This is a genomic window from Bacterioplanoides pacificum (genome assembly GCF_042648445.1).
Classification (GTDB): Bacteria; Pseudomonadota; Gammaproteobacteria; order Pseudomonadales; family Oceanobacteraceae; genus Bacterioplanoides; species Bacterioplanoides pacificum.
In genome coordinates, this window is sequence record NZ_JBHRYB010000001.1 from 284,768 (window position 1) to 342,438 (window position 57,671).

Annotated in this window: 50 protein-coding genes and 1 tRNA gene (2 of these 51 running past the window's edge); 15 read left to right on the forward strand and 36 right to left on the reverse strand. The window is 52.8% G+C overall.

Features of this window, described 5'->3' with window-relative positions:
* Both ACFOMG_RS01360 and ACFOMG_RS01365 read right to left on the reverse strand, forming a co-directional pair.
* On the reverse strand, positions 1 to 511 hold the 5' portion of the coding sequence (locus ACFOMG_RS01360; RefSeq protein WP_376864307.1) for a sulfurtransferase. The gene continues 314 nt to the left of window position 1, outside the view; only the first 511 of its 825 coding nucleotides appear in the window; the start codon lies at positions 509 to 511; its stop codon lies off the left edge, out of view.
* A gap of 115 nt (positions 512 to 626) precedes the next feature.
* Positions 627 to 2,315 (reverse strand): HDOD domain-containing protein, encoded by a 1,689-nt coding sequence (locus ACFOMG_RS01365; RefSeq protein WP_376864308.1) that lies wholly within the window; start codon positions 2,313 to 2,315, stop codon positions 627 to 629.
* Between the two features lie 94 nt (positions 2,316 to 2,409).
* Between ACFOMG_RS01365 and motA the strand changes: the two genes are divergently transcribed.
* Positions 2,410 to 3,261, forward strand: a complete 852-nt coding sequence (motA, locus tag ACFOMG_RS01370; protein ID WP_376864309.1) for a flagellar motor stator protein MotA — start codon at positions 2,410 to 2,412, stop codon at positions 3,259 to 3,261.
* Positions 3,261 to 4,292, forward strand: coding sequence for a flagellar motor protein MotB (locus tag ACFOMG_RS01375; protein WP_376864310.1), 1,032 nt, complete (start codon positions 3,261 to 3,263; stop codon positions 4,290 to 4,292). The genes motA and ACFOMG_RS01375 overlap by 1 nt, the downstream gene beginning before the upstream one ends.
* Positions 4,293 to 4,302: 10 nt before the next feature.
* Here the strand turns inward: ACFOMG_RS01375 and rsgA are convergent, their stop codons facing one another.
* Positions 4,303 to 5,343 carry a small ribosomal subunit biogenesis GTPase RsgA gene (rsgA, locus tag ACFOMG_RS01380; protein ID WP_376864311.1) on the reverse strand — a complete coding sequence of 347 codons (1,041 nt, stop codon included), beginning with the start codon at positions 5,341 to 5,343 and terminating at the stop codon, positions 4,303 to 4,305.
* 146 nt (positions 5,344 to 5,489) lie between these two features.
* On the opposite strand from rsgA, the gene orn reads away from it, so the two are divergent.
* Positions 5,490 to 6,035 carry an oligoribonuclease gene (gene orn / locus ACFOMG_RS01385; protein ID WP_376864312.1) on the forward strand — a complete coding sequence of 182 codons (546 nt, stop codon included), beginning with the start codon at positions 5,490 to 5,492 and terminating at the stop codon, positions 6,033 to 6,035.
* Positions 6,036 to 6,060: 25 nt separating this feature from the next.
* On the opposite strand, the gene ACFOMG_RS01390 is transcribed toward orn, so the two are convergent.
* From ACFOMG_RS01390 to ACFOMG_RS01400, 3 genes are all read right to left on the reverse strand, one after another.
* Positions 6,061 to 6,981, reverse strand: coding sequence for a DMT family transporter (locus ACFOMG_RS01390; protein ID WP_376864313.1), 921 nt, complete (start codon positions 6,979 to 6,981; stop codon positions 6,061 to 6,063).
* 121 nt (positions 6,982 to 7,102) lie between these two features.
* The gene (locus tag ACFOMG_RS01395; protein ID WP_376864314.1) at positions 7,103 to 7,804 is read right to left on the reverse strand and encodes an AraC family transcriptional regulator; all 702 of its coding nucleotides are present in this window, start codon (positions 7,802 to 7,804) and stop codon (positions 7,103 to 7,105) included.
* A 2-nt stretch (positions 7,805 to 7,806) separates the two neighbouring features.
* Positions 7,807 to 8,535 (reverse strand): NrtR DNA-binding winged helix domain-containing protein, encoded by a 729-nt coding sequence (locus ACFOMG_RS01400; protein ID WP_376864315.1) that lies wholly within the window; start codon positions 8,533 to 8,535, stop codon positions 7,807 to 7,809.
* A gap of 121 nt (positions 8,536 to 8,656) precedes the next feature.
* On the opposite strand from ACFOMG_RS01400, the gene ACFOMG_RS01405 reads away from it, so the two are divergent.
* Positions 8,657 to 9,709 (forward strand): bifunctional nicotinamide-nucleotide adenylyltransferase/Nudix hydroxylase, encoded by a 1,053-nt coding sequence (locus ACFOMG_RS01405; RefSeq protein WP_376864316.1) that lies wholly within the window; start codon positions 8,657 to 8,659, stop codon positions 9,707 to 9,709.
* 173 nt (positions 9,710 to 9,882) lie between these two features.
* A complete protein-coding gene (locus ACFOMG_RS01410) occupies positions 9,883 to 11,289 on the forward strand; it encodes a nicotinate phosphoribosyltransferase (RefSeq protein ID WP_376864317.1) in 1,407 nt (468 codons plus the stop codon).
* A 33-nt stretch (positions 11,290 to 11,322) separates the two neighbouring features.
* Here the strand turns inward: ACFOMG_RS01410 and ACFOMG_RS01415 are convergent, their stop codons facing one another.
* From ACFOMG_RS01415 to rpsU, 15 genes are all read right to left on the reverse strand, one after another.
* Positions 11,323 to 12,276 (reverse strand): TIGR00341 family protein, encoded by a 954-nt coding sequence (locus ACFOMG_RS01415; RefSeq protein WP_376864318.1) that lies wholly within the window; start codon positions 12,274 to 12,276, stop codon positions 11,323 to 11,325.
* 225 nt (positions 12,277 to 12,501) lie between these two features.
* Positions 12,502 to 13,962: a restriction endonuclease subunit S gene (locus ACFOMG_RS01420; protein ID WP_376864319.1), complete on the reverse strand. Its 1,461-nt coding sequence runs from the start codon at positions 13,960 to 13,962 to the stop codon at positions 12,502 to 12,504.
* Positions 13,962 to 15,635, reverse strand: coding sequence for a class I SAM-dependent DNA methyltransferase (locus ACFOMG_RS01425; RefSeq protein ID WP_376864320.1), 1,674 nt, complete (start codon positions 15,633 to 15,635; stop codon positions 13,962 to 13,964). The genes ACFOMG_RS01420 and ACFOMG_RS01425 overlap by 1 nt, the downstream gene beginning before the upstream one ends.
* A 2-nt stretch (positions 15,636 to 15,637) precedes the next feature.
* On the reverse strand, positions 15,638 to 16,768 hold the full coding sequence (locus ACFOMG_RS01430) for a Fic family protein (RefSeq protein WP_376864321.1): 1,131 nt from the start codon (positions 16,766 to 16,768) through the stop codon (positions 15,638 to 15,640).
* Positions 16,769 to 16,883: 115 nt separating this feature from the next.
* A complete protein-coding gene (locus tag ACFOMG_RS01435; RefSeq protein ID WP_376864322.1) occupies positions 16,884 to 17,453 on the reverse strand; it encodes a dTMP kinase in 570 nt (189 codons plus the stop codon).
* On the reverse strand, positions 17,431 to 18,750 hold the full coding sequence (locus tag ACFOMG_RS01440) for a B12-binding domain-containing radical SAM protein (RefSeq protein ID WP_376864323.1): 1,320 nt from the start codon (positions 18,748 to 18,750) through the stop codon (positions 17,431 to 17,433). Before ACFOMG_RS01440 ends, ACFOMG_RS01435 begins: the two co-directional genes overlap by 23 nt.
* A 444-nt stretch (positions 18,751 to 19,194) precedes the next feature.
* Positions 19,195 to 19,779, reverse strand: coding sequence for a hypothetical protein (locus ACFOMG_RS01445; protein WP_376864324.1), 585 nt, complete (start codon positions 19,777 to 19,779; stop codon positions 19,195 to 19,197).
* A complete protein-coding gene (locus tag ACFOMG_RS01450) occupies positions 19,776 to 20,678 on the reverse strand; it encodes a hypothetical protein (protein ID WP_376864325.1) in 903 nt (300 codons plus the stop codon). The genes ACFOMG_RS01445 and ACFOMG_RS01450 overlap by 4 nt, the downstream gene beginning before the upstream one ends.
* A complete protein-coding gene (locus ACFOMG_RS01455; RefSeq protein WP_376864326.1) occupies positions 20,675 to 23,329 on the reverse strand; it encodes a CHAT domain-containing protein in 2,655 nt (884 codons plus the stop codon). The genes ACFOMG_RS01450 and ACFOMG_RS01455 overlap by 4 nt, the downstream gene beginning before the upstream one ends.
* Positions 23,326 to 26,853, reverse strand: a complete 3,528-nt coding sequence (hsdR, locus tag ACFOMG_RS01460; RefSeq protein WP_376864327.1) for a type I restriction-modification system endonuclease — start codon at positions 26,851 to 26,853, stop codon at positions 23,326 to 23,328. The genes ACFOMG_RS01455 and hsdR overlap by 4 nt, the downstream gene beginning before the upstream one ends.
* Positions 26,854 to 27,203: 350 nt before the next feature.
* Positions 27,204 to 27,280, reverse strand: a tRNA-Ile gene (locus ACFOMG_RS01465).
* Between the two features lie 290 nt (positions 27,281 to 27,570).
* The gene (gene rpoD / locus ACFOMG_RS01470; RefSeq protein WP_376864328.1) at positions 27,571 to 29,406 is read right to left on the reverse strand and encodes an RNA polymerase sigma factor RpoD; all 1,836 of its coding nucleotides are present in this window, start codon (positions 29,404 to 29,406) and stop codon (positions 27,571 to 27,573) included.
* 363 nt (positions 29,407 to 29,769) lie between these two features.
* Positions 29,770 to 31,656 carry a DNA primase gene (gene dnaG / locus ACFOMG_RS01475; RefSeq protein WP_376864329.1) on the reverse strand — a complete coding sequence of 629 codons (1,887 nt, stop codon included), beginning with the start codon at positions 31,654 to 31,656 and terminating at the stop codon, positions 29,770 to 29,772.
* A gap of 107 nt (positions 31,657 to 31,763) precedes the next feature.
* Positions 31,764 to 32,210, reverse strand: coding sequence for a GatB/YqeY domain-containing protein (locus tag ACFOMG_RS01480; protein WP_376864330.1), 447 nt, complete (start codon positions 32,208 to 32,210; stop codon positions 31,764 to 31,766).
* A gap of 23 nt (positions 32,211 to 32,233) precedes the next feature.
* On the reverse strand, positions 32,234 to 32,449 hold the full coding sequence (gene rpsU, locus ACFOMG_RS01485; protein ID WP_068441605.1) for a 30S ribosomal protein S21: 216 nt from the start codon (positions 32,447 to 32,449) through the stop codon (positions 32,234 to 32,236).
* Positions 32,450 to 32,657: 208 nt separating this feature from the next.
* Between rpsU and tsaD the strand changes: the two genes are divergently transcribed.
* The 3 genes from tsaD to folK are packed head-to-tail and all read left to right on the forward strand — an operon-like array spanning position 32,658 to position 34,587.
* The gene (gene tsaD / locus ACFOMG_RS01490; protein ID WP_376864331.1) at positions 32,658 to 33,704 is read left to right on the forward strand and encodes a tRNA (adenosine(37)-N6)-threonylcarbamoyltransferase complex transferase subunit TsaD; all 1,047 of its coding nucleotides are present in this window, start codon (positions 32,658 to 32,660) and stop codon (positions 33,702 to 33,704) included.
* A gap of 14 nt (positions 33,705 to 33,718) precedes the next feature.
* On the forward strand, positions 33,719 to 34,093 hold the full coding sequence (gene folB, locus ACFOMG_RS01495; RefSeq protein ID WP_376864332.1) for a dihydroneopterin aldolase: 375 nt from the start codon (positions 33,719 to 33,721) through the stop codon (positions 34,091 to 34,093).
* A complete protein-coding gene (gene folK, locus ACFOMG_RS01500; protein WP_376864333.1) occupies positions 34,093 to 34,587 on the forward strand; it encodes a 2-amino-4-hydroxy-6-hydroxymethyldihydropteridine diphosphokinase in 495 nt (164 codons plus the stop codon). Before folB ends, folK begins: the two co-directional genes overlap by 1 nt.
* 6 nt (positions 34,588 to 34,593) lie before the next feature.
* Here the strand turns inward: folK and ACFOMG_RS01505 are convergent, their stop codons facing one another.
* A complete protein-coding gene (locus ACFOMG_RS01505) occupies positions 34,594 to 35,820 on the reverse strand; it encodes a multifunctional CCA addition/repair protein (protein WP_376864334.1) in 1,227 nt (408 codons plus the stop codon).
* Positions 35,821 to 35,945: 125 nt separating this feature from the next.
* Positions 35,946 to 37,457 carry a conjugal transfer protein TraF gene (gene traF, locus ACFOMG_RS01510; protein ID WP_376864335.1) on the reverse strand — a complete coding sequence of 504 codons (1,512 nt, stop codon included), beginning with the start codon at positions 37,455 to 37,457 and terminating at the stop codon, positions 35,946 to 35,948.
* A 526-nt stretch (positions 37,458 to 37,983) separates the two neighbouring features.
* Here traF and ACFOMG_RS01515 point away from each other — a divergent pair.
* From ACFOMG_RS01515 to ACFOMG_RS01525, 3 genes are all read left to right on the forward strand, one after another.
* Positions 37,984 to 38,892 carry a DMT family transporter gene (locus ACFOMG_RS01515; RefSeq protein WP_376864336.1) on the forward strand — a complete coding sequence of 303 codons (909 nt, stop codon included), beginning with the start codon at positions 37,984 to 37,986 and terminating at the stop codon, positions 38,890 to 38,892.
* A gap of 86 nt (positions 38,893 to 38,978) precedes the next feature.
* Positions 38,979 to 39,581: an LPP20 family lipoprotein gene (locus ACFOMG_RS01520; RefSeq protein WP_376864337.1), complete on the forward strand. Its 603-nt coding sequence runs from the start codon at positions 38,979 to 38,981 to the stop codon at positions 39,579 to 39,581.
* 12 nt (positions 39,582 to 39,593) lie between these two features.
* On the forward strand, positions 39,594 to 40,790 hold the full coding sequence (locus tag ACFOMG_RS01525; RefSeq protein WP_376864338.1) for a flagellar assembly protein FlgT: 1,197 nt from the start codon (positions 39,594 to 39,596) through the stop codon (positions 40,788 to 40,790).
* Positions 40,791 to 40,792: 2 nt separating this feature from the next.
* On the opposite strand, the gene ACFOMG_RS01530 is transcribed toward ACFOMG_RS01525, so the two are convergent.
* The 10 genes from ACFOMG_RS01530 to ACFOMG_RS01575 all read right to left on the reverse strand — a co-directional run bounded on the left by ACFOMG_RS01530 (position 40,793) and on the right by ACFOMG_RS01575 (position 53,060).
* Positions 40,793 to 42,310, reverse strand: coding sequence for a SpoVR family protein (locus ACFOMG_RS01530; RefSeq protein WP_376864339.1), 1,518 nt, complete (start codon positions 42,308 to 42,310; stop codon positions 40,793 to 40,795).
* Between the two features lie 15 nt (positions 42,311 to 42,325).
* The gene (locus ACFOMG_RS01535) at positions 42,326 to 43,612 is read right to left on the reverse strand and encodes a YeaH/YhbH family protein (RefSeq protein WP_376864340.1); all 1,287 of its coding nucleotides are present in this window, start codon (positions 43,610 to 43,612) and stop codon (positions 42,326 to 42,328) included.
* A gap of 29 nt (positions 43,613 to 43,641) precedes the next feature.
* On the reverse strand, positions 43,642 to 45,564 hold the full coding sequence (locus ACFOMG_RS01540) for a PrkA family serine protein kinase (protein WP_376864341.1): 1,923 nt from the start codon (positions 45,562 to 45,564) through the stop codon (positions 43,642 to 43,644).
* 300 nt (positions 45,565 to 45,864) lie between these two features.
* Entirely contained in the window at positions 45,865 to 46,185 is a 321-nt protein-coding gene (gene glpE, locus ACFOMG_RS01545) for a thiosulfate sulfurtransferase GlpE (RefSeq protein WP_376864342.1), read from the reverse strand.
* An 18-nt stretch (positions 46,186 to 46,203) separates the two neighbouring features.
* On the reverse strand, positions 46,204 to 47,028 hold the full coding sequence (locus ACFOMG_RS01550) for a symmetrical bis(5'-nucleosyl)-tetraphosphatase (protein WP_376864343.1): 825 nt from the start codon (positions 47,026 to 47,028) through the stop codon (positions 46,204 to 46,206).
* A gap of 37 nt (positions 47,029 to 47,065) precedes the next feature.
* Positions 47,066 to 47,446: a Co2+/Mg2+ efflux protein ApaG gene (gene apaG / locus ACFOMG_RS01555; protein ID WP_376864344.1), complete on the reverse strand. Its 381-nt coding sequence runs from the start codon at positions 47,444 to 47,446 to the stop codon at positions 47,066 to 47,068.
* A complete protein-coding gene (gene rsmA, locus ACFOMG_RS01560; RefSeq protein ID WP_376864345.1) occupies positions 47,443 to 48,300 on the reverse strand; it encodes a 16S rRNA (adenine(1518)-N(6)/adenine(1519)-N(6))-dimethyltransferase RsmA in 858 nt (285 codons plus the stop codon). The genes apaG and rsmA overlap by 4 nt, the downstream gene beginning before the upstream one ends.
* Entirely contained in the window at positions 48,297 to 49,295 is a 999-nt protein-coding gene (gene pdxA / locus ACFOMG_RS01565) for a 4-hydroxythreonine-4-phosphate dehydrogenase PdxA (RefSeq protein WP_376864346.1), read from the reverse strand. Before pdxA ends, rsmA begins: the two co-directional genes overlap by 4 nt.
* The gene (locus ACFOMG_RS01570) at positions 49,292 to 50,572 is read right to left on the reverse strand and encodes a peptidylprolyl isomerase (protein WP_376864347.1); all 1,281 of its coding nucleotides are present in this window, start codon (positions 50,570 to 50,572) and stop codon (positions 49,292 to 49,294) included. The genes pdxA and ACFOMG_RS01570 overlap by 4 nt, the downstream gene beginning before the upstream one ends.
* Positions 50,562 to 53,060: an LPS-assembly protein LptD gene (locus ACFOMG_RS01575; protein WP_376864348.1), complete on the reverse strand. Its 2,499-nt coding sequence runs from the start codon at positions 53,058 to 53,060 to the stop codon at positions 50,562 to 50,564. The genes ACFOMG_RS01570 and ACFOMG_RS01575 overlap by 11 nt, the downstream gene beginning before the upstream one ends.
* A 124-nt stretch (positions 53,061 to 53,184) precedes the next feature.
* Between ACFOMG_RS01575 and ACFOMG_RS01580 the strand changes: the two genes are divergently transcribed.
* The 3 genes from ACFOMG_RS01580 to djlA are packed head-to-tail and all read left to right on the forward strand — an operon-like array spanning position 53,185 to position 55,777.
* Positions 53,185 to 54,252: an aminoglycoside phosphotransferase family protein gene (locus ACFOMG_RS01580; protein ID WP_376864349.1), complete on the forward strand. Its 1,068-nt coding sequence runs from the start codon at positions 53,185 to 53,187 to the stop codon at positions 54,250 to 54,252.
* A 5-nt stretch (positions 54,253 to 54,257) separates the two neighbouring features.
* A complete protein-coding gene (murU, locus tag ACFOMG_RS01585; RefSeq protein WP_376864794.1) occupies positions 54,258 to 54,977 on the forward strand; it encodes an N-acetylmuramate alpha-1-phosphate uridylyltransferase MurU in 720 nt (239 codons plus the stop codon).
* Entirely contained in the window at positions 54,974 to 55,777 is an 804-nt protein-coding gene (gene djlA / locus ACFOMG_RS01590) for a co-chaperone DjlA (protein ID WP_376864350.1), read from the forward strand. Before murU ends, djlA begins: the two co-directional genes overlap by 4 nt.
* A gap of 5 nt (positions 55,778 to 55,782) precedes the next feature.
* On the opposite strand, the gene arfB is transcribed toward djlA, so the two are convergent.
* Positions 55,783 to 56,223: an alternative ribosome rescue aminoacyl-tRNA hydrolase ArfB gene (arfB, locus tag ACFOMG_RS01595; protein WP_376864351.1), complete on the reverse strand. Its 441-nt coding sequence runs from the start codon at positions 56,221 to 56,223 to the stop codon at positions 55,783 to 55,785.
* Positions 56,224 to 56,231: 8 nt separating this feature from the next.
* Positions 56,232 to 56,894 carry a PAQR family membrane homeostasis protein TrhA gene (trhA, locus tag ACFOMG_RS01600; RefSeq protein WP_376864352.1) on the reverse strand — a complete coding sequence of 221 codons (663 nt, stop codon included), beginning with the start codon at positions 56,892 to 56,894 and terminating at the stop codon, positions 56,232 to 56,234.
* An 84-nt stretch (positions 56,895 to 56,978) separates the two neighbouring features.
* On the opposite strand from trhA, the gene ACFOMG_RS01605 reads away from it, so the two are divergent.
* Complete coding sequence (locus ACFOMG_RS01605; RefSeq protein ID WP_376864353.1) at positions 56,979 to 57,302, forward strand: GIY-YIG nuclease family protein; 324 nt, start codon at positions 56,979 to 56,981, stop codon at positions 57,300 to 57,302.
* Here the strand turns inward: ACFOMG_RS01605 and ACFOMG_RS01610 are convergent.
* Positions 57,299 to 57,671: the 3' portion of a substrate-binding periplasmic protein gene (locus ACFOMG_RS01610; protein ID WP_376864354.1), read on the reverse strand. Its footprint extends 362 nt past the window's final position; only the last 373 of its 735 coding nucleotides appear in the window; its start codon lies beyond the right edge, outside the window; the stop codon is at positions 57,299 to 57,301. The two genes, ACFOMG_RS01605 and ACFOMG_RS01610, sit on opposite strands and share 4 nt — an antisense overlap.

Sequence of the window (57,671 nt, forward strand, 5' to 3'; positions counted from 1 at the left end):
CTTTATCCGAGCGGGCATCCCAGACAGCGAAGTCCGGCTGCCCCAGGCGAGCGAGAATCTCGTCTTTGGTTAACGCAAAACCACTGTGCAGTTGTTCAACACGGAAAGCGGACGGGGTTGGCAGGTTGTTACCAGTTTCACAGGGCAGCTCATCTTTCAGCCAGGCGTGAATACCACCATTGAGATAGCTGTATTGTGTGTGGCCAATCATATCCAGTGCCCAGATCAGACGTCCGGCCCAGCCGCCACCTTCGTCGTCATAAGCAATCACATGGGTGTCCGGGGTTAACCCCAGTTCACTGAACAGCTGACTCAGCTCGGCCAGTCCGGGCAGGGCACCGGGAGTTGGTTTTTCCCCCAGCTGCAGCCGTTTAAAATCCAGATGCAGCGCGCCGGGGACGTGGTGTTGCTGGTAGGTCTCCGGTTTGCTCTGGTCAATAATCAGGGTATTGGTCAACGGCAACAGAGGTGCCAGTTGCCTGGGTTCAATAAGCAGGGGCAATGCAGACATGAAAAATTCCGGCTAAAGAGATTCGCGAAAGCGTTAGTTTATCCGAGCCTCCGGCTAATGTCAGGGAAGCTGACGATGATTTGCGTTTCTCTTGTTTGCCGGGACCGGCCAGCGGTCACTGACGTTTATCGGCGGTGTTGGAGCGCAACATAGCCAGGCTGCGGCTGGCGGTCTGGCATAAATTTTTAAACGCACGATATTCGTCGGCCGACAAACTTTGTTCGCCGTGTTCGTTATAGGCGATCACCAGGCCTACCGGAGCGTGGCCGGCGTCGATAGACATAATCACCAGCTGGGAGGGCATGATATCCAGTGTACTGGCAGGCAGGCCGCGTAAAAACTTATCGCGGTTGGCCGGTGCAATCTGCAGGCTGGCGGTTTTTTCCAGCAGTTTGTTAAACACCGAAGGTTTGCGCAGGTCAACCGCCAGCTTACGGATCGGATCGAGCTTGGCGTTACCTTCGGTATAAAACACTTTCATCAGGGTTTTGTCTTTATTCAGCAGGGTGATACAGGCACCGGATAAACCAATACCGCGGCAGACCCCTTTTAAAACCCCCCGCATCAGGTAATGCCAGTCGCCGAAACTGTCGGGCTCCTGTTGCAGCTGTTGCACCAGCTTGTTGAGGTACAGATGATCGGGCTGCCGGGGTTTATCCTGGTTCTGGTTCTGGTCCGGGTCGTTGCTCTGAGCGCTGTTCTGAGCGCCGGACGGGCTATTCGGTGTGACGCTTCCGGGTGTTGCTGTGCCTGTGCCTGGTCCTGGTCCAGGTTTGGTGGGCTCTGACTCCGGCTGGGGGAGCTTGCCCGGCGCGGGCTGAATCAGCGGGTAACTGCGCTGATTTTCTGCCAGGCGGGTATCCGGGCTCAGTAATAACGCTAAGCCGGTTGCCGTGCCATCGTTGTGATAATGACTGGCGTTCACCTGCAGGATACGCAACCCCGGCAGCAGCATTGCCGCCGGTTTGCCCGACCAGTGGCCAGCGATGGCCAGCCAGCGCTGGCTGAGTTTACTGTTTGGGTTGATATGCCAGTGCCAGGCGAGTGCGGTGGCGATCCAGGCCGTCAGGCAGGGTTGTTGTAACAGATGTAATAAGGGGCGCTGGTTGTCGAGGTCGCGCGGATCATGGTGACGTAACAGCCGCCACTGGGGAGCGCTGAGCTGGGTTTCGCTACGATAACAGTCCACCGCCATCGCCGGTAAATGAAGTTGTTTCGCCTGTTGCTGCCACTGACTCAGTTGTTCGTCACCAAAGGTATGGCGCGCGCTGGCCGCCAGATCCTGCCCTTGGCTGAGGCAATAAAACCAGTTTTGTGCCAGCTCTTCATTGATTAACCATTGCCATAACGGGGCGCTTAATAACAGTGTGCCCCAGCGCGCCGAAGAGACGGAGCTGGTGCCTTTCTGGCTGGCCCAGTGGGCGGCAAATTCTCCCGCCATATCGGCGACTAACAAGGCCCGGCGATACAATTGCAGCGCACGCTCATCACAATCGGCTTCGACCACGGGCAGCTGTTTGATCAGGCTGACCAGCTCTTTCATACCCAGTAACGACACGCAGCTGGCGGCACCGGTGATCTGGGACAAACAGTCGGGGTTCTGCTCCACGGTGTTGATCATCAGGTGCAGACACAAAGCCGGATCACGCTCGACAATTTTGCTCAGCGCGTCAAAGTTCACCTGGCTGCTTTGCATTTGTTTGCGCATCCGGGTGCGGGTTTCAGCCAGTATCGGAAAATCACGGAACTGGCGAATATCGGAGCAACGCTCTGGGCTGGGAAAAACTGGCGGTAAATGTGTCATTTCTCAATTTGTGTAACAGCGGATTGTGACCTTTACTTACTATAGTCATTTTCCTGTTCTTCGCCTGAATAAGTTGTCCCAAAGGATTGATTTAATGCTGTTTTTGTTTGGCATGTTTATTGTTTTCGGTAGCGTGTTGTATGGCTATGTGATGTCACATGGTCAGTTGCTGGCGTTATGGCAGCCGTTTGAAATTCTGATCATTGTTGGCTCCGCGTTCGGGGCTTTTTTATTGTCGAATCCGTGGCATGTGATTCTGCAGTGTTTTCGTCTGACGCCACAGATTATTTTTGGCAGCAAGGTGAATAAAGCCATGTATATGGATGTACTGGGGCTGATCTACGACATTCTCAACAAAGCGCGGCGGGAAGGCATTATGGCGATTGAGGGGGATGTTGAAAGTCCACATTCCAGTGCCTTGTTCGCACGTTATCCGGCCATTCAGGCCAATACCGAACTGGCTCACTTTATCGCCGATTATTTCCGCATTATCGCTGCCGGTAACCTGACCTCGTTTGAACTGGAATCCTTAATGGACCAGGAAATTGATGCCCGCCTGCATGAACTGGAACAACCCGGGGTGGCGGTTGGTAAGGTGGCTGATTCATTGCCGGGGTTTGGTATTGTGGCAGCGGTACTGGGGATTGTGATCACCATGGGGGCAATTGGTGGTGATGTGGCTGAAATCGGCAAACACGTTGCCGCTGCGCTGGTGGGAACTTTTTCCGGGGTGTTTTTAGCCTATGGTGTGGCCGGGCCGGTCAGCGCAACCATGCGCCATATTGCCGAAGATGAAATCAAATTATACGAAGCCACTAAGGCGTGTATTGTGGCGTCGTTAAACGGTGTGCCGCCGCAGCTGGCGGTCGAGTTTGGCCGTAAAGCGCTGTTTACTCACGGCCGGCCGAGCTTTACCGAAGTTGAAAGCAAGGTGCGTGGTCGCTGATGGAAAATCTCGGACAACATCAGAACATCGTCGTTCGGCGGGTGAAAAAAGGCAAACACGAAGATCACGGTGGTGCCTGGAAAGTGGCGATGGCCGACTTTGCTCTGGCGATGATGGCTCTGTTTCTGGTGCTGTGGGTGATCAACTCCTCCAACGAACAGGAAAAAGCCGCTATCTCGGGTTATTTCCAGGACCCTAAAGCGTTTGAGGATGGCCAGCGGGTGCCGTCTAAATATGTGATTGATCTCGGCGGTTCGCCATCGGAAGCGGATAATATCGCGATATCGGAAGTGATCGATCCGGAAAAAATTCTGCAGGCGGAAGAAATCGAAAATCTGGCCGACGTGATCGAATATCGTCGTATGATGGAAATGATGTCGAAAATCAACGCCCGTATTAACGCCAGTCCAACCCTGAGTCCGTTTAAAAATCAGCTGTTGCTGGATATCACTACCGAAGGGTTGCAGTTGCAGATTGTTGATCAGACCAAGCGACCTATGTTCGACCCGGGCAGCGCCCAGCTGAAATATTATTCCGAGGATATTCTGTGGGAGCTGGCCCCGGTGCTGGCAACCCTGGAGCATCGGTTGTCGATTACCGGCCACACCGACTCATCCAAAGCCTTTGGTGTGCGTGAAGAAGACGACGTGAACTGGGGATTATCGTCGATGCGGGCGGATGCTGCGCGGCGGGCGCTGATGGAAGCCGGGGTGCCGAAAGAACAGATTGCTCAGGTTATCGGCATGGGGGATACCGCACCGCTGAAAAAAGACGACCCGGGTAATCCGGTGAATCGTCGTATTTCGATCACACTGTTAAATAAGCATTCCGACGACAGCATTCGTGGCCGCACCGGAAAAGGTCCGGAAGTGGAGTTTATTAATGGCGAAACCACGGATGACGCTGCGCAGGATGCCCGCGATCCGGTGATAAATAAGGCCGGTTCATTGCTGGAGGAGTTACGTCAGCAACGCGAAAGCCAGGATAACAGTTACGATAACCCGCCGAACCGTGACGAAGTGTTCTGGTAGACCGGGCCGGTTATAGCTCGGTCAGGGTTTCCAGAATGCGTTTATAGCTGTTAAAGCGGGCTTCGCTGATCTCACCTTGTTCCACCGCCTGGAGAATGGCACACCCCGGCTCCTGTTCGTGGTGGCAATCGCGGAAGCGGCAATAACCCGACAGATGGCGGATTTCTTTAAAGCCCTGTAACACTTCGTCTTCCGACATATGCCACAAACCAAACTCACGGATCCCCGGCGAGTCGATCAAATCACCACCCTCAGGGAAGTGATACAGTCGTGCGGTGGTGGTGGTGTGGCGGCCTTTTTTGCTGGCATGAGATAAGGCGCCGACTTTTAATTCTTCATCCGGCAGCAGGGTATCGATCAGTGACGACTTACCGACCCCGGACTGGCCAACAAACACGCTGATGCGACCATTCAGGAAGTCTTTAAATTCACTCAGGCTGCTTTCCTGTTTGCTGCACACCCGTAAGGTGCGATAGCCCAGTTGCTGATAGGTGGCCAGTAATTCATCAAACCGCTGCTGGTTGCTTGCGTTGATCAGGTCGGTTTTATTGAGCAGCAGGATTGGCTCGATATCGCAGTTTTCGGCAGCCACCAGGTAACGATCAATCAGGTTGGCATGGGCTTCCGGCTCCGGCGCAATCACCAGCACGATAAAATCGATATTCGCGGCCACCGGTTTAATTTCGTTATACGGGTTCGGGCGGGATAACTCGGACTCGCGGGGTTGTACCATTTCCACCACACCGGTGCGGATGGTATCACCACTGGCGGCCTGTTGTTCCGGCCCGGGGCGGAACACCACCCGGTCGCCGGTCACCAGCGAACCCAGATTAGCGCGCAGATAACAGCGATAACTGCTGCGCTGGGCATCTTCCACTTCCACCTGGGTACCAAAGTGCGCAATGACCTGGCCGTGAATTTCTTCGCCCAGTTCACCGGCGTTCAGCTTCTCGGAAATATCCTGCTCTTTGCGTTCTGCGCGTTTGGCTTTTTCCTGCTGAATTTTTTCGACCCGCCATGTCTGGCGTTTGGTGAGTTTGCGTTTGGCCATGGAACCTGTGATCGTGGCTGAATAAAGGCGCTATTCTCGCGGTTGCCCGGCCCGGGTGCAAGCGTTGTGCCTGATAGCGCTTGCGCTGGGCTTGGTGGGGCTGATGCATGTTGCTAGACTAAGGCCCTGTAAAAAAGGCGGATGGTATGAATCAGAAAGAAAATCTGGTCTGGATGGACCTGGAAATGACCGGGCTGGACCCGGAACAAGACGTGATTATTGAAATTGCCACAATCGTCACCGATAAAGACCTGAATATTATTGCCGAAGGGCCGGTACTGGCGGTGCATCAACCCGATGTGCTGCTGGATGCGATGGATGACTGGAACACCAAAACCCATGGTAATTCCGGCCTGACTAAGCGTGTGCGGGAAAGCCAGACCAATGCCCGGGCGGCGGAGTTACAGACACTGGAATTCCTGCAACAATACGTGAAGGCCGGGGCATCGCCGTTATGTGGCAACAGCATTCATCAGGACCGGCGCTTTCTGGTGAAATATATGCCCGAGCTGGAAGCCTATATGCATTACCGCAATATCGATGTCAGCACCCTCAAAGAGCTGGCGAAACGCTGGAAGCCGGAAGTGGTGTCTTCGTTTAACAAAAAAGGCGCGCATCAGGCACTGGACGATATTAAAGAGTCGATTGATGAAATGTTGCATTACCGTCAGCACTTTTTAGCACTGGACTGATTCGCTGGGTTAACGGCAGTCACGATTATTCAGCCACGCCACCGGTGTGGCTTTTTTTTGCCTGACGTTTTTCCGCTTGCAATACCAGACAAATTAAAATCAACAACATGCCGAACCAGCCGGCTGGCGTGAGTTGTTCTCCTACCACCAATACCGCCATCAGAGTCGCCAGAGCCGGTTCCAGTAAGGTTAACAACGTCGCCTGGCTGGCACTGACAACACGCAGGCCATAACCAAATAACAGGTAACCGATAAACATCGGGCCGAGCACCATATACACCACAATGGCGCTGTTGCTGAGCGACGCCAGCAGGTTATCTCCCACCACCGCCAGTAGCGGTAATAACACCAGCGCCGACAAGCCGAACTGACTGGCCATCGCACTGGCGGAGGCCACGCCCTGTTCAATCAGCGCTTTGGCGACCCAGGAATACAACGCATAACTGGCGGCGGCGACCAGTCCGAGGGCGATGCCGAGTTGATAATCGTCGCTCAGTTCGCTGTTGGCGGGTTGTTGCAGCGCCAGTAATAACACGCCACTGCTGCCGATGAGAAAACTGCACAGCCAGCGTACTGAGGGCCAGCGGCGATAAATCAGGCCTTCGTACAGGGCGGCAAAAAACGGCGCGCAGGCCAGAGAAATCACCGAGCCAACGGCAATACCGGCAAATGCCATAGCGCTGTAAAACGCCAGTGGATAACTGCAGACGGCCAGTCCGCCCAGCAACAGGAGATAGCGTTGCTGATATAAACGTCCGCGGTCGTGCCATAAGCTTTTGCGCGCATACAGCAGCAGTAACAGGCCACTGCCGCCCATGGCGGCGGCGCCGATCGCCAGCGGGCTGATGCCCTGGGTAAAACTGGCCGCTGTGCCTGTGGTGCCCCATAAAAAACAGGCCAGCACAATGCTGCTGATCGCACGATAGTGAGGGGATAAAAAACGCATGTTACTGACCTGACGGATAATGGCTGAATGAAACAGGCCGGCAGTGTAAGGCTACATGGAATATGAAATTGTGCAGATCGGACACTGTTATGCAGCGCAAAGACGCTTTGTGGGTTCCTCTTTATTGTCGCATTTGTGACGGAGAAAGCCCGAAGTACTGGCGAAAACGGCGACTGAAAGCAGAACCATCCAGATAGCCACAATGTTCAGCAATGTGCTGAACCGGCAGGTCGGTATGCAACAATAAGGCTTTGGCTTTGTTCATGCGTTGCTGGCAGATATAGCCCATCAGTGTTTGCCCGGTGTGGCGGCGAAACAACGATTTCAGTTGTGTCGGGCTCAGATGTGCCTGTGCGGCCAGCTGGCTGATGGTCAGCGATTGTTGTAATTGCTGGTCGATGGCGGCAACGACCCGGCGAATCCGGCTGTCGACCAGACGGAAATCCTGTTGCTCGGATAACAATAACCAGAAGGTGCTGTGCAGCTGTTGCTCGATCGCCGGATTGACCTGAGCCGACAGCTGAGCCTCAATAAATTCACAAAAACGCTGCAGTGCCGGGGTGATGGCAAACACCAGTTGTTCAGCCTGCTGCAGATTGGCCGGTAACTGATCGAGATCCGCCACCACAAAACGGGCGGCTTCGGCCGCGGCAAACTGATGGCTATTCCCCTGATGAATCACCACACATTCCCCCGGGCTGACCAGCCCCTGAAACCCGGGTTGTTGCAGGCGAATACTGCCTTGCAGAGGTAACACCAGCTGATGAAAATCATGCTGGTGGGCATTGGGCTGGCGGCTGTAACGACGGATGGATAACTGCATCGTCAGTCGCCAAACACCCGGGTAAATAAGTGACGCTCGCTGCCGGGTGCCGGGATATACAGTGCCGCTGGCCGGCCTTTGCCGCCAGCCGGGACCCCTTCGCCAACTTCTTTTAATAATTCGGCATTGGCAATGCGGCGGCGGAAGGATTTTTTCTCCAGCTTTTTATCCATCAGTAATTCAAACGCCTGCTGCAGTTGAGTGAGTGAGAAGGGCGTCTTCAGCACATGCAGCGGTAATACCGTATACGCGGTTTTATGCTGCAGCCGCTGGCGTGCCTGCTGGATCAATTGCTGATGATCAAAGGCCAGCTCCAGTGTCAGAGCCTCGCTCAGTGGCCACCACTGGGCATCGGCAACGGAATCGACAAAGCCGGCGCTGGGGGCATAGGGAATTAACGCCATATACAGAGTGGTAACCGACCAGCCACGCGGGTCACGGTGTTTATTGCCAACACTGACGACCTGCTCCAGCAGTGGTGCATCAACGCCGGTTTTGGTCAATAATTTGCGCCGTGCGGTGATATCGATATTGGTGTCTTCCTGCAGGTCGACAAAGCCACCGGGTAACGACCACAGGCCCTTGTGGGGAAAGTCGCCGCGTTGTACCAGCAACACTTTAAGCTGGTCGTCGTGCAGGGTAAAAATAGCGATATCCACCGAATACAGCGGCGCATCAAACTGCTGGCGGTTATAGCTGGCCAGATAGGCCTGTTCATCGGATTGTTTCATTTTGCGAATATCTTGACATTGGTGGCATAACGCCAATAATAAGCCTTTGCCCGATTCCGGGCAACTGTCATGCGGCGGGAAAGACCGGCCGTTTAATGTCTCACGGCAAGGAGCTTGCTGTATGTCTTATGAATTCGATTTTGCGGTCTTTATTGGCCGTTTTCAGCCTGTTCATCAGGGTCACCTGCAGGTGGTGCGTAGCGGCCTGGCACGCGCACAAAAACTGATTGTATTACTGGGTTCAGCTTGGCAGGCACGTAATCCGCGTAACCCCTGGAGTCATCAGGAACGTGAGCAGATGTTGCGCGGTTGTTTATCGGCCAGCGAAAACGAGCGGTTAATCTGTTTACCGCTGATGGATGTGCCTTATAACGATGAACTCTGGGTACGCAACGTGCAGAGTACGGTTTCCGGGTTGGTAACCGCTCACCACACAACGCCGTTACAGCCACCCCGGATTGCTTTAATCGGACACCGGAAAGATCAGAGCGGTTTTTATCTGAATTTATTTCCACAGTGGCAAAGTATTGCAGTCGATAATTATCACGGCATCAGTGCCACACCGTTACGCCAGCAGTTTTTTGATCGCAGCCGTTGTGCGGCGTTATTACAGCAGGACGAACGTTTGCCAGCGGCGGTACAGCAGTGGCTGGCAGAGTTTGCCGCACAACGGCCAGAATATCAGCGCATCTGTGACGAAATTGATTTTATTGGCCAGTATAAACAGGCCTGGCAGGCGGCGCCGTATGCGCCCACCTTTGTCACGGTGGATGCACTGGTGGTGCAGTCGGGTCATGTGTTGCTGGTCGAACGGCGTGCCAACCCGGGCAAAGGGTTGTGGGCGTTGCCCGGTGGTTTTGTCGATCAGCAGGAGCGGTTACTCGATGCCTGCCTGCGTGAGTTGCGCGAAGAAACCCGCTTAAAAGTACCGGCACCGGTATTGAAAGGTTCGATAAAACGCCAGGCGGTGTTTGATGATCCTCACCGCTCTGCCCGTGGCCGTACCATTACTCATGCGTTTTATATCGAGCTTGATGCCAGTGCCAGCCTGCCGAAAGTCAGAGGTGGTGACGATGCCCGTTGCGCCCGCTGGCTGCCGCTGGGTGAGCTGCAACCACAGCAGTTGTTTGAAGATCACTACTTTATTATTCAGGATTTACTGGGCCACGCCTGAAGCCCCTGATCAGCGCCACTGTTCAGGGGTTATACGGGCTGAAATTTTTTCTTGCTTTTTAAGTGGCGTTAAGCCACTATGTATTTCATCGAACGACGGGAACCGTGGTTCAGCGACAAACCAGCACAGGACAGACCAGTGCTGTTTCATCATCAGACAGGAGGAGCTCCGTCATGAACAATATGATTCTGAATACCGATTCGTACAAAACCTCACACTATCTGCAATACCCGCAAGGGGCAGAATATGTTTCCAGCTATATCGAATCTCGCGGTGGCGATTATGCCGAGACGCTGGTGTTTGGTTTGCAGGCATTTATCAAAGAATATTTAACCCGGCCGATCAGCCGTGCCGATATTGACGAAGCGGAAGCGGTGTTAACCGCACACGGTGTGCCTTTTAACCGCGCCGGCTGGGAATATATTGTTGAGCAATACGACGGTTTTTTACCGGTAGAAATTCAGGCGGTAGAAGAGGGCACGGTGTTACCGGTGGGTAATGTGATGGTGCAGGTTCAGAACACCGACCCGGCCTGTGCCTGGTTAACCAGCTATCTGGAAACGGCGTTATTACGTGCCATCTGGTATCCGACGACGGTGGCGACGGTATCCAAAGCGTGTAAAAACATCATTGCTGATTATCTCGATAAAAGCGCCGATAACCGTGATGGCCTGGCGTTTAAATTACACGATTTTGGCGCCCGCGGAGCCAGTTCAGAACAGAGCGCCGCTCTCGGAGGTGCGGCGCACTTAATCAATTTTATGGGTACCGATACGGTATCGGCACTGATGGCCGCCCGACGTTATTACGCTGCGCAGATGCCGGCCTTTTCGATTCCGGCGGCGGAGCACAGCACCATCACCAGCTGGGGCAAAGACGGCGAAACCGACGCTTACGCCAACATGCTCAGACAGTTCGGCGGCGACGGACAAGTCGTGGCCGTCGTTAGCGACTCCTACGACTTATGGAATGCCATCGACAATCTGTGGGGCAAAACGTTAAAGCAACAGGTGGAAACCATGGGCGGCACACTGGTTATTCGTCCGGATTCCGGTGACCCGGTTGCGGTGGTGTGCGAAGCCTTGCAGCGCTTAATGCGGGCGTTTGGCTACCGTACCAACAGCAAAGGCTTTCGCGTATTACCCGATTGCGTACGCCTGATTCAGGGCGACGGTATCAGTGCCGCCACCATTGACGCCATTCTGGCGGCGTTAACCGCGCTTAACATCAGTGCTGAGAATATCAGTTTTGGTATGGGCGGCGAGTTATTACAGAAGGTGAACCGCGACACCCAGAAATTCGCTATGAAAGCGTCGGCCATTTGTATTAATGGCCAGTGGCGCGACGTTTATAAAGATCCGCTGACGGATCCGGGTAAACGTTCCAAACGTGGCCGTCTGGCGCTGATCAAAGATGTGGCTGGCTACCAGACCATTCGTCTGGAGCAGCTGGCCGGGCAACAGAATTTGTTGCAGCCGGTATTCCGCAACGGCCGTTTGTTACGGCAACAAACCTTCGATCAGGTACGCGCCTGTGCCGCCGGGCAAAGCGACATACCGGTGTCTGATAGCGCGGCATAAGCTCAGTAATTCTGCTGTATCGCAGCGCTTAAGCTAGCGATACAGCTGATACAGCAAATAGCCGATTAATGCACACCAGAATATAGCGCCGGTAACAAACACCAATAATACCGTACGTTGTTTGTTTGAATCGCGTGGTTTAATGCCTTTAATACGCATGGTCAGCTGGGCCGTCAGATTTACCGAAGCTATATTGGCAATCAGCAGCTGAGTAGCGCCCATGGCTTCCGGGTATGCCCCAAGTCCCAGACAAATACCAATGGTGACGGTGGGCGGTAGCAGTGCTACGGCGACCATTACCCCGACCAGCACGGACGATACCCCTGTCATGATAGAAAGTGCTGCGGCGGTACCTGAAGCAAGCGCGAGGGCCAGCCCATCCAGACCGACGCTGGTGCGGGCAAGTAACTCTTCGGTGAAGTGAATATTGGGATAAAATAGCGCGATGAGCAGTGAAATCAGTAACGCAGTTGTAATGCCGACAATCAGTGTGCGGGCAGCACTGAGCACGCCATTTATCTGCCCCAGTGTGGTGGATAACGACAGTGCCAGGTTAGGCCCGAGTAATGGTGCTATCACCATCGCGCCAATAATCACCGCGACGTTATTCTCAAGCAACCCAATAGCGGCGACGATCGTGCTGAGAAAAACCAGCATTAAATAGTGACCGTCGAGCTTGCTCTGAGTTTTTAATTCACTCAGCAGGGCTTCACGCGAAACGGTACTGGTACCATTTCCTTTGCTGCGGTCGTAGGGCAGCGCAATTTCCAGAGGATAAGCCAGTACCCGAAAATTACTTTTTCCTTCCATCACTTTTTGTAGCTGATCGAGAATTTTCTGAGACTTGGATTTTTCGATCAGAATTTTAATGGCTATTTGTTTCTCACTATGGCTACTGATCCAATAATCTGTTGCATCATTTTGTTTGGCGATACGAATAATTGCATCTTCATTGGACAGCGGAGCAATAGCTTCAATAGTAATCATAAGATTATCTGACTCCCGAATTAACGAAGGATTATGGTATGTCGTTATGATCAAAATGGCGAATAGTAGCTGATTTATGAACCCAAAAGGGGAAAAACAGGCTCGGTCAATATGAATCTCTTACCGCGGATACTTTCCTTATCGTTGCTGAATAGTGAGGTAGCCGCTTGCCAGGCGGCATTGGTTCGCAGAGTTTATAAGTCTCAGGGTTGATCCCTCAATCCTTTATCGTGTCTGCTTGGTGGCAGTAACCGCATCGGTCTTTTTCTTGCGGGGCTTCTTAGCGGCCTTTTTCTCAAGCGCGAGTTTTTCACGCTCGGCCTGTATCTTCGCCAGCAGGGCTTCGGCGGAGTTGTCACCGCTGATCAGCTCCGGGTTGGCGGCGCGCCAGCCGGCCGTCAGTTCACCCCGGAAGGCTTTGGCCAGTATCGACTGGGTAAGGTTGTTCACCTGCTCCAGTGCCGCTGCGGCTTTCTGTTCGATTCTGTCGGCGAAGGCAAAGAGTTCTTCGACGCGGCGGACGATTTCGGTTTGTTCATCGATGTCCGTATACGGTACAGGAAGTTCCTTGATTCGCTTTAGCGCCAGTTTACCTTGCGCTCCAGATTTTATTTCTAACTGTATTAGATCTTGTAACTCCTGAGAACGAAGCCAATAGGATAAGAATTGACTTTTAATCGGTTTCTTAAACTCAGTAATTTTTGCAGCATTCTCAGTTAAATTCGCACCTGAGTAGTGTTGAGGAATAACCCCAGCGTCACCAATTGATGCACCTACTATTGTTATGTATAAATCCCCAGGATTAACTGTATAGCGACTTATCTTCGCTTGAGTCTCTGCTGTAATAAATAGCTGTTTAGATCGTGCATCACTCGTGTTGATAACTGTGCCTTGCTTCAACTGGCCAGCTCGTATATACGGAAATCCAGTATTTTCTTCTACTAGCTCATCACCTTTTGGTAGTCTTTTACCGCCTTTTACCTCACCGATGTCATCTATCACCAATGATTGCCAAACAGTCCCTTCATTTTTCCGCCACTCCTCCGTCAGCTTCCCACTCACCGCTGCGGCCAGTACCGACTGGCGGAAGCGTTTGATGATGTCCGGGATGCGTTCGAGGCGGGCTTTGGTGGTGTCGACCTGTGCCAGCAGGGTGTCGAGTTTTTCGGCGATGACTTTTTGTTCGGCGAGGGGAGGGAGAGGAAAGCAGTATGCCTGAACGTCAGATGATTTCGCAGCCGGATAGAGAGCACCTTGTACAGCACCACTTATTGAATCAACAAACTCTTTGGATTTGGTTAAAGCAAAAATATAGCGGCTGTCTACCAACAAAGGATGAATTACCTCAAATCCTGTTGAAGCTATTTGCTCGTCAAACTCACCACTTACCAAAGCAACTGCATTTAAGTTAGGTCTTGTCAGTGAGACAAGTACGTCTCCTTGCTTAATAACCTTTCTAGCCCGACTCGGAGCTTCTTTACCGAGGAGCTTTTGAGGCGATTCGATTACTTTTAAATCTCTGTTGATGCTACCAATATCAACATAGGCAAATGATTCCTCGTCGTCTGGCTTTCTTTGAGAAGCTTTCAGAGAAACGTCGCTTATCTGCGAAAAACACCACCCCTCCGGCAATGGATTCCCGCCTTCGCGGCGGTCCGGCGTTCCGGAATGACTGTTGGCAGCCATCACTCCACCCCTTCCAGCGCTTTTAATAAACCATCAAGCTCACTCAGTGCGCCTTCCAGTTCGTCTTTTGCTTCGCGGGCGAGTACGTCCGGCTCGGGCAGGCTGGCGGCGTCGACGCTGTCTTTATCTTTTAGCCAGCTGATGTCGAGGGAGTCGCCTTTGGTGTTGGCGATCCAGTCGCGGCTGAAGCAGCGCCAGCGGCTGTGACTTAACTCATCGCTGACGTCTTTGTTTTCTTCTATTGCGTCGGCGTCAACGTCGATGTCGCGGGCGTCGAAGGAGTATTCCCCTTCTTTGCGGTTGGCGAGGTCGGGCTGGCACTCATTTTGAGTGTCTGTGTCGGGGATAAGATCCCCACCCGCCGGTTGGGCAAAATAGACCGCTTCAAACGGTTTTAAATGATTTTCGGTAAAGGGCGTGCGTTTACCAAAACTTGGCATGTTAGTACGCAGGTCGTAGACCCAGACGTTGTCGGTGCAGTTTTCTTCCTGATGTTTGTCGGTCGCTGAGCCCTTGGTAAAAAACAGTACGTTGGTTTTTACGCCCTGGGCGTAAAAAATACCGGTCGGCAGGCGCAGAATAGTATGCAGGTTGCATTTATTCATCAGGTCGCGGCGCACGTCGGTGCCGACACCGGCTTCAAACAGGACGTTATCCGGCAGCACGACGGCGGCGCGGCCACCGGGTTTTAAGTTGCGATAAATATGCTGTAAAAACGCCAGTTGTTTGTTGCTGGTTTTAAACGTTAGGTCGTCGCGGGTATTGCTGGCTTCGCCGCCTTTGCTGGTACCAAACGGCGGGTTGGCGAGAATAATATCGGCCGGTTTTAAAGATTTACCGGCGTCGCCCAGAGCGTTGCCACCTAGAATGACGCCTTCGGAGCCTTCAGCGCCATTTGAAGAGCCACCCTCCATGCCATGCAGCAGGCAGTTCATCAGGGCTAAGCGGCGGGTATTGGGTACAAGTTCGACACCGACAAAGGCTTTGTTGCGCTGAAAGTCGGCGTCTTTGGCGTTCAGGTCGATGTAGTCGTCGGTCTGTTCGCGCATGTACTGGTCGGCGGCGACCAGAAAGCCTGCGGTACCGGCGGCCGGGTCTTGTATCACTTCGCCCGGTTGCGGGCGGATGCAACGCACCATGCTGTTGATGAGTGCGCGCGGGGTAAAGTACTGGCCGGCACCGGATTTGGTTTCAGACGCGTTTTTCTCTAACAGGCCTTCATACAAGTCACCGAGGCCGTCTTTGCTGGCGCTGAACCAGTCTTTGATTTCGTCGAAGCGTTTGATGATCTGCTCCAGGTGGCGCGGCTCACGCAGGCGGGTCTGGGCGTCGGCGTAAATGGCGCTGATCAGCGGGTCTTCGTGTATGGTGATTTCTACGGTTTTACTCGGATCGGTGAGGTCGGGCACCGTGACTTTACCAGTAGAGAGCGCCAGCAGAATACGTTTGTAGTCGTCGAGCAGGTTAATGCCGGATTTACCGCTCAGGTCGGTCCAGCGGCAGCCTTCCGGCAGCGGATGTTTTTTCAGCACCCCGGCTTCGGTGTTTTCGTGCACCATTTTAATAAACAGCAGCAGTACCAGCTCGGTGACGTAGTCGCTGTAGTTGATGCCGTCGTCACGCAGTACGTCACAGAGGTTCCAGAGTTTTTGTACGATGTCGTTGCTGGTCATGGTTATTCCTGGTTCAGTACGTCGATGTAGGCACTGTAAGCAAATATTCGGTTACGTTTCTGGCCGGTGAGTTCGCGGACGATGTTCAGCTCCGGCTGCGATAATCGGTCGAGCACTTTACCTGCCGTGGCGGGGGTGATGCCAGCCTGTTTTACCAGGGTGGCAATATTGATGATGGGGTACTCGAATAACACGTCGAGCACCTGCTGCGCAGACGGCGCCATACGGCCAAGGCTGCTGAGCTGCGCCCGGTGTTCAGCCCTGAGGGCATTGAGCTGCTGTGCGGTGTTTACCGCCTGTGTGGCGGTATCGGCTACGGCATCGACAAAGAACAGCAGCCAGCCTTCCCAATCGCCAGTCAGCCTGACCTGCTGCAGTTTGTCGTAGTAGACCTGCCTGTGTTTTTTAAAGAACACAGACAGATAAAGCAGTGGCTCAGCCAGTACTTTGCCGCCGGTCAGTATCAGGGGAATCAGCAAGCGCCCCAAACGACCATTACCATCCATAAAGGGGTGAATGGTCTCGAACTGAACGTGTGCGAGTGCTGCTTTAATCAGTGGATCAGTGGCTTCAGGCACATCATTAAGAAAGCGCTCCAGCGCTGCCCAGCATTCTGCCAGTTCGTTTGCTGGTGCGGGGACAAAGGCGGCTTCGTCGGCACGGTGGCCACCGATCCAGACCTGATGTTTGCGGAATTCGCCCGGCCCTTTGCTGATGCCTCTGCCGGAGGTCATCAGGGCTTTGTGCATATCAGTCAGCAGGCGGTAAGCAATGGGTTCGCCTTCGCGGATGCGGTGTACGCCCAGCTCTAAGGCACTGACGTAGCACGAGACTTTCTGCACGTCGTCCATCGGGACACCGGGCAGGCCTTCCATTTCGTAGAGCATGAGGTCGCTGAGCGAAGACTGCGTGCCTTCGATCTGCGATGACATCACGGCTTCTTTGCGGACGTAGCTGTACAGAAACAAGCGGGCATCGGGCAGTAAAGTGCTGATGGCATCAAGCCTGCCAAGGGCCAGCATGGCGGCATTGATACGACTCTGGAGCTTGCTGTCCATCAGTAAGGCAGGCTGCGGCGGCAATGGCGCAGGTATAAACGCCTGACACGCCACTCCGCCTGCGATGCTTGGCACGTATGTGCCTGTGACTCCCCGATCCATAGGGGCTCCTGAAGTTAAAATAAGCGAAGCTATTATTTTAACTTAATTCTAAAGATAAAATAAAGGAGGTGTTTATTTTAGGTTAGGACTAACGGTTGAGAATCAAATGCCTGTTAATACATTGCCTCACGAGCAGCACGGCCTCGTTTTCATCGGCTCCTGTGAGATCCAGCTCGATATCACACATACTTTTCAGGCGGCTTATCACCCCATCTCTGAACTCAGAGTTGAGGGTTTCGATGTCTTCGGCAGTTGTGCCGCGTTGCTTTAGCCTGTGTTGCCGATCTGCCTCATCGAGAGTCAGCAGGATGCTGAGGTGCGGTTTTATGGCCTGGCTGAGCATTGCATTGAGATCAATCGTCACCCCTCGCTCGAAGGCGTAGGCAATGGTGGAGGCGCGGTAGCGGTCCATCACTACGGTTTTACCTTGCTTGTTGAAGCCACGGGCTTTTTCACCTTCGGCCTGCACAGTAGCGGCGTAAAACAGTGCTCTGGCGGTCTGGCTGTTGCCCAGGCCGTTGATGATGTCGGACCGGATAGGCAGCAGCTGTGTACCGGGGGTGGTCATCAGCTGGTAACCGCATTCGCTGGCAAGACGACGGGCCAGTGTGCTTTTGCCGACGCCGTCCAGTCCTTCAAGCACGATAAAATATGGCATTGTTTTGCTCCTTAGATACATCCTTGAATAAATCGTTGAGGTGAGTGGTATCGGACTCGCTGGTTGCTTCGGCGAGCCTCTGCATCTGACGGTACTCCTGATGGCTAAAGCTGTTACTGGCGATAACCTGCGGAATGGCCTCGTTGTCAGATTCCACCAGCCCGAACTCTTCGCGTTGTTTATCGAGTTCGGTGCCACGCAGAATCATCAGTGGCCAGGCGCGGATTACCGGCACCTGCTGACGCCAGCACCAGCTCAGGGATTCGCGGAAGCTGGCGAGTGTCTGCTTCGGCAGGCCATAGATCAGCGAGACCTCGAAGGGGATGTTACGGGCCTTGAGCTTTTCAATAACACGCTCGGCCATATCCAGCCGGTTGGGGCGGCCAATGGCTTTTCCTTCTTCGTAATCTGTCGTCTGCAGGCCGAATTCGAGAACAACGTTCAGGCCTTTGAGCGTATCAAGGAATTCGTCTTTCACCGATTCAAAACGGCATTGCAGAGCCAGTTGAGCTGTGAGGCCCACTTCTTTGAACATGGTCAGTAGTTCGACGGTGCGTTTACTATCGAGGTGAAAGATTGGGTCAAGAATCGAGATACGTTTAACGCCTGCCTGCGCGAACAAGCGGGCTTCTTTGGCGATGCGTTCATAGTCGAACTGCTTTTCAGCCAGTTTGAAGCGATTACCCGATTCACGATGCTGGCAAAAGCTGCATTTAAACGGGCAGCCGCGCATGGTCTCCCACCGGATGGACTCGCCGGGGGTCATTACCCCGGTAAGCCAGGGTGACGCCAGTTGCTCAAGATCAGTTTCGGCTTTCTGGTTACGGTCTTCAGAACCGACAACGTGAATGCCCAGATGCTCCGGCCTTTCACCTCTGGCAAGTGCCACCATGGCCAACTCGCCGTGGCCACGCACGAAGATATTGGCATAGGGATAAAGACCTTCAAGTGTGCCTTTCTCTGCGTATGAAATCTGCGGGCCGCCCAGAACCACTGGTACCGAGGTGACGTTATGAATCACCTCGGTCAGCTTCTGAGTCACAGGCTCGTTCCAGATGTAGGCGCCAATACCGACCAGACACTCCGAGCCCTGAACTTCCAGCTCATGAATCGCAGCCAGAACTCTGGCTTCTAACCGGTCGTAATCAAAGTCTGGGGCGTTTACGGCATCTTCGATCGCGGTGTAGTGAATACCCGCGGCTTTCAGCGACGCCAGAATCGATGCCGCGCCAAGGTTTGAGCGGCCGTCTTGCGGGCGCTCCCAGTCGACGGAGACAAATACGATGTGCTTATTCATCGCCCACCTCACAATCTGCTGGATTTGGTCAGATGCCAGCCATGCTGATGAGGGCATTCGTAGACACTGAGCGTAATACCGCGTTCTGCTCGTAGGCAATCTGCGCGCTTCTGAGCGGCCTTCTTGCTCTTGTATAACTGCTTGGGCTTTCCTTGGCTGCTGGTGCAGTGGTGACAGGTCTCGCTCGGGGTATGGCGGTCTTCCGGGCAAAGGTGCCAGAAATCGCAGCGTTTACACTGATACGGGACCATGCTCCGGCCATAGTAGAGCTTTGCGTGATCTGCGGCTTGCTGGGCTGCGGATTGATATTGATAGGATTTTAAGGGTTCGCCAGTACGAGTGCTGGTGCATTGAGTAAACATAGTCAGTTCCTGTTTTGGTTATAGGTACTGACATACGCAGAGATTCAGGTTTTTTTTCGCTTTTTATTTGAGCGAAGAATGATTAAGACGGAACGATGGTCACTATAGCCCGGTTACTTTCTGTCGCGAGTGCATCGGGAATGCTGAGTGTTGATACTTCTTGATCAAAAAATATCAGTATGACTGGGCCGTCCTCAGCAACTACATCCCAGGTATCATTCGGCTCGAGCCAGCCTTCACCTCCGGCCATCTGATAGTGCCAGCATTTCAATGTTTCGGAGCCGAATGACAAACGCAGGCCTGACGGCAGCTCTTCGATGCATTCGTTATTCCATAGGACCTCGATTTCTCTGGAAGTGTCTTCCGGTACGGTCCCCTCATCTGAGGAAGACAGGTAGCTGTTGAGTTCGTCGAACTGAGGGGTGACAGTGAGTTTTCCAGCGGTTTCAGCAAGGTTCTGCATAAGCCGTCGAGCCGATTGCAGACAGGATGCTATCAAAGGGGCTACGCTCACCAGCTTAGTGAATCGATCAATCTGTCGGCGACGCTCGACTGCTGAAAACCATAGTTCATCAGCGTCAGGTTCTAACAAAAGCTGCTCCCAATACTGACGGTCTACATCCTGCCCCTGTACCATGGCATCCAGTACATGTTTTTCGATACTCATACCACCGCCTTATTATTTTCGAGAGTTGATAACAGCTGCCGGCCTTTCGCTGTCATACTGTCATCAAACTCATACAAATCAAGCAGAGCCTTCTTTAGTGCTGGCTTCAAAAGTATACGCTCGAGATTATCAAGATCTTCATTCATGCTGGAAAGTTGTTCGATCAACCGCATGATGAAGGTTCGAATCTCCTGTTTGGTCTGATGTGACTCAGGTTCAGTTCCCCGGTACACGTACTGGGGTGAGTTATTACCTTTCTGAAAGTACTTAGACTCATAGTCCCTGCGCGCAGTACGATCCCTGACGTCCGGGATGTTGCCGAGCTTTAAATGGAGATAGTTAAAACGGAAGCAAGCGTCGGCTTTGTATCTTGATCTTTGGGGGGGTGAAGTATTTCTGCAAGTATCTTCAGCTGAGCCCTCAAATTGATCGCCTATATACTCTTTGAACTTTTTGTTGGCTTCCAGCCAGAAGCCGACAAGATCGGCATCCACTTTTGAATTCAGTCGCTTGAGAGTAGTAGCAACCTTCTCCATAGGATCAAGAACCAGATCGCTGGCACCCTCAACTCCATCAACATCGGGGAATGAAGAACCGCTCTGTCGTGCAGCCCCTTTCCGCCCACGCGTTTTGTGTTTGGTCCAGAAGTGCAGTTCAGAAAATACACTTATATCAGTGCACGGAAGTTTACTGGAATCAAGTTCAGGTACCAGAAAGCGGTTAATAACTTCATCAGGAACTTTGTCCATCGATCCATACACTGTTGAGACCGTTTCGTCATCAAGCAGCGTCTCGGCAGCGTGCTCAATGATCAGAACAATCCTGTCTCTGTGCTCTTCAACAAAGTTTTTTCTACCCTCAAGTGTCCAGTCATCGGGGGTCAGATCATTGGTATTCATGATGTTTTGATAAATCCACTTTTCAGGCCCAGAGTCGATAAATACTTCAAAAACTCAGCCCTGCTCTCTTCGGTGACTTCAAATGGCGAAGGGTCAATGTATTCAATCTCGTGTTCATAAAGCCCGCAAAAGCGGAATCCAGCCCAGGTATGTGGATGCTTCAAACGATCAAGAAGTGCCTTTCTCTCATTCTCAATTCTTTTCTTATCATTGGCTTTCACTGGGCCTAAGAGATCATCAACCGAAGGCTCGGTAGACGTCGAGATGCCTAAAGAATGTAAGAATTCATTCACCCCACCAAACAGGTGAGCATCAGAATACTGCGCCGCCCCTGTTGCCAACCACCAACGCTGAGCTGCAAGCAGAGCTTTTGAAGGGCTGATGCCCTCATTTTTCAGTACGTCGTATTTACCCTTGATAATACGAGTGGTTAACTCAGGGACGCGCCACAAAGTACCAATTGCAGAATTCACCCCATGCAGCATCATCTTCATATCCATGCCGAAAGGTTCATTAACTGGGCAGCCGAAAGGAATATCAGAGCGATTCATCCCTGCTTCGCACGCCCAGATTTCAGCCAGTTTTATTCCGGCTAACTTCTCCCCCAGTTCATCGGCAATAAAAGTGTATTCACCAATCTGTAACTCGGGTATTTCCCCCTGGCGATGTTCACCATGGCCGAGATATGAAAATTCTTCTACCAGTGAGAGCTTATGCGCCAGCTCAACTTTGGTTAAAGATTGCTCTACTGAATCGCTGAAGCGGAGGTTCTTGCCCTCCACCCGACACGCTCCCTCACGACGAACTTTTGTCCCTATATGGTTGTAGATGCTCAGAATTCCCGGGAGCCAGATAACATCATCAACGAGATCAACTAACTTCTCGCCGTCATTGCCTGTTGCTACCCAGGGGAAGCTGGCTGCATAAAATGACGGTAAAAGTGCGACTCGGTTTATCCCTTCGGGAAGGATCTTCTTCCAATCGATAAAGCTAAGATCAACATCTGTATCGTAATGAAAGCCTGAATCAAACTGGGAGACCGTATTGATCAGATCACTGGCGATAGGAAACGAATGGCTTTGATAAACAACTCTTTTACCATTCCAGTGGGCCGTAATGACCAACAGGTCATTCATATATTGTTGAATGTCCAGCTTAACCAGAAGAAAACCGGGGTTACGCTCTATTGTTTTGACAAGTACATTTGGGGTTATAAGAGTAATATCCGACTTAGACTGTTTCTCAACCTCGGCTTGAATAATCTGGAGGTCAGCAAAAAGACTAGCAACCAGAGCCTTGCTTTTGTCCAGATTTTTAGCGGTAGATATAAAGCGATCAAGATAAAGAACATCTAATGGGTCTATCTCTTCTCTTTCACTATTAATCGCGGGTAAAACCTCATTCATAAAGCATTCTTTCTGAGACTTTGTAGTGTCTCGATGTATGAAATCGGTCTGTGCACTTATAGATCTGAGTAATTGAGAAATGGAGTAACTGAGTCGAAGGGTAAAAAAGTGATCAGTTTTAGTGAACCTTTGCCAAAAGTATAACATTAATTCTGACGCCCTGAGGTTGCTACATCCCTCCAAGCAAATTAGTGCATCGATATAAATATTATTACTGGATAGGTATCTGGCCATTCCAGAAGAAATTATCTGTATGCTTCTCGCCAGAATATCGCTTTCATGGTCTGTCAGACTGAAATATCGCTTTCCAAAAAGCTCTGAGATATATCGCTCAGACGTTTGGATTTTTTCACCAGAAATAACCGACCGACTGAGAAATTCAGTGATATTTTCAGTACTGGAAGAGTTAATATATCGAATAGAGAAAGACAGATCCGGATAGCCTACCACGTCAACAATCGATTTAATTTCTCCGAGTAACACTGGATATCTTTGGCCATCAATTGACTTTATTGATCTATAGGCCAAACCTATTACACTAGAGTAAACCATCCTATTTTTTGGATATTGAAGAAATCGAAGCCCAAATCTCTTTATCTCTGAAATAATGATCTCTGCTGACTTTACATACAATATTAAAGACGCATCATATTCTTTCAGATCACAGTGCAACACTGCCTTATTTGCGTAATTTTCAGCATGGAGCATGGATAGTGATGGGTACTCGCTGCCACTTCGATTACTCAAATATTTCTCGACACCTTGAAAGCACTCCATGGCTTTAATTCTGCATTCATTAGGAGAAAGGGGATATAAATACTCATTCGCGGCTCTTCTGTAGGTGTTTCCTAACTGAGTAAGGCAAGCCACATATCTATCTGGATAGTTGTTAAGAATTTTCTGAGATAGCGCAAAATCAAATTCATCAACAGCCTCTATTAGAGCTTGTATACTTGAGACCGGATGTTTCTGAAAATTTGTATATAAAAATACACCGCGGGAAAATCTAGCGGACGCTCTCTCATAAATATTACCCGCTAAACGATATAATTTTCTATATCCTCTATCAACCGAGTTAAAATCATGCGAAGAAACAGTCAACTCTCGATTTAGATCATCGGATCTACCTGCGACCTCATTATATAGTCGCATGAACTTAAGCCCTTTAGACCCTTTACTTCCAGCTTTCAGTTTCCTCTCATCGTAAGCTTTCCAATAAACAACAAGCCTATCAAAAACACTCATACTATTTCCGACCAAACTGCTCCCGCCAACTTTTCAAGAACCGTATCCAACTGACCGTTAAGAGCATTATTAAGCTGCTTTGCCCCGCCCTGTTCGCTGAATCGGTTATTAACGAACTCGTGGTCAATAATGACTTCATGCACCAGCTGCTTGGCTAAGCGCTCCAGCCACTTACGTTGGGCTGGCGTCCAGTTATGGCTTTGGTAGATGCGCTGCATAGCCTGCGCGACGCGCTGCTCGAACGGAACTAATGCTTCACCTAACGCTGCGCGGCGGATATGGCCGATAATGCTGGCAGCGATATCCTGATTAGTCTGGTTGCGGTAGGCGGTCTGTAGCTTGGCCTCAGAGTAGCCTGCGCTATCGAGCAGAAGTTTCACTTCTTTCAGTTGTTCCCGGGTCAGATCCCGTGGGCGGTTCACTATCGCACTGAGTGCCGCACTCTGGTTTACCTGCTCTTTGATAAACGTATTGAAGCTATCCAGGTAGTCTTCCGGGCGCTGATGCTCGCCGTAGCTCTGAGTACGCTCTCGAATCTCATCGTCGTGGTGCGAGATAACCGGCTGACGGTCGCTGCCGATCAGGTGCTTCACTTCATCGAGCTGGTGCAGCAGACCGCTGTGGCGGTTAATAAACTCCGCCGCTTTGGCTGGGCCCAGGTCATACAGGTGCTTGTGCAGGCTCTTGGGCTCAACGCCCCAAAGATCATGCAGCTCGCTGAGTTTCTGTTTCAGCTGCGGTGAGTTCTCGGCTTTCTTTTCTGCCTTGCGCAGTACGCGCATAACCTTCTGGCTGAGCTGACTGAGTACCACGTCGGCCTGACTCTGGTCGGGTGTCTCGCCCGGCGCGTTCAATGCCCGCTCTAACTGCTCTGGGTCAGTCAGTTCTGTGGTTAGCTGCTCCAGAGTGATATTCGGGTCACGCACCAGTGGCTTCATGGTGTTGACGTCAGCCAGCGCTGCATAGATATCCACCGGGTCGTAGATGCGGAATACGGTTTTACCGATTTCGTCACAGCGACGCGTTGCACGACCAATCATCTGCTCATAGAGAATCCGCGACTTCACCCGTCGCATAAATACGAGGTTACAGATCTTAGGTACGTCGATACCTGTGGTCAGAAGGTCTACGGTAATGGCGATATTGGGGTAGCGTTCGTTTTTGTAGCGGCGAATAAGCTGATCGACTTTATCACTCTGGCCAGTGATTTTTTCCACGGCGGCCTGATTGTATTCACCGTTATACATAGCTTTGAAGGCATCATCTAACAGGCGCTTCACCATGTCGGCGTGCAGGTCGGTGGCGCAGAAGATCATGGTTTTTTCGTCACCGAACGGATCAAGCTCCTGTGCCAGCTGCTCACAGATAACGCGGTTAAAGTTCTCGTTCAGTACCCGGCGGTTAAAGGCATCGACTTCAAAGCTGAGTTCGTCATCCAATTCAGCGCTCTGCACCTCACCGGTCTGCATATTGACGCTTTCTACCTGCTCGCCTTTGGCAAAGTTAATGCCTTGCTGGGTGAGCAGTGTTTCGTAGCGGATGGGCGGCTCGTGGTCGATAAGCCAGTCGTCAGCGACCGCTTCACGGTAGGAATAGGTGTAGACCGGCTTACCGAATATCTCACTGGTGTGCTTTGCAGGGGTGGCCGTCAGCCCGACTTTCACGGCATCGAAGTAGTCCAGCACCCGGCGGTAACTTGACAGGTACTGACTGGTATCGCGGGTAGCGAGTTCACCGTCTGTCATTTCCTGATCAAGCGTGTAGCCCCGGTGGGCTTCGTCGATGATGATGCAATCGAACTGGTCGACTGGCGGCGGATTGTCGCTCTGGAATATCCGTTTCACCATGGCCTGTACCGTAGCGACCTGTACGCGGGTTTCTGCCTCGGCGGTCATATCGCCGAGTTCTGCCACGTTATATATCTTGGACAGCGTGTGGTTCTGCTCTAACGGTGCTTCGTTAAAGGAATCCAGCGCCTGCTGGCCAAGTGCTGTTCGGTCGACCAGAAAAAGAATACGCTTAAAGCGTTCAGCCTTAAGAAAACGGTACATCAACCCAATGATGGTGCGTGTTTTGCCTGTGCCCGTTGCCATGGCAAGCAAAGCGGAGCGCTCGTCTCTGGTCAGAGTCTGCTCTACGGCGTTAATGGCTTTCTGCTGATAATCACGCAATTTAAGGTAGCCAAAAGGTTCGCTTTCGAGTTTTTTCTGCGCTTCTTCTTTGCTGCGTTGCAGCAGATCAAGCAAGCCTTCTGGCGTATGAAACTTCTGCAAGGCCCGTTTGGTATTCGCGTGGCTGCGCACATCACGGAACCAGGTACCTGACTGCTCTGCCAGTTGCGGAACATACGGGCGGCCATTGCAGGAATAGACGAACGGTATCTTGTAGTGGCTCTCGCCTTCGTCCGGCCAGGCAATGGTCTGACCCGCCAGTTCCCATGCCGGCGCTAACGGTGCACTTACCTGAAAGCCTTTGCTGTATCGCTCAGCCTGAGTGATTTTACCGGCGACATTGGTGTTTTCTTTTTTCGCTTCGACGACAGCGATGGGTGTCAGGCCAGCAAATAACACGTAATCTGCCCGGCCCTTATGGCCCAGATGTTCTGTTGGCCACTCAGCAATGGCAAGGTTCTTTCCTTTTTCGGGGCGCACACCACGTTGATAGGTCAGGTCGGTGCTGTCGGCTTGCCAGCCAGCCTCAATCAATTGGGTGTCGATCAGGATGCGGGTCAGTTCTTCATCCAGCACAATGTGCTGAGTTGCAGCCTGAGTTTTACTTGAGACCTGCTGACGTTGCTTGCTCTGAGCTTGTGAGTCCTGTTCTTTGACCTGCTCGCGCAAAGCCGCGAGCTTGGCTTCGTACTCTTTTGCCTGAGCTACAAGCGCCGCTTCAATCGCCTGAGTCTGCTCTGCCGTCGCTTTGGACTCTTCATCCATGACATCCAGCAGTTCTTCGTATTCGGCTTTTTCGCGGGCAATCAGGTCGTTGAGTTGCTGACTTTCACTGAGTTCGAGGCTTGCCTGCTCCAGCTCATTACTCAGCTTTGATATCTGAGCCTGTAGTTCGCGCAGGTCGGCACTTGGATCAGCCGGTGCGACAAATGGCCCAGGCTTGAACGTCGTGCCTTGCTTGCCAAATGACTGATGAAACCAGACCGCGAGATTGCGGGCGACTCTGAGGCCATCAATAGCCTCTTTGTGCTGTGTACGGAATTGGTGAGTCGCTTTATTCCCTTCGATACGCAGAATATGGAACATCTCGCGTACATTCGGGTCGAGGCGCAATTCGCGATTCAGGTGATAGAGGAGGTCTGCCTGAGAGGTTTGCTCTGAGAAATCTAAGCCAACCATGGCCGCAAGATGCTGCGCCATCGCTTCGCCTAACTGACGGAGCTTAATCAGCGTCGTATTTGGATCATTAGCGAAAACACGCTCCGCCGCCTGCGCCAGCTCGGCAAAGATCGAATCATGCTCAGCAAGAAATCCAAAGTTACTGCTTGGGTTGCGTTGTGAGGCAGCTGTCATTACTCGGAAACTCCATTTCGCTTTCTGGCTAAGTCGGCAATACGCATCTTGTGTTCCCCCATCATACGGGCGAGATGGCAGTGGATTGCGAGGAGGACTCTAATCGTTAGTTTTAGCAATAGTGGCAGAGGCTACCACGGATTCACTTTAAAATCGTTTTTTGTGAGTTGTCGTTGAATTTTTTGACCGAGGCAATGGCTTTGTTTGGTCAGGCGTTTTGCTTGAAAGGGTGGGCGGATGATCATTCTTTTAACTTGATGGAAATGTGCGGCAGCCTGCTCAAGTTATCTGGAAATGTGCTGAAGTTAAGCTTCACCGCCGCACAACAATTTTTTGTCGCGGGGAATAAATGGTGGGCCCTCACGGACTTGAACCGTGGACCTATCGATTATGAGTCGAGTGCTCTAACCAGCTGAGCTAAGGGCCCATTTTCTTCGCGCAGATCGCTTTGGCTGTGTTGCGTGCTCAAAAATTTCAGTTATGTGGTTTACCACACGCCTTCCATTTTTTTTGCTGCGCCTTGCCAGCACTCCTGCGGCTTGAAAATTCAGATATTCGGCTGAAGGAATCCTTATTGCCGAACGCACGAGATTATAACCATGCTTAGTAATAAGCGCCAGTCCTTTGATTTATCAACGAAAACCTGGCAAGCATAAAAAAACCGCCGTCTGCTAACAGGCGGCGGTTGTTTATTTCAGCGCTTAGTACAGCCGCTGATTATTCGTCGATAAAGCTGCGCAGGTGGTCTGAGCGGCTTGGGTGACGCAGTTTACGCAGTGCTTTGGCTTCGATCTGACGAATACGCTCACGGGTAACGTCGAATTGTTTGCCAACTTCTTCCAGCGTATGGTCGGTGTTCATATCGATACCAAAACGCATCCGCAGAACCTTGGATTCCCGTGCCGTCAGGCCCGACAGTACCGAGCGGGTGGCTTCGGTCAGGCCGTCGTTGGTAGCGGTATCCATTGGCGATTCTGACTGGGTATCTTCGATAAAGTCACCCAGATGTGAATCTTCGTCGTCACCGATCGGCGTTTCCATCGAAATCGGTTCTTTGGCGATTTTCAGCACTTTGCGGATTTTATCTTCCGGCATGTCCATGCGCTCAGCCAGTTCTTCCGGCGTTGCTTCACGACCCATCTCCTGCAACATCTGACGCGAAATACGGTTCAGTTTGTTGATGGTTTCGATCATGTGCACCGGAATACGGATGGTGCGTGCCTGGTCGGCAATCGAACGGGTAATCGCCTGACGAATCCACCAGGTGGCGTAAGTTGAGAACTTATAACCACGACGGTATTCGAATTTATCCACCGCTTTCATCAGGCCGATGTTGCCTTCCTGAATCAGGTCGAGGAACTGCAGGCCGCGGTTGGTGTATTTTTTGGCGATCGAAATAACCAGACGCAGGTTGGCCTCTACCATTTCTTTCTTGGCACGACGAGCACGGGCTTCGCCGATGGAGACCTTACGGTTCACTTCTTTAATCTCAGGGATGCTGAGGTTTACACGGTCAGCAACGGCTTTGATTTTTTTCTGCGAACGGAAGATGTCCAGCTTGTAGGTATCGAGTTTTTTCGAATACGGGCGGCCCGCTTCGATCAGGGTTTCGATCCATTCGTTGTTGATTTCATTGCCCTGGAAACCTTTGATGAAATCTTTACGGTCCATGCCACATTTACGTGTCATCAGTACCATAATCTGACGTTCCTGAGTGCGGATAGCATTCAGTGCGTCGCGGGCTTCATCCACCAGGCTGTCGAAATATTTCGGCGTCAGCTTGATTGGCGCAAATAACTCGGCCAGTTTGGCAATGGCTTCTTCTGCCTGCTTGCTGGCACGGCCGTGTTTTTCAATGTCGGCTTCCATCACATCGTTAGCGGCTGAGATTTCCTCAAAGCGACGGATAACTTCGGTCAGATCGACGCCGGAATCCTGCTCCTCTTCTTCAGAGTCTTCATCATCGCTATCGTCATCAGCGTCATCGCTTTCTTCCGCTTTTGCCGCTTCGGCTGCGGCACCGGCTTGTGGGCCGGGTTCCGGATCTTCGTCGGATGGGTCAATAAAGCCGCTGAAGATATCGCCGACTTTATTCGGGTCTTCTTCGGCTTCTTTGAAGGCATTCAGAATGGTGTTAACCGCACCCGGGTAATAGGCCAGGGCAGACATCACTTCACGGATGCCTTCTTCAATGCGTTTGGCGATTACGATTTCGCCTTCACGGGTCAGCAGTTCCACGGTACCCATTTCGCGCATATACATGCGCACCGGGTCGGTGGTACGGCCTACGTCGGATTCCACCAGTGCCAGGGCGGCAGCGGCTTCTTCGGCGGCAGCGTCGTCGGCTGCTTCGTTAAACAGAGATTCACCATCCGGTGCATTTTCTGATACCGGGATGCCGATATCGTTAATCATGCGGATGATGTCTTCAACCTGGTCGGGGTTGGCAATATCGTCCGGCAGGTGGTCATTTACCTGAGCGTAAGTCAGGTAACCCTGCTCTTTGCCCTTGGCAATCAGTTCTTTCAGTCGGGATTGTTGCGTCGATGACATAGAAGCCTAGGTTCCGTTTTTTAAGGCGGAAGAAAAACGCCAAAGTATAACTTTTAACCGTCTGTTAGGCCAGCAAATAGCGGGGAAGTTCCCGTCTTTTTTGGCCGTCAGTGGTGCATGCTTCGACATCTCAGCCAGGTTACGTGTAGCATTCAATCGGTCGGCTTGTGGCCCGACGGTCCGATGTTGCCTCCCGGGTTTCGGTTACCGGGGCTGGTCACGTTGTGCGCTGTGCTGCTGCAGTCGTAACTCCGCAGCACCTGGCTGCGGAGCTTTGAATATGGGGCTGGTCGGGCGGAATTCAAGTCCGGGTGGTGATTATTTCACCCATCCGGGGGCGACCAGGCGCTATTGCCGTGATAGTCAGTGGGGTTTGTAAATGCTGGTGCGCTTTTTCTGCAGTGTGTGCATTTGCCGCTGCAGCTCCCGGAGGCGTTCACGTTCGCTGCCGGAGAGTTTTTCTTTGTTGGCCAGTCTGGCCTTCAGCTGCGCCAGTTCGGCTGCCAGTTTGCGGCCACTGAGACGCTTTAACAGTTCGGCAACGGCGCCGGCACCCGGGCTGATGTCACTGCTGGCTGCTTTTTCCGCCAGTTGGCGTAACTCAGCCTGATACGGTGAACCGGTCCATTGAATGATCAGGCCGATGCTGTTGCTTTGCGGTGCCTGCTTCAGCTTATTCAGCACTTCAAATAACAGCCGCTCCAGCTCGGTTTCCGGTTCGCACTGGGGAATTTCAAGCTGTTGCGCCAGGGCCGGGTTTTGTACGATGGCGGTTAACGCCTGGTAAACCTGAGGCGCCAGCCGATCTTCCTGCTGCTGGTCGTCCTGCTGATAATGGCTGGCGGGCAGGGTGTCGATGACCGGCAGTGGGATATCGTCGTCAGGGCTGGTGCCGCTGCTGGCCGGCGCTTCGGCTTCCAGCTTGTTCAGTGCATGGCTGTCGACGCCGGTTTCTTCTTTCAGTTTCTGCCGCATCAGCTGGCGTAACATGCCGTCGGGCAGGCGATTGATCAGCGGGGCGGCGAGCTGATCCAGACGTGCTTTGCCATCCAGGGTGTCGAAATCGACCTGTTGTTTCAGGTGAGCAAATAAAAACTCCGGCAGGTGATCCGACTGATTCAGGCGCTGTTCAAAGGCGTCTTTGCCCTCATGGCGCACCAGTGAGTCCGGGTCTTCGCCGTCGGGTAAAAATAAAAAGCGGGCCTGCAGTCCATCTTGTAATAACGGCAGTACGGTTTCCATCGCCCGGGCTGCGGCGGTACGCCCGGCCTGGTCGCCATCGAAGCAGAAGATTACTTCTGGCACGATCTTAAATAACCGCCGCAGGTGGTGTTCGCTGGTGGCGGTGCCCAGGGTGGCGACGGCGTAATGAATGCCGAATTCGGCCAGTGCCACGACGTCCATATAACCTTCAACAATGACGAAGCGGGTCAGCTTCTGGCGGATTTTGCGCGCTTCGTAGAGGCCGTAGAGTTCGCGGTTTTTCTGGAAAATCGGGGTTTCCGGCGAGTTCAGGTATTTGGGCTTTTCGTCACCTAATACCCGGCCACCAAAGGCGATGGTACGCCCGCGGGCATCGCGGATGGGAAACATGATACGGTCGCGGAAGCGATCGTAGGTACGGTATTGTTTGCCGTCGTCGTCTTTTTCAATCAGCATGCCACAGCTGACCAGCTGTTTGATGGTGTCTTTCTGTTGTTCTTTTGGCTGTTGTTCTTTTGGCTGTTCCGGTGCCAGTTGTTTGAGCAGGTTGTCCCAGCCGGGTGGGGCATAACCGATATGAAAAAACTTCGCTGCTTTGCCGGATAAACCGCGCCTCTGCAGGTAATCAACCGCTTTGCTGCGTTGTTCGTGGCTGCGCAGCATGGCTTCGTAAAAATCGCTGGCACGTTGCATCTGGGCAAACAGCGGCTGATGTTGTTGTTCCTGGCGGGCTTCAAAGCTGACCTGTTCGCGCGGCACTTCGAGGTTGGCGTCGCTGGCCAGTTTTTCTACGGCATCGGGAAAACTGAGACCGTCAAACTCCATCACAAAACGTAACGCGCTGCCGGAGGCGCCGCAGCCAAAACAATAATAAAACTGTTTATCCGGGCTGACGGTAAAAGACGGGGTATTTTCGTTATGGAACGGGCAGCAGGCGGAGTAGTTCTTGCCGGTCTTTTTCAGTTTGACGCGACTGTCCACCACATCAACAACGTCGATGCGGGCAAGTAGATCATCAATAAACGACTGTGGTATACGGCCAGCCATAACGGTCATTGCCTGGTGGATTACACGGGAAAAAAGACGAATCAGTATAAACGCAAAAAGCGCCGCTCATGAAACACGAGCAGCGCTTAATGTTCGCCTGAACGAAATCAGCCCAGTTGAGACTTAACCAGTTGACTGATTTGTGCCATGTCGGCACGACCTTGCACCTGTGGTTTCAGGATGCCCATAACTTTGCCCATGTCCTGCATACTTGCAGCACCAGACTGTGCAACGGCATCAGCCACCAATTTGGCCAACTCTTCTTCGCTCAGGGCTTCCGGCAGAAACTCGGTTAATACGTCAATTTCGTATTGTTCGGCAGCTGCCAGTTCGTCGCGACCCGCATCCTGGTATTGCGTGATGGAGTCGCGGCGTTGTTTGGTCATTTTGTCGAGGATGGCCAGAGCGCGGTCGTCATCAACTTCGATGCGCTCATCAACTTCCACTTTTTTGAACTCTGCAGTAATCAGACGTAAGGCGCCCAGACGTGGTTTGTCTTTGGCGCGCATGGCATCTTTAACTGCCGCTTTAATGGTGTCGACTATAGTACTCATGGCAACCTCTGATGACGGTCTGATTAGTACAGACGGGTCATCTTACGCTGTTCGCGCTGTACCTTTTTCAGGTGACGCTTAACAGCCGCAGCGGCTTTACGCTTACGAACCCAGGTTGGCTTCTCATAGTGCTCGCGACGACGAACTTCAGACAGTACACCTGCCTTTTCGCAAGAACGCTTGAAACGACGCAGAGCAACGTCGAACGGCTCGTTTTCTTTAACTTTTACAGCTGGCATCCAATCACCTACGTGTATTAAAAAATTCGGTATTACAGGGTCGTTGTGTTTGGGCAAACGGAACGACCCCCAGTCAGAGGGCGGGCATTCTAATGCCTTTGATCGCGGATTGCAAAACCTCTGCATGGATTTTAGTGCATTGCACCAGTATTATGGCGCCTTTCAATTCATATCAGTCGTCACCATCTGGGTTTAAACGAGGTTATCTATGCGGGTTTTGGGGCTGGAATCGTCCTGTGATGAAACAGGAATTGCCTTGTACGACAGCGAAAAAGGCCTGCTGGCACACCGTGTGTATTCTCAGATAGCGGTGCATGCTGAATACGGCGGTGTGGTGCCGGAACTGGCATCGCGTGACCATATCCGTAAGTCGCTGCCACTGATCCGTGAAGTGATGGCGGAAGCCGGTTTGACCCTGGCGGATCTCGATGGTGTGGCCTACACCCGTGGCCCGGGGCTGGTTGGGGCGCTCTTGGTGGGAGCTTGTCTTGGCCGTTCACTGGCCTGGGCACTCGATGTACCGGCGATTGGGGTGCACCATATGGAAGGCCATTTGCTGGCCCCGATGCTGGAAGATAATCCGCCACCGTTTCCGTTTATTGCGTTATTGGTCTCCGGTGGTCATACCCAGCTGGTGCAGGTTGACGGTATTGGCCGTTACAGTTTACTGGGGGAGTCGCTGGATGACGCCGCCGGTGAAGCGTTCGATAAAGCCGCAAAAATGATGAATCTGCCGTATCCGGGTGGGCCGCAGCTGAGCCGGCTGGCCGACAGTGGTGATGCCGGCCGGTTTAAGTTTCCGCGGCCGATGACGGATCGTCCGGGGCTGGATTTCAGTTTCAGTGGTTTAAAAACCTTTACCCGAACCACGATTCTCGATTGCGCCAAAGACGGCGTATTGGCTGAGCAGGATAAGCGGGATATCGCGGCCGGTTTTCAGGCCGCGGTGGTGGATACCTTAGCCATTAAATGCAAACGGGCGATGGAGCAAAGCGGTATCAAACGGCTGATTATTGCCGGTGGTGTGGGCGCTAACAAAAGCCTGCGGGCAAAACTGCAGCATACTGCAGAAAAGCTGGGTGGTGCTGTGTATTACCCCCGTCCTGAACTGTGTACCGATAATGGCGCCATGATTGCTTACGCCGGTACTCAGCGGTTGTTGGCCGGCGAACGGGCTGAGCTGGCGGTATCTGCGGTGCCACGCTGGCCGATGACGGAACTGGCAGCCGTCGATTACACCGCACGTGGACAATAAAAGGCAGAATTTATATGGATAAAGTATTTATTCACGGCCTCAGGGTAGACGCTGTTATTGGTGTGTACGATTGGGAAAAGCAGGTGCGTCAGCCGCTGGTGTTTGATCTGGAGATGGCCTGGGATATCCGCGTCGCAGCCGCTACCGACGATTTAATGCATGCGCTGAATTATCAGGCGGTCAGCGAATTTGTTGAAACGTTTGTGCGTGAACAACATTTTCAGTTACTGGAGTCGCTGATCGAACGGCTGGCTGAGGCGTTGCGCAATGAATTTGGCATGCCCTGGATCGGCGTGCGGGTGGAAAAACCGGCGGTGGTACCTCAGTCACGGGCGGTGGGTTTGTACATCGAACGTGGCGAGCTGGTTGCCGCTGCGGGCAATTGTTAATGGCACGGGTCTTTTTAGGTCTGGGTTCTAACCTGGACGCCGAACGTAACTTAACGGCCGGTATTCAGCGTCTGGCGCAGGATTATACTATCCGGCAGCAGTCGCCCTGGTACCGTTCGCCGGCGCTGGGATTTGACGGGCCGGAATTTATTAATCTGGTTGTCGAAGTTCAGGTCAGTGATGCGCTTTCGCCACAGGATTTGTCTCAGCAGTTAAAACAGATTGAACGTGATTTTGGCCGTAGCGCGGATGCGGTCAAATATTCATCCCGCTACCTGGATATCGATATTTTATTGTTTGATGAGCAGGTCGGAGAATTTATAACAGCCGGCGGTTCCTTTTCTTTACCCAGAGATGATATCTGGAAATATGCGTTTGTATTAACGCCGCTGCTGGATATTGCGCCGGACTTGATCTGCCCTAAATACCAGCAGCCGTTGCGTGATTTTACGACGAATATTCAGGGTCAGCTGCTGGGTCTGGTAGAAGAGTGATGGGTTTTACGCCTGAGAAAGCTTCCACTCTTTTAATTTCTTAGCCCGGGCGCTCTGCAACCCTTCCCGAATGGCCGGGCCGGCTAACCCCTGAGCGATCATGTCCTGCGCCGTTACCGACAACGCCACCTGAAATGCATCACGCATATAACCGGCCTGTGGATAATCACAGTGTTCAAAGCCGGTACGGCCACGGGAATCGGCGGTGCTGACAACTAACAGCTGCTCAAAACGCTCCGCTTTACGCCACGCATCGGTACTATCAAATACTTTTAATAAGGTCTCGGGTTTGAGTTCAAAGGCGCGGTGGATATGGGTGTGAAATTCACAGCTTAATAATGCCAGCTGCTGTGCCTCTTTTGGCGCTTTCAGTTTTTTGCACAAGGCTTTGATGGGCTTTAAACCTTTTGTTTCATGGCCGAAGTGGCGGGGCAGGTTTTCTTTGTCTGAAAGTGCTTTGCCAAGATCGTGCGTTAGCGCCGCCCAACGGGTTGCAATATCTTCAGACAGAGGCACACAAGCCTGTAACGACATCAGGGCATGGATACCGCAGTCGATTTCCGGGTGATATTGTTCCGGCTGGGGAATGCCGAATAAATCATCGATTTCTTTAAACCAGATTTTTAATGCACCGCAATCGCGCAACACCTGAAAATACACCTGGGGGTGATCTTCCGTTAATGCCCGCTGAGTTTCCTGCCATACCCGTTCTGCCACCAGGTGATTCAGCTCGCCGTCCGTCACCATCTGGCGCATCAGTGCCAGGGTTTCTTCGGCGACCTGAAAACCCAGTCCGGCAAAACGTGCGGCAAAACGGGCAACGCGTAATACCCGCAACGGGTCTTCGGCAAATGCCGGTGACACATGGCGCAACATTTTGTCCTGCAGGTCCTGCTGGCCGTGATAAGGGTCGATGATTTGACCCTGCTCATCCTGCGCCATGGCATTGATGGTTAAATCACGGCGTAATAAATCTTCCTCCAGGGTAATATCCGGGCTGAAACGGCAGTCAAAGCCCTGGTAACCACTGCCGGATTTACGTTCGGTACGGGCCAGGGCGTGTTCTTCTTTGTTATGCGGATGCAGAAAAACCGGAAAATCCGCTCCAACCTGCTGAAACCCCTGGGCCAGCAGCTGATCCGGGGTGGCACCCACGACCACCCAGTCTCTGTCTTTGATCGGAATATTCAGTAGGGCATCGCGTACAGCACCACCGACCAGATATATGTCCATAATGTGTATTACCTGAAAAAGAAAACCCTGATTTGTTAAACAAATCAGGGTCTAGTGTAACCCGCAGTTATCTGCAGAGCGATAGCTGCTGGCCGCTAACAACCAGCCTGGCAGGGTGGCTCAGATCAGAAATAAAAGCCGGTTTCCAGCGCCACACCGGCTTCTTTTTCCGGATTGCTTGGATTGGCCATGGCCGCGATGTCCAGGTGTACGCCAAACGGCGAGATGCCCAGGCCAACGGAAACTACTTCGGCATTGGATACGCTCAGGTTGGTGCGATAACCGGCACGCAACTGTAAGGTGCTGAACACATCCAGTTCGGCACCAATGGAGGCAAACTGCGTCGGATTTTCAAAGGCTACCGGGTCGTTCTCCATCAGGTCCAGATCGGCAGCAAGGTTAATCCAGTCGCTGGTGTAGGCCAGACCGGCGCGGAATTGTGGATCAAGGGATACACTGCCGCCTTCCAGAGTGTACGGAACACCGTTCGGGTTGCCATCGGAATCTTTTGGCTGTACCTGAGTTTCGGCGTAATCAAATTCACCGCCCAGCAGGTTTTTAGCGACAACGCCAGCAACCCAGTTGCCTTCGCTGCCAAAGCGGTAAGAGGCGCCAATATCCAGGTTGATCTGGCTGTAGTCTTCACGGGTGTCTTCGATATCATCGGCTTCCACTTCGTCGAAACCATCAATTTCGTCAGCGTAGTGGAAGGTGGAAATTTTCTGGATTTTTGGGGTAATACCAATCGCTATTTTTTCACCGACGATGTCGAATTCACGCGATAGCGAGATACCGGCATCAATCACCGAAACCGCCACGATCTGAACATTGGAAGACAGATCCGGATCGCTGGCCGCATTGGATAATTCACCGTTGGCAATAACCGGATTGCCATCAATTGTGGTGTTGGAGGTATAACCATTGGCAACATTTAATAATGCATCGGCATCCAGGCTGTTCAGCTGATTGGCCAGCTCTGTCGGATCATTAGAGTTGGCCAGTGCGGTATCCACGGCATCGGTCAGATTATCGGCAGCGGTCACGTATTCCTGTGCTGCCGGTACATAAGCGCCCAGCAGTTCCAGATCTTTGTCGCTGAAGTTGGCCAGCGCAGAAACGTTTGCCGACCCTTGTACCGAAACGGCAGCGGCAAATGACTTACCCGGAATCGCCAGGGCACCACCCACTCCCAGTTTGGCGGTTAACGGGCTGCCGGAAATATTGCGTAATGATTTGGTCAGATCGTTGGTGCTGGAATTCAGCGCGCCCAGATCATTGCCTACGGCTGTTAGCTTGGTTTTCAGGTCGTTATTGGCGTCAGTCAGATCAGAAATAGCATTTGGGTTACCACTAAGACCATTAAGAGTGGTTTCAAAACGACTGATGCTGTCATTTAACTCGTCGATATTAAATTCCAGGCCGCTTGAAGAATCCCCAACGATGTCTTCAAACTCCGGGAAAATATCATCACTGATGGCTTCCGCTTCATCAATCATCTCTTCTTCATCAGCCACACTGACACCGATCTGGGGAAATAACAGCGCAAAGTCGTCATCTTCATGAGCCTGAGACAATAGCGATGGGTTATAGGCCGGTGCGTGAGCCAGTTTGGCACTGGCGACCCCGGTGTTGCCCATGGCCAATCCTCGGGCATCCATGGGCATGAATGGGGCGGCAACAGCCGACTGGACACTGACAGCAGCAATAGCTGCCGCTAAAAGAGAGCGTTTGATCATGATCACGATTCCTGAATGTTATTAAAACAAAATCCCTGAATATCAACCCGATAAGCCTGCCATCCCGGCGTTGGGTCCCTTACGGACTAATACGATTGTTTAGAGTACAGTTATAATAGCCACAAAAATTGACACTTGCATGATCATTTTGTCGGCCCTATTCTGGTTGAGTTATTTGTCAGAAACCGGCGTTGCCGGTTTGTTATTGTTAATCATCAGGCGTTGATAATGAGTACGAACGTTCAGAATATTTCAGCCCGTTTCGCTGTGTGCATGCCCGCAAAGCCGATGCGTGCCATTCTGCGCGCCCGTATGCCTTCCCGGCCTGGTGATTAACAGCAAAGGTTAATCAGGAGGCCGCGCAATGCGGCCTTTTTTGTGGCTGCTTGCTGGCTTCTCCGTCATTGCTATCAGAGGAGAAACAGGCATGGTGATCATACTTGCCTATTTAACGGTTATTTTTATCTGGTCGACCACACCGCTGGCGATTCAGCTCAGTCAGGATGGTCTGGAATTCTATTCGGCGGTATCCCTGCGTATGTGGCTGGCGGCATTGTTGTCAGTGCCGGTGGTATGGTTGCTGAAGCAACGTCTGGCGTTCCATAAACAGGCTCTGGTGAGTTATCTGGCGGGTTCCGTTGGGGTCTATGGCGCCATGATGGCGGTCTATTGGGGCGCGGCGTATATTCCGTCCGGGCTGATTTCTGTGCTGTATGGTCTGGCACCTATGTTATCCGGAGCGATTGCGTTTTTCTGGCTGAAGGAACGCGAACTGACGCCCGCCAGAGTGTTGGCATTACTGATTGCTTTGTCCGGTCTGACGCTGGTGGTCAGCGCCCGGCTGGCGGTGGATGACAACGCCTGGCGCGGTATTCTGGGTACGCTGGTGTCGGTGTTGTGTTTTTCCTGGAGTGCCGTCTGGGTGAAAAAAGCCAATGCCGGCTTACACCCCATGGTACAAACCAGCGGTACGTTATGGTTGTCGTCACTGGGTTATTTATTGACCTTACCGCTGTTTGGTCTGCACCTGCCACAGCCCTGGCCTCTGACCAGCCAGTTAGGGCTGGGCTATCTGGTGGTGTTTGGTTCGATTGTGGGCTTTATGTTGTATTTCTTCATTCTTAAATATCTGTCCGCGGCACGGGTCACCCTGATCACGCTGGTGGCACCGGTGCTGGCTATGAGTTGGGGAAATCTGATCAATGGTGAAGAGTTCCAGCCGACGGCGTTGCGCGGGGCGGCCTTATTGCTGGCCGGACTGGCGCTGTATCAGTGGCACCGGCCACTGGATACATTTTTTGCCCGCAGCCGGAAGAAAAAAGCGCCGGCGCGTTAGAGCGTTAATAAATCGCTAAATATCCGTGGCTGATGGCCGATAACCCCGATAACTAATCTCTGATTGATTCAGTTTGGGAGAATCGTATGAAACAGCCAGTTGGTATTGCTCTGGCTCTGGTGGCGTTGACGGGCCTGCAGGGCTGCTCCAGTGCTTTGATTGAGGAAGACAATGTCATGGATGAGCCGGAAGCGTTTTTTCAGCCGGTTGAACAGGAAATCGATCCGATTGCACCGCTGGTGTTGCGGGTGGTTGGTTATGGCGCTATTTCAACCGATGACAAACGCTCGGCAGTGCAACGCCGTCTGATGGCGATTCGGGCGTCGAAAATGGATGCTTACCGGTCGATGGCGGAACGGGTATACGGCACGGCCATTCAGGGCAGTACTACGGTGCGCGATATGGTGGTACAGAACGATCGTTTCCGTACCTACGTCGAAACCTACATGCACGGTGCCCGGGTGGTGACTTCCGATGTGATGCCGGATGGCAGTGTAGAAACCATTCTCGAAATGACCATTGACCAGGGTTTCCGTAATTGTCTGCAAACCAATGATAATCAGCGCTTTAATGTTGACTGCCGGGTACCACTGGCGGGTAACGGTCCCAACAAGTTTGCTGCCTCCCAACGTCAGCGGGTGCAAAGCGAAGCAGCGATGCCTGAGTCCGGTTTCTATTTTATTGAATAAGTGAGGTGGGGTATGGCGCGATATATCATGATCATTCTGTTTCTCTGCCTGCCAGCGATCGCCTGGTCGTTAACTGTCGAGGTGGTGGGTCAGGCGCCTGTTGAAGGCGCACTCAGCCATGCCCGCCAGCAGGCACTGGAAGATGCCATGCAGCAAGCGAGCCTGCGCGCCGGCGCTCAGGTCAGCAGTACTCAGCTGATGGAACAAGGCGTGGTGAAACAAGATGACGTGCAGCTGCGTTCTCAGGCTGAATTAAAAAATGTCGAGGTGTTGTGGGAAGACCAGCAGCACGGCTTATATCAGGTCGCTATCCGGGCCGATGTCAGTGCCGGGGTGATGTGCCCGAACAGCTCGCAGCGCTATCGTAAAGCCATCGCCGTTACCGGTTTTGGTCTGGCGCAACCGATGCAGGCGACTCTGGGCCGGCTGGAAAATATTGAGCAGGATCTGCCACGGGTGCTGGTTAATACGCTGAACGATCGTGGTGCCACTCACGCACTGGATGCCACCCGTACCAGCTTATTCCGCGATCCGCGTCGGGCGCCATCGGCTGAAACACCACAACAACGGTTAACCACCTCGGTGTCGCTGGCAACACAATTGGGCGCACAGTATGTGGTGTCGGGCGTGGTACGTGATCTGGCGATGCAGGGCGAAACACGTGACAGCACGCCCGGTCAGGGCGAGCGCTGGTTATCTTTACTGGGGATGGAAAGTAATGACCACGAACGCCAGTTTGTGCTGGATGTCTTTGTGCACGACGGGTTAAGTGGCGCGATGTTATTTCAGCGCAGTTATGCCACTCAGGGAGAGTGGGATGTGGCGCGTCAGCAGCGGGTAGGTTTTGCCTCACCGCGTTTCTGGAAAACCGGTTATGGTCAGCAGGTTCGTGGTTTATTAACCTCGGTCGTTGATGATCTGGATGAAGTGTTACGCTGTCAGCCGTTTATGGCGCGGGTAGTAAAAGCCCGTGGCAACCGGCTGCATATTGAAGCCAGTGCCGGTGCCGGTATCCGCCCGGGGGATAAGTTTCAGGTGTATCGTACCGGCACTTTTTATAATCTTGACCTGGAGCCCCGTACTGAGCTAAGCGATATGGCCACTGAAGTGGTGGTAAAGCAGGTGCAGCCGCAGTTTGTGATTGCAGAGATGCAATACACCGCCGAACATCTGGCAATACAGCGTGATGATATGGTCATTGCCTGGTAGCGCTAATAATCCTCTAAGGTCGTTGCCGGGCAACTGATGCGCTTCACCATACGTTCCTGCTGATAAGTTTCCAGATGGATATCAAACCCCCACAAGTGGTGCAGATGTTTCAGCACCTCGTGGGTGTCGGCCGACAGTGGTGTTTCATTGTGCATGGTGTGGCGTAACGTCAGTGAGCGATCTCCTTCCAGATCGACAGACCAGACCTGAATATTCGGCTCGCGGACGGATAAATCGTATTGTCGTGCCAGCATCTCCCGTACTTTGCGGTAACCCTGTTCATTGTGAATGGCGGATACTTCAAAGTGGCTTTTATCGGCATCGTCATAAATGCTGAATAAGTGGAAGTCGCGGATCAGCTTGGGAGACAAAAACTGTTGGATAAAACTTTCGTCTTTAAAGTTACGCATCGCAAAATGTACTGTCTCCAGCCAGTCTGACCCCGCCATATCCGGAAACCACTCTTTATCTTCATCCGTGGGGTTCTCACAGATACGTTTAATATCCTGATACATATTAAACCCCAGGGCATAAGGGTTGATGCCATTGTAATAAGGGGCGTCAAACGGTGGCTGGAACACCACATTGGTATGGGATGTTAAAAACTCAAGAATAAAACCGTCGCTGACTTTGCCTTCGTCGTACAGGTGATTCAGCAGGGTATAATGCCAGAAGGTGGCCCAGCCTTCGTTCATAACCTGAGTCTGCCGCTGTGGATAAAAATACTGGGAGATTTTTCGAACAATACGGATTATCTCGCGCTGCCAGGGCGCCAGTAACGGGGCATTTTTCTCCAGGAAATAGAGCAGGTTTTCCTGTGGTTCTTCCGGGAATTTACGTTTTTTATGAGCGGCTCTGGTTTTATTGGCTGTTGGGATGGTACGCCATAAATCATTCAGCTGTTGCTGACGAATGGCTTCACGTTCCTGCTGACGCATTTTTTCTTCAGCGGCGGATATCGGTTTCGGCCGGCGATAGCGGTCAACGCCATAGTTTTGCAGAGCGTGGCAGGCATCCAGCGTTTTCTCTACCTCTTCCATGCCGTATTTTTCTTCACATTTACGGATGTAGTGTTTGGCAAATAACAGGTAGTCGATGATCGAGCTGGCGTCGGTCCAGGTGCGGAACAGGTAGTTACCTTTAAAAAATGAGTTATGACCATAACAGGCGTGAGCAATGACCAGTGCCTGCATTGGCAGAGTGTTTTCTTCCATCAGATAAGCAATACACGGGTCTGAATTAATAACAATTTCATAGGCCAGACCCATCTGCCCGCGCTGATAATTTTTCTGGGTACTGAGAAACTGTTTGCCGTATGACCAGTGGTTGTAACCAATTGGCATACCAACCGATGAATAAGCATCCATCATTTGTTCGGCACTGATGACTTCAATCTGATTGGGATAAGTATCGAGCCGGTACAGGGCGGCAATCCGGGCGATTTCCTCGTCGTAACGCTGTAGCAGTTCGAAGGTCCAATCGGATTCGGTGGAGATGTAGTTGTGCTGCTGTTCCGTCATAAACACCTCTTCTGATCAGCCGGCCTGCTGGTATTTTTCCCGGGCGAATAACTCACGGAATACCGGGTAAATATCCCCGGCATTACGGATTTGTGCCATCGCGAACTGGTTGCTGAACTGTTGCTCCAGATCTTTATAGGCTTCCCACAGTGCCTGATGCTGATTGGGGGTGATCTCGATATAGGCAAAATATTGCACAGCGGGTAATAACTGGTCGGCCAGAACCTGAGCGCACAGCGGGGAATCATCGTCCCAGTTATCGCCATCAGACGCCTGAGCGGCGTAGATGTTCCACTCATTGCTGTTGTAACGTTCGCTGACGATCTGATGCATCAGTTTCAGCGCGCTGGACACAATGGTGCCACCGGTTTCGCGCGAGTAGAAAAAGTCTTCTTCGGAAACTTCTTTGGCACTGGTGTGATGACGGATAAAGACGATTTCAATATGTTCGTAGTTTTTTTGCAAAAACAGATACAGCAGAATATAAAAACGTTTGGCAATGTCTTTAACATCCTGAGTCATGGAACCGGAGACATCCATCAGGCAAAACATCACTGCTTTACTGCTGGGCACCGGTACCCTGACCTGATTGCGGTAACGCAGGTCAATGTCATCAATAAACGGTACCCGTTTCAGGCGCCGTTCCAAGTCGGCTATTTGTTGTTGCAACCAGTGAATACGTTGCTGTGCCTGTTTGTCTGCTGAACTGAGTAACTGTTCCAGCTCCTGCTGATATTGCTTCAGCTTTTTGCGTTTGCCGGAGGTCATGGCAATCCGTCGTGCATGAGCATTACGTAATGAACGCACTACCGACAAATTGTTGGGCGTTCCTTCAGACACAAAGCCGGCACGCAGGGTTTTATATTCGTGCGATTGACTGAGTGTTTTTTTTATCATATTAGGAAGTGCCAGGTCGTCGAACAGGTAGTTCAGAAACTCCTCTTTGGTGAGGTAAAAAGAGAAGTCATCTTCCCCTTCGCCCTGATTACTGGCCTGACCATCGCCCGAGCCTGAGCCGCCTCCACCCTGAGGTTTGTCAATTTTATCCCCGGTATTAAACTCTTTGTTACCGGGAAAAACCCGCTGCTGCTTACCTCCGGGGCCGTGGCCGATAATGGGCTCATGTGTGCTGCGGGTTGGGATGGAGACCTGCTCGCCGCGCTCCATATCGGTAATCGAACGCTGGTTAACTGCATCAGAGACCGCCTCTTTGATGTAATTTTTATAGCGTCGTAAAAAGCGCTGGCGATTCACCATGCTTTTGTTTTTACCATTTAAGCGCCGGTCGATAATGTAGGACATAGGCCACCTCGGGTGTTATTTAACAGAGATTATTGCGACTTACGTACACGTAAGTACCACTCTGACAACAGCCTTACTTGTTTTTCGGTGTAACCACGTTCTTTCATGCGGTTGACAAAATCATCATGTTTTTTCTGGTCATCGGATGATGATTTAGCCGAAAACGAAATAACCGGTAGCAGGTCTTCGGTATTAGAGAACATTTTTTTCTCAATAACCGAACGCATTTTTTCATACGACTGCCAGGATGGGTTATTACCGTTGTTGTTCGCACGCGCGCGTAATACAAAATTAACAATTTCATTGCGGAAATCTTTCGGATTACTGATGCCAGCCGCTTTTTCAATTTTTTCCAGTTCTTCGTTAATAGCAACACGATCCAGCATCTCGCCGGTTTCCGGGTCGCGATATTCCTGATCCTGAATCCAGAAATCGGCATAGGTGACGTAACGGTCAAAGATGTTCTGGCCGTATTCAGAGTAAGATTCAAGGTAAGCGGTCTGTATCTCTTTGCCGATAAAGTCGACGTATTCGGTTGCCAGGTATTCTTTAATGAAATTGAGGTAGCGATCGTGTACTTCTTCCGGGAACTGCTCCTGCTCAATGGCCTGTTCCAGAACGTATAGCAGATGAACCGGGTTCGCTGCGACTTCGGTGGAGTCGAAGTTAAATACTTTGGATAAAATTTTGAAGGCAAAGCGGGTTGAAATGCCGTTCATACCTTCGTTAACGCCGGCACTGTCGCGATATTCCTGAATGGATTTTGCTTTCGGATCGGTGTCTTTCAGGTTTTCGCCATTATAAATACGCATCTTGGAATAAATGCTGGAGTTTTCCGGCACCGCCAGACGTGACAGAACAGTAAATTTTGCCAGCATGCTGAGGGTGTCCGGAGCGCATTGTGCCTCTGCCAGTGAACTGTTACTGAGCAGTTTTTTATAAATATTGACTTCTTCATCTGCCCGCAGGCAATAAGGGACTTTAACGATGTAAACCCGGTCGAGGAAAGCTTCGTTGTTTTTATTATTGCGGAACGTCTGCCACTCGGATTCATTGGAGTGCGCCAGGATAATGCCTTCAAACGGCATGGCACCCATACCTTCGGTGCCATTGTAATTGCCTTCCTGGGTGGCGGTTAACAACGGATGCAGCACCTTGATAGGGGCTTTAAACATCTCAACAAATTCCATCAGCCCTTGATTGGCACGGCACAAGGCACCGGAATAGGCGTAGGCATCCGGATCGTCCTGGGAATAATCCTCCAGTTTTCGGATATCCACTTTACCGACCAGCGATGAGATATCCTGATTGTTTTCGTCACCGGGTTCGGTTTTGGCAACCCCCACCTGATCCAGTACCGAGGGGTAGAGTTTAACCACTTCGAACTGGCTGATATCACCACCAAATTCATGCAGCCGTTTTACCGCCCAGGGAGACATCACTTTGCCCAGATAGCGGCCCGGAATACCGTAGTCTTCCTGCAGTATGTGGGCATCTTCTTCCGGATCGAACAATCCCAGTGGCGATTCAAATACCGGTGACCCTTTAATGGCATAAAACGGTACATTCTGAATCAGATGTTTCAGTTGTTCCGCCAGTGATGATTTACCTCCACCAACCGGCCCTAACAAATAGAGGATTTGTTTACGCTCTTCCAGGCCCTGAGCAGCATGGCGAAAATAAGACACGATATTTTCTACGGCTTCTTCCATGCCAAAAAATTCAGAAAAGGCCGGATAGCGTTTGATCACTTTATTGGAAAAAATACGGCTGAGGCGCAGATCCCGTGAGGTATCAACCACTTCCGGTTCGCCAATGGCCATCAGAATGCGTTCAGCGGCGGTGGCATAAACCGTCGGATCCTGCTTGCAGAGTTCGAGGTATTGCTGCAAGCTCATTACCTCTTCCTGAGTTGCCTGATACCTTTGTTGATAACGGCTGAATACACTCATAGGTCACCTCTTTGCTGCGCCTCAGCGGCTTTTAATTATGAATATTCCGGTTACATCTCAGTTAGGTTCGCTTAATTCCGGTGGCCGTTCTGGACGGCCTGTGTTATCGGATCTAACACCAGTATGGGTCAGGTTAGTTGCCTTTCGCCAGTAAATAATTGTGATACTTGTCTGCCAGCGAATGCTGGAAATCAGATGCAGGGGGCGTGCCGTCGTGAGAATTTTAATGAGTAAACAGGGTAGGAAAGGCAGCAAATACAGCTGCCGAAAGGAGAGCCGGCTCAGAGCCGGAGCGCTGCTTCAGCGCTCACATAAATCCGGATAACTGACTTTCCAGAATTCGTAACCACCGTCCAGGCTGTAAACATCACTGAAGCCCTGCTCAGCAAAATATTGCGCAGCGCCCTGACTGGAGTTGCCATGATAACAGCACACGATCAGGGGTTTTTGCTTATCACACGCGGCGATAAATTCGCCCAGGTTCTGGTTGTCGACACGCACAGCCTGGCAAATATGGCCAGCCTGAAAGCTCATCACATCGCGGATATCGGCAATCCGGACCTCGTTATTTTCCAGCAGTTGGTGTGCGTCTGCCGCCGCAATTCGTTTAAAAGCCGACATAATGTCTGGTTATCCTGATTAACTCTTTTTTTTGGGTTGCGCCGGCACGCGGAAAAATTTTTCATCGTCGAGCCGCAACGCGGTTAATTTTCCGCCCCAGACACAGCCGGTATCAAGGGCATACACATTGGGTGTATCTACTTTGCCTTCCAGCGCCGCCCAGTGGCCAAACAGCAGGCGACAGTCGGCCGCTTTTCGTTGCGGATGACTGAACCAGGGCTGATAACCACAGGGAGCGGTATCCAGTCCTTCTTTACTGACCAGGTCGAGCGCCCCCGTAGGGTCGATAAAGCGCATGCGGGTCAGATAATTGACGATCATGCGCTGCCGGTCGATCCCCCGCAGCGTCTTATCCCAGCGCTGCGGACGATTGCCGTACATCTGGCTGAAGAAACGCTGCGGCTCTTCACCTTGTATTTCCGCTTCCACTTCCTGAGCCAGGCGCCGTGCTTTGCGCACCCCCCATAAGGGTGGGATTCCGGCATGGCTCATGCACCAGTTACGTGCTTCGTCCAGATGCAGCAGTGGCTGGTGGCGCAGCCAGTCAAGCAGTTCATCACGGTCAGGGGCGCTGAGAATTTCGCTCAGGGTATCGTTGCGTTTACTTTTCTGGCCGGCGTAATGCACCGCCAGCAGATGCAGGTCATGATTGCCTAACACACTGATAGCCCGGTGTTGCAGACCTTTGAGAAAACGTAATACTTCAAGCGACTGCGGCCCGCGGTTCACCAGATCACCGGCGATCCATAAATGGTCACGGGTCGGGTCAAACCGGACCTTGTCCAGCAGCCGTTGCAGCGGTTCGAAACAACCTTGAATATCTCCGATTGCGTATATTGCCATTTTGGTATTCTTATTGCTATCCGGCGCGGCCGGTTGATCAGTTCAGGGCGTGGGGAATGGCGAGGGTAAACACCGGGATGGTGGCGTGAAACAGAGTGCCATCGGCGGCTTCCATCACATAATAACCGCGCATGCTACCGACTTCGGTGGCTAACACGGCACCGGAGGAGTAGTCATAATGTTCGCCGGGATCCAGTGTTGGTTGTTCGCCGACCACGCCTTCGCCGTTGACTTCCTGTACCTCACCGTTGCCATTAGCGATAAACCAGTGGCGGCTGCGCAGAGTAGCCGCCTGTTCGCCGTGGTTAATCAGGCGGATATGATAGGCAAAGACATAACGTTGCTCATCTTCCACCGATTGTTCCGGCAGATACTCGCTGATCACGTCGACTTCAATACTGTCGTCCAGTTGGCTCATACCTTCTCACTTTTCACTGTTTCAGCCGCCGCTTCTTGTTGTTGCTTATCGTATACCGCATCGGCGATCAGGACGTAATCCTGTAACGACAAACGCTCGGGACGCAGGCTGGTATCCAGCCCTAAGGCTTCGATTTCGTCGCTGCTGAGCAGTTTCTTCAGGGTATTACGGATGGTCTTACGACGCATGCTGAACGCTTCGCGGACCACTCGTTGCAGTACCCGGGCGTCTTTTGCCGGGTAGGGCAGCTCATCGTAGGGCTCCAGCCGGACGATGGCGGAATCCACTTTGGGTGGCGGATTAAACGACCCCGGACCAACGATAAACAGTGGCGAAACCTTACAATAATATTGCGCCATAATGCCCAGCCGGCCGTAATCGGAACAACCCGGTCCGGCGGCCAGCCGATCAACCACTTCTTTCTGCAGCATAAAATGCATGTCTTGCACCAGGGTATGGTGGCTTAAAAAGTGGAAGATCAGCGGTGTTGAGATGTTATACGGCAGATTACCAACAATCCGCAGCTGTTGTGTGTCGTGTTGCAGCAGCTGACGGAAATCGAACTTCAGTGCATCGCCTTCGTAGATATTAAAATCCGGATAGTTGAAAAACTTAGTACGCAGAATCGGGATCAGATCGCGATCCAGTTCTACCACGTTCAGCTTGCCGCTGGCTTCCAGTAGTGGTTCGGTTAACGCGCCCATGCCCGGGCCGATTTCCACCAGACAATCGTCCGGCTTGGGGTTAATCGCACGCACGATTTTGTCGATCACGTAATGATCGTGCAGAAAGTTCTGACCAAAACGCTTACGCGCTTTGTGGCCATGCTGGTTGGGGTTCAGGGATTTGCTCATAAGTGGCTGGCCATCTGGCTGGCAACATCGATGGCGGTATACAGGCTGCCCGGGTCGGCCTGGCCTGTGCCAGCCAGATCGAGCGCGGTACCGTGATCCACCGAGGTGCGGATAATCGGGAGTCCCAGGGTAATGTTAGCGGCACGGCCAAAGCCGTGGAATTTCAGCACCGGCAGACCCTGGTCATGATACATGGCGAGGGTGGCGTCGGCCTGGTCTAACAGTTTGGGGGTATACAGGGTGTCGGCCGGTAATGGGCCAACCAGGTTGATGCCTTCCTGGCGCAGGCTTTCCAGAGCCGGGTTAATAATATCCAGTTCTTCGCGTCCCAGGTGGCCATCTTCACCAGCGTGGGGGTTGAGCCCGGCAACCAGAATTCTTGGTTGTGGCAGACCAAAGTAGGTTTGCAGGTCGCGGTGCAGAATACGGCTGACGCGCTGGATGCGGTCGGCTGTGATGGCATCGGCCACCTGCCGTAACGGCAGATGAGTGGTGACCAGTGCCACTTTTAAATCGCTGGTGGCCAGCATCATGACCACTTCCGGCACACCACAATAGTCGCGGAAATATTCGGTATGGCCGCTGAATACCGGGCTGTCCGAGTTGCTGCCCAGTGCATCATTGATGACACCTTTATGCACCGGAGCGGTGACAATGCCCTGCCATTGGCCATCAAGGCAGCCTTGTGCTGCCAGCCGCAGAGTGGCTAACACGTAGTGGCTGTTGTCCGGGTTCAGCTGGCCGGCAACCACCTCGGACTGCAGTGCCACCGGTGCCACCCAGAGCTGGCCTTCGGCTGCTGGTGTGGCCGGGCAGGCAGGCGAAAACTCGAGGATTTCCAATGGCAGCCGGAGTTGTTGCGCCCGCTGTTGTAATAACAGCGGGTCAGCGATCACCACCAGTTGCTGGGCGTATGCCTGCTGCGCCAGCTGGACACAAAGATCCGGGCCTATGCCGGCCGGTTCGCCGGCGGTAATGGCAAGGCGGATGGTCATTGCGCTTCCTTGATGTCGACATACGCTTCGGCGCGGATTTTACGCAGCCAGATTGGCAGTTCTTCTTCAAAGCGGCGGCTGTATAACATCTGGCGTACCTGATTACGCTGCTTTTCGGCACCGACATCGGTTTGTTTGCGTTCCTGAACCTGCAGGATATGCCAGCCAAACCGGCTTTCAAACGGTTGGCTCAGTTGTCCGGGCTGAGCAGCGGCCATGGTTTTATCAAACGCCGGCACCATGTCGCCGGGGCTGACCCAGCCGAGATCGCCACCACTGGCGGCGCTGCCCGGGTCGTCGCTGAATTCACGTGCCAGTTCCGCAAAATCTTCACCGGCCTGCAGCCGTTGATAGAGTTGATCGATCAGCTCTTTGCTGCGTGCGGCATCACGCAGTTCGTTGGTCTGAATCAGGATATGACGCACTTTGGCCTGGGTCACCAGCTCGGTGTTGCCGCCGCGTTTATCGCTCAGTTTGACGATATGAAAACCACTGGCACTTTTGATCGGGTCACTGATGTCGTTGATTTGCATCGCCGGAATCACATCGGCAAAAATGCCGGGTAACTGGGCTTCTTTACGCCAGCCCAGGTCACCACCTTTCAGCGCGTTACGGCCGTTTGACTGAGCGATTGCCAGCTGGCGGAAATCGGCGCCATTGCGTAACTGATCTACCAGTTGTTGGGCTTTTTGCTGAGCCTGTTGCAGATCGGCGGGGCTGGCCTGAGATGGAACGGCAATCAGGATATGCGCCAGCTGGTATTCTGCGGCAGAGGCCATTTTGCCGAGTTCGGAGGCGAGAAAATAATCGACATCCTGATCGGTGATCTGAATCCGCTCTCCGACCTGGAAACGCTGCACCCGGCTGACCCGCATTTCATCCCGGATCTGATCCCGCGCCAGGGTAAAGGACACCCCTTCTGCTTCCATCGCCTGGCGGAACTCAGTCAGGCTCATGTTGTTCTGTGCAGCGATACGGCGGATGGCATCGTTCAGTTCGGCATCACTGATACGGACGCCGCCGCGGTCCGCCATCTGCAACTGGATGCTTTCCAGAATCATGCGCTCCAGCACCTGCTGGCGTAATACCTTAGCGGCGGGTAAAGAGGCACCACGATTCTGGCGCTTTACATCGTTAACGCGTTGCTGCAGTTCACTGTGCATGATGATGTCTTCATCCACTACGGCAACAACATGGTCGATCGGCACCGGGGCACTGTGGCTGGTGACAGTCAGCAGGCTCAGCAGGCCTGCGCAAATCAGGGATTTAAAAGTCATGATATTTTCGTCTTGAGTATCCGGTTACTGCATCCTCGATGATGGCGTCGGTACCACCGCCCAGGGTGGTCAGGCCTTTAAGCTGGATGCTGAGCATAAAGCCGTATTTCTTGTCTGTTGTGAAGTTGTTGTCCGGATCGGAATCCTGCGGCGAGGACTCACGATACAGGAACTGAAAACGCCAGCAACAATTCTGGTATTCAAAACCCGCCAGCGATTCTAATACATCGTTCACCGGGCGACGTTGTTCACCTTCATACGAGCGTAAGTCGCGCAGCTGTCGGCCAACCAGCGCCCAGCGCTGGTCGAGTGCCCAGAAGAAGCCCCAGTCGAGCTGTTTGGTGGTGACATCGACCTGCTCGGTGGTGTCGTTAAAGGCCTGAACTGTGTTGGTCGACAGATTCAGCATGCGATTTTCCACGCCTTCAAAACGCAGGCCATAACGCCGTTGCCGGGCGTAGTTCTCGTACGGATCCCATTCCAGCGTATGGTACAGCGACCACTTCTCATCCGGGTTCCATTCCACTTCTGCCAGTGTGCTGGAGGTGGCCTGAGTGTTCGCCTGAGCCAGGGTGTCGCTGGCATTGAGCTGCACCCGGCGGTCGTCGTTGTAATAGATCCGGCCGATACTGGCACGGAACTGCTCCAGACCGTCGTCACGGATAAAGCGGCTGGTTAACCCCACGCTGACCTGATCCAGATCGGCCAGCCGGTCACCGCCGGTAAAGCGTTCGCCACTGAACAGGCTGGCAAAGGTAACGGTGCTTTCGGTGGTATCAAAGCTGGGAATTTTTTCCTGGCCGCTCAGGTACGGGCTTTTCACCCAGAACACGCGGGGCTCAAGGGTTTGCTGATAGTCATTGCCAAACCAGTCGAACTCGCGCTCAAAGTACAGTCCGGCATCGACACTGTAGCGGCTGACGGCATGGCTGAACTGTTGCTCATCGTCACTCAGATTGAGGCTGTCGTCGGCGTTCAGTAGCTGGTACTGGCGATAGCGGTATTCGGCTTTGGGGGTCAGGAAACCAAATGGCCATTCCATGGGATAAGCCAGTGCGGTTTCAGATAACAGCCGGCGGCTGTTCAGCGCATCAAAGCCGCTCAGTTCAACATCAAGGTTATTAATTTCGGCCTGATCATCACGGCTGAAACGGGTGTATTGCAGTTGTTGCTGCAGTTGCCAGTCGTTGATTACGGTTGGCTGATATTCCAGATTGAGCTGCGGCAGGCGCCGGTAAGGGCGGTTGTTCAGGGCGATGGTTTCGTCAACGGTCTGGAAACTTTCGCCGGTGATATCAAAATGCCAGGCATCGCGGTTGTAGAGAATTTCACCGCGACGCGGCAGGTGAGTGGTGCGGTCGATGGCGGCGGTGGGTTTCATATCGCTGAGATAATCTTTGTCGCTGACCTTGTTGTAGACCCAGCGGTGTTGCCAGTGCTGGCTGATATCACCCTGTTGCTGATAGTTGATCAGGTAACGTTCACCGGCTTCTTTCTGATTGTTGGCGTCTGGCGCCAGAGCCGCGTTAAAGTCCTCAAACTCCTGCCGCTGCTGGTCGTCTTCACCGAGGTAACCATAGTTCAGCTCACCGTCACCGAACCAGCGGGTTTTATGACGCAGTTGTGCTTCCCACAGCAGACCGCGATCAAGGATGTGGTGTGGCGTGATGGTGGCGTCCAGGTTGGGGGCAATGTTCAGGTAAAACGGCAGTTGAATATCTTCCGCCTGCAGTTTGCCGTTGACGGTAAATTTCGGATCGAGGAAGCCGGTCATACGCTGGTCGCCAATCGGGAAACGGTAATACGGCAGATACATCACCGGCACATCGGCCACCCGCAGCCGGGCGTGCCAGGCACTGCCAATCCCTTTTTCCTGGTCGAGATTAAGCTCTGAGGCAGCAATATCCCAGTCGTTGGCCTGGGGTTCGCAAAAGGTCAGGGTGGCATTTTCCAGGGTCAGCCGGTTTTCGCCCTGACTGGCGATCAGCCCGGCGCTGCCACGAATATGACGCGTTGGTACGGCATATTCAGCCGCACGGAAGGTAACCTGCTGTTCGCTGTCTACCTCGGCTTTGTCACCGTGCAGCGTAACCTGAGGTGTTCTCAGGGTTACATCACCGGAAAAATAGCCGGACTCAGTGGCCGGGAACCAGTTGGCTTGCTGGCCGGTAAGAATGCGGTCGAGCTGGCGAAATTCAACGTTACCGGCAAAATACAAATCGCCGTTTTTTTCTCGTTGGGAATCATCGGCCTGAACTTCGATGCGTTCATTATCCAGTTCCGGAATATCGGCAACCCGGTAATTGCCGGAGCAGAACTCGGGTAATTGCTGCTGTTGTTGTTCGTCCAGCAGCGCGCGGGGATACCAGTTGAGGAAGCCCGGCTCGCTCGAGGATGCCCGCTGAGCCTGGGTCGGTGCTGTCAGTAATGCGCCGCAAATCGCCACAAACAGTGCTTTCAATCGAATTGTGTCACGTCGGATTGTCATAGTGGCCGTCAGGCGCCTGTCCATTGAGTTAACTGTGTTACATTACGGCTGATTGGCAGGCCACCATTGATGGCCCCAGCGCGCAGGCGCACAATTCTAGAACGACTAACCCTGAGAGGCCAGCATGGATCAGCGACGCGACCAACTCGCGCACTGGGCAGCCGACATCATCCGGCAACAAACTGAATGGCAGGTGAATGCCGAACTGGAGGTGGTATCCGGTGATGCCAGCTTCCGCCGTTACTTCCGCTTACGTGCCAGCAGTGGCGATGGTCAGCCGCTGAGCTGGATCGCCGTCGATGCGCCCGCCGATAAAGAAGACAACCCACGCTTTGTCGCGATTGCACAGCGTTGGCGCAGCCACCAGGTGGCGGTTCCGGAAGTACTGGCACACGATTTTGACCAGGGTTTTATGTTGTTGCAGGACTTTGGTGATCAGTTGTTATGGCCGGCGTTGCATGACGGTGATGACCCCGGGCAACGAACCCGGCTGTACCGGGCGGCCATTGAACAGTTGTTACATATACAGTCTCTGGCGGCTGATGATTTACCGCGTTATGACCCAACGTTGCTGGATCAGGAAATGGCGCTGTTCCGCGACTGGTTATGTTTGCGTTTGCTGGGTATGACGCTGACGCCGGCGGAGCAACAGATGTTGCAGACAACGTTTGCGCTGTTGCGCCAGCGGGCGCTGGCCCAGCCTCAGGTGGTGGTACACCGCGACTTCCACTCACGTAATCTGATGCTGTTGCCGTCAGATTCCGGGTCAGAGGCGGCGCTGTTAGGGGTGATCGATTTTCAGGATGCGGTGTGTGGTGCCGCCAGTTACGACCTGGTGTCGTTACTGCGCGACTGTTATGTGCGCTGGCCGGACGAACTGGTGCAGCAACTGGCGCTGGAGTACTGGCAACAAGCCACAGCCGCCGGGATTGTGCACAATAGCAGTGAACAATTTTTACACGACTTTGACTGGATGGGGCTGCAACGTCATCTGAAGGCTGCCGGTATTTTTGCCCGTTTGCATCTGCGTGATGGTAAAGACGGTTACCTGAACGATATTCCCAACACCTGCCGTTATCTGCTCGATATCAGTGGTCGCTATGCTGAGCTCAGCGCTTTCCATCAGTGGCTGAAGCAGCGCTTTATGCCGCTGCTGAATCAGCGTTTCTGCACAGAGGAACAACCGGCGTGAAAGCGATGATTCTGGCGGCCGGGCGCGGCACCCGTATGGCACCGCTGACCGATCATTGTCCTAAGCCGCTCTTACCGCTGGCGGGCAAACCACTGATTCAGCATCACATTGAAAAGTTAGTGGCCGCCGGGATCGATGAGTTAGTGATTAATCATGCCTATCTGGGACACATGATTGAGCAGCAGCTGGGCGACGGCAGCGCGCTGGCTTGCCGGATCCGCTATTCAGCGGAGTCCCGTGCGCTGGAAACGGCCGGAGGAATTTTACAGGCGTTGCCGTTATTGGGGGATGAGCCGTTTGTGGTGATCAACGGTGATGTCTGGTGTGACTGGGATTATCGCCAGCTGTTCAGCCGGGCTCAGCAGTTGCAACATCCGGCGCGGGATCAGGCGCCACAGGACCTGGGCTGGCTGGCGTTAGTGGCCAATCCGGAACATCACCCGGGTGGGGATTTTGGGCTGCAACAGGGGCGGGTCTTAGCGCAGCCTGATCATTGTGGCTGGACCTTTGCCGGCATCAGTGTGTTGTCGCCGCAGCTATTTGCCGGCTTACAACCGGGTGAGCAGCGACTGGCGCCACTGTTAAGAGCCGCGATGGCAGACGGCCGTATCGCCGGTGAAGTTCTGAATGCCAGTTGGGTTGATGTGGGCACACCGCAACGTTTGCAACAGCTTGAACAACAGCTGCTGGCTGGCCAGCCGGTGCGATCCGGAGGGCGCCAATGAATTTTTTTATCGGCAAAATAATCGGCGGTCTGCTGGGGTTGCTATCCGGTGGACCGTTTGGCTTATTGATTGGTGCCTTCGCCGGCCATCTGGTTGATCAGAAAATTGGCCAGTTACTGCTGGGCCAGGCATCTCCGGGCTCGTCTGGGCGTGGTGATTTGTCGGTACAGCAGGTGTTTTTCCGCACCACGTTCCGGGTGATGGGGAAGCTGGCCAAGGCCGATGGCCGGGTCAGTGAATCGGAAATTGCCGCCGCGACCAGCATTATGGATCAGATGGGGTTAAGCGGTGCTCAGCGCCAGCAGGCGATCAGCTTCTTCAGTGAAGGCAAACAGCCGGGGTTTGATCTGGACCCTGATCTGGCGCTGCTGAAACGGGTGATCAGCCAGCGCGCGTCGCTGGCACAGATGTTTCTCGAAATTCAGCTCAGTGTGGCGTATGCCGACGGACAACTGGCACTGGAGGAACGTCGCCTGTTCAGCCGTTTATGTAACCAGCTGGGCATCAATGCGTTTCAGTTTGAGTGGATTCATGGCCGGGTAAAAGCGGCACTGGCAGGACACTCAGCGCGTACGGCCAGCAGCGAGCGGCAGCAGCTGGCGAATGCTTATGCGGTGTTAGGCGTTGAGCCAGCGGCATCGGACGCGGAGTTAAAAAAGACCTACCGCAAACTGATGAGCCAGCATCATCCGGACAAACTGGTGGCCAAAGGCCTGCCGGAAGAAATGATGAAGCTGGCGAAAGAAAAAACCCAGCAGATTCAGACCGCTTACGACCTGATCAAAAAAGCCCGCAGCTGAGCGGCCTAATAATCTACCTTGCGGCGCATGGACTTGGTCTGGCCGCGTTTTACTTTGCTGTCGACCCGACGTTTCTGCGAGCCTTTGGACGGCCGGGTCGCGATCCGTTTTTTATCGACTCTGGCAACGCTACGAATCAGCTGTTGCAGCCGTTGCAGGGCATCTTCGCGGTTTTTCTCCTGAGTACGGAACTGTTGTGCCTTAATCACGATCACGCCGTCTTTGCTGATGCGCTGATCGTTCAGTTGTAACAGCCGTTCGCGATAAAACTCCGGCAGGCCGCTGTGGTGAATATCCAGCCGCAGATGGATGGCTGAGGATACTTTATTCACATTCTGGCCGCCGGCACCCTGGGCGCGGATAGCACTGAGGTCGATCAGCCGCAGCGGTATCTGTATCGTTCGGCTGATGATCAGTGCGTCGTTTTCAGTAACAGGCAAAGTCATAATACGAGTTATCCGGGTACCGGAATATCCGCCATATAAAAGGCGATGGCCCAGAAATGGCAAAACACACCCGCCATTACAAACAGATGCCAGATTTCGTGAAAGCCAAACCAGCGCGGCCACGGGTCCGGCCATTTCAGGCCATAGACGATGGCGCCCAGGGTGTAACTGATGCCGCCGTATAACATCCACCACTGGGCCGGTTGTGGGATGGTTTCCATCGCCGGGCCTGCGGCAAAGACCACCATCCAGCCCATTGCCAGATAAATGACGGTGGATAACCAGCGTGGGGCGCTGATCCAGGCCAGTTTTAACACAATACCGGCAACGGCCAGGCCCCAGACGCTGGCGAATAAAATCCAGCCGGTGGTACCGTTCAGCGGAATCAGGCAGATCGGTGTATAAGTGCCGGCGATCATCAGGAAAATAGCCATATGATCGATGCGTTTCAGCCAGCGGATGGCTGCGTCACTGGCGTGAATCAGGTGATACAAGGCGCTGCTGGCAAACATCAGCAACATGGTGGTGCCGAATATGGCAAAGGACACCATATGCCAGATATTGCCATGCAGGGCTGCCTGCACGCTGAGAATACATAAGGCCACGATGGCAAAAATGGCCCCGGCCAGATGGGTCAGGCCACTGATCGGGTCGCGGAAAACACTGTGCATATCACTCTCGTTATAATAGCTATACGTGGTTGTTGAACAGGCGCTACCATACGTTTTTTTGTACCACTTAAGTAGGGGGAATTGATGTTGCCTGTGCAGCAAACTGAGTCTCCGGCCGCTCAGGGCTGGTGGCTGTATCTGATCCGCATGGCATCGGGTCGGCTGTATTGTGGTATTTCCACCGATGTCGCCCGGCGCCTGAAGGAACATCAGGGCTCCGCCAAAGGCGCCCGGGCGTTACGCGGCAAAGGGCCGCTGACACTGGAGTTCAGCCAGTTAGTGGGAGACCGCAGCAGGGCGCTGCGACTGGAATATCGGATTAAACGCTGGAGTAAAGCGGATAAGGAAAAACTGATCCGGGGTGAAAAAACATTGGCGGATGACGTTGAGGCAGTAGTAGCTGATTAAAGGTGTTTTTCCATAATGGCATCGATGTCGATTTTTTTCAGTCCCTGGTTAAAGATTTCGGCGATGGCTTTTCCCTGCCGGGTGTTGCGGAAGCAGATATACAGCTGGCGATTGTCCAGCAGCTTGTCGTTAAAGGTGGCTAAGCCGGCTTTGCCTTGTAACGATGGGTCGGTGTTAAACAGATAATGCATGACATTACGATCAATCACGGCCAGGTCCAGGCGGCCATTGATGACCTTTAGTATATTGTGCCGGTCGCTGATCACGGCTTCAGTTGCCAGTTTGCCTTGCTGCACCAGGGCATCAAATTCGTCGGTATTAACATAATCCTGCACCACACCAATGCGGTAGGGCTGCAGGTCTTGTAGT

Bases quoted from the DNA above. Each gene is read 5' to 3' on its own strand.
- ACFOMG_RS01365 (WP_376864308.1), bottom strand. From the start codon at position 2,315: ATGACACATTTACCGCCAGTTTTTCCCAGCCCAGAGCGTTGCTCCGAT.
- motA (WP_376864309.1), top strand. From the start codon at position 2,410: ATGCTGTTTTTGTTTGGCATGTTTATTGTTTTCGGTAGCGTGTTGTAT.
- ACFOMG_RS01375 (WP_376864310.1), top strand. From the start codon at position 3,261: ATGGAAAATCTCGGACAACATCAGAACATCGTCGTTCGGCGGGTGAAA.
- rsgA (WP_376864311.1), bottom strand. From the start codon at position 5,343: ATGGCCAAACGCAAACTCACCAAACGCCAGACATGGCGGGTCGAAAAA.
- orn (WP_376864312.1), top strand. From the start codon at position 5,490: ATGAATCAGAAAGAAAATCTGGTCTGGATGGACCTGGAAATGACCGGG.
- ACFOMG_RS01390 (WP_376864313.1), bottom strand. From the start codon at position 6,981: ATGCGTTTTTTATCCCCTCACTATCGTGCGATCAGCAGCATTGTGCTG.
- ACFOMG_RS01395 (WP_376864314.1), bottom strand. From the start codon at position 7,804: ATGCAGTTATCCATCCGTCGTTACAGCCGCCAGCCCAATGCCCACCAG.
- ACFOMG_RS01400 (WP_376864315.1), bottom strand. From the start codon at position 8,535: ATGAAACAATCCGATGAACAGGCCTATCTGGCCAGCTATAACCGCCAG.
- ACFOMG_RS01405 (WP_376864316.1), top strand. From the start codon at position 8,657: ATGTCTTATGAATTCGATTTTGCGGTCTTTATTGGCCGTTTTCAGCCT.
- ACFOMG_RS01410 (WP_376864317.1), top strand. From the start codon at position 9,883: ATGAACAATATGATTCTGAATACCGATTCGTACAAAACCTCACACTAT.
- ACFOMG_RS01415 (WP_376864318.1), bottom strand. From the start codon at position 12,276: ATGATTACTATTGAAGCTATTGCTCCGCTGTCCAATGAAGATGCAATT.
- ACFOMG_RS01420 (WP_376864319.1), bottom strand. From the start codon at position 13,962: ATGGCTGCCAACAGTCATTCCGGAACGCCGGACCGCCGCGAAGGCGGG.
- ACFOMG_RS01425 (WP_376864320.1), bottom strand. From the start codon at position 15,635: ATGACCAGCAACGACATCGTACAAAAACTCTGGAACCTCTGTGACGTA.
- ACFOMG_RS01435 (WP_376864322.1), bottom strand. From the start codon at position 17,453: ATGCCATATTTTATCGTGCTTGAAGGACTGGACGGCGTCGGCAAAAGC.
- ACFOMG_RS01440 (WP_376864323.1), bottom strand. From the start codon at position 18,750: ATGAATAAGCACATCGTATTTGTCTCCGTCGACTGGGAGCGCCCGCAA.
- ACFOMG_RS01445 (WP_376864324.1), bottom strand. From the start codon at position 19,779: ATGAGTATCGAAAAACATGTACTGGATGCCATGGTACAGGGGCAGGAT.
- ACFOMG_RS01450 (WP_376864325.1), bottom strand. From the start codon at position 20,678: ATGAATACCAATGATCTGACCCCCGATGACTGGACACTTGAGGGTAGA.
- ACFOMG_RS01455 (WP_376864326.1), bottom strand. From the start codon at position 23,329: ATGAGTGTTTTTGATAGGCTTGTTGTTTATTGGAAAGCTTACGATGAG.
- hsdR (WP_376864327.1), bottom strand. From the start codon at position 26,853: ATGACAGCTGCCTCACAACGCAACCCAAGCAGTAACTTTGGATTTCTT.
- rpoD (WP_376864328.1), bottom strand. From the start codon at position 29,406: ATGTCATCGACGCAACAATCCCGACTGAAAGAACTGATTGCCAAGGGC.
- dnaG (WP_376864329.1), bottom strand. From the start codon at position 31,656: ATGGCTGGCCGTATACCACAGTCGTTTATTGATGATCTACTTGCCCGC.
- ACFOMG_RS01480 (WP_376864330.1), bottom strand. From the start codon at position 32,210: ATGAGTACTATAGTCGACACCATTAAAGCGGCAGTTAAAGATGCCATG.
- rpsU (WP_068441605.1), bottom strand. From the start codon at position 32,449: ATGCCAGCTGTAAAAGTTAAAGAAAACGAGCCGTTCGACGTTGCTCTG.
- tsaD (WP_376864331.1), top strand. From the start codon at position 32,658: ATGCGGGTTTTGGGGCTGGAATCGTCCTGTGATGAAACAGGAATTGCC.
- folB (WP_376864332.1), top strand. From the start codon at position 33,719: ATGGATAAAGTATTTATTCACGGCCTCAGGGTAGACGCTGTTATTGGT.
- folK (WP_376864333.1), top strand. From the start codon at position 34,093: ATGGCACGGGTCTTTTTAGGTCTGGGTTCTAACCTGGACGCCGAACGT.
- ACFOMG_RS01505 (WP_376864334.1), bottom strand. From the start codon at position 35,820: ATGGACATATATCTGGTCGGTGGTGCTGTACGCGATGCCCTACTGAAT.
- traF (WP_376864335.1), bottom strand. From the start codon at position 37,457: ATGGGCAACACCGGGGTCGCCAGTGCCAAACTGGCTCACGCACCGGCC.
- ACFOMG_RS01515 (WP_376864336.1), top strand. From the start codon at position 37,984: ATGGTGATCATACTTGCCTATTTAACGGTTATTTTTATCTGGTCGACC.
- ACFOMG_RS01520 (WP_376864337.1), top strand. From the start codon at position 38,979: ATGAAACAGCCAGTTGGTATTGCTCTGGCTCTGGTGGCGTTGACGGGC.
- ACFOMG_RS01525 (WP_376864338.1), top strand. From the start codon at position 39,594: ATGGCGCGATATATCATGATCATTCTGTTTCTCTGCCTGCCAGCGATC.
- ACFOMG_RS01530 (WP_376864339.1), bottom strand. From the start codon at position 42,310: ATGACGGAACAGCAGCACAACTACATCTCCACCGAATCCGATTGGACC.
- ACFOMG_RS01535 (WP_376864340.1), bottom strand. From the start codon at position 43,612: ATGTCCTACATTATCGACCGGCGCTTAAATGGTAAAAACAAAAGCATG.
- ACFOMG_RS01540 (WP_376864341.1), bottom strand. From the start codon at position 45,564: ATGAGTGTATTCAGCCGTTATCAACAAAGGTATCAGGCAACTCAGGAA.
- glpE (WP_376864342.1), bottom strand. From the start codon at position 46,185: ATGTCGGCTTTTAAACGAATTGCGGCGGCAGACGCACACCAACTGCTG.
- ACFOMG_RS01550 (WP_376864343.1), bottom strand. From the start codon at position 47,028: ATGGCAATATACGCAATCGGAGATATTCAAGGTTGTTTCGAACCGCTG.
- apaG (WP_376864344.1), bottom strand. From the start codon at position 47,446: ATGAGCCAACTGGACGACAGTATTGAAGTCGACGTGATCAGCGAGTAT.
- rsmA (WP_376864345.1), bottom strand. From the start codon at position 48,300: ATGAGCAAATCCCTGAACCCCAACCAGCATGGCCACAAAGCGCGTAAG.
- pdxA (WP_376864346.1), bottom strand. From the start codon at position 49,295: ATGACCATCCGCCTTGCCATTACCGCCGGCGAACCGGCCGGCATAGGC.
- ACFOMG_RS01570 (WP_376864347.1), bottom strand. From the start codon at position 50,572: ATGACTTTTAAATCCCTGATTTGCGCAGGCCTGCTGAGCCTGCTGACT.
- ACFOMG_RS01575 (WP_376864348.1), bottom strand. From the start codon at position 53,060: ATGACAATCCGACGTGACACAATTCGATTGAAAGCACTGTTTGTGGCG.
- ACFOMG_RS01580 (WP_376864349.1), top strand. From the start codon at position 53,185: ATGGATCAGCGACGCGACCAACTCGCGCACTGGGCAGCCGACATCATC.
- murU (WP_376864794.1), top strand. From the start codon at position 54,258: ATGATTCTGGCGGCCGGGCGCGGCACCCGTATGGCACCGCTGACCGAT.
- djlA (WP_376864350.1), top strand. From the start codon at position 54,974: ATGAATTTTTTTATCGGCAAAATAATCGGCGGTCTGCTGGGGTTGCTA.
- arfB (WP_376864351.1), bottom strand. From the start codon at position 56,223: ATGACTTTGCCTGTTACTGAAAACGACGCACTGATCATCAGCCGAACG.
- trhA (WP_376864352.1), bottom strand. From the start codon at position 56,894: ATGCACAGTGTTTTCCGCGACCCGATCAGTGGCCTGACCCATCTGGCC.
- ACFOMG_RS01605 (WP_376864353.1), top strand. From the start codon at position 56,979: ATGTTGCCTGTGCAGCAAACTGAGTCTCCGGCCGCTCAGGGCTGGTGG.